At 59.0% G+C, this 57671-nt stretch carries 48 protein-coding genes and 2 tRNA genes (1 of these 50 running past the window's edge); 13 read left to right on the forward strand and 37 right to left on the reverse strand.

Annotated features, from left to right (window positions below):
• The first annotated feature begins 229 nt into the window (after nucleotides 1-229).
• Nucleotides 230-2152, forward strand: a complete 1923-nt coding sequence (locus tag AAEO81_RS26345; protein ID WP_341959921.1) for a methyl-accepting chemotaxis protein — start codon at nucleotides 230-232, stop codon at nucleotides 2150-2152.
• A 114-nt stretch (nucleotides 2153-2266) separates the two neighbouring features.
• Nucleotides 2267-3790, forward strand: a complete 1524-nt coding sequence (locus tag AAEO81_RS26350) for a Fic family protein (RefSeq protein WP_341959922.1) — start codon at nucleotides 2267-2269, stop codon at nucleotides 3788-3790.
• Nucleotides 3791-3892: 102 nt separating this feature from the next.
• On the opposite strand, the gene AAEO81_RS26355 is transcribed toward AAEO81_RS26350, so the two are convergent.
• Nucleotides 3893-5209, reverse strand: coding sequence for a PAS domain-containing methyl-accepting chemotaxis protein (locus AAEO81_RS26355; protein ID WP_341959924.1), 1317 nt, complete (start codon nucleotides 5207-5209; stop codon nucleotides 3893-3895).
• A gap of 248 nt (nucleotides 5210-5457) precedes the next feature.
• Here AAEO81_RS26355 and AAEO81_RS26360 point away from each other — a divergent pair, with 248 nt between their 5' ends.
• Complete coding sequence (locus AAEO81_RS26360; RefSeq protein WP_341959926.1) at nucleotides 5458-6249, forward strand: substrate-binding domain-containing protein; 792 nt, start codon at nucleotides 5458-5460, stop codon at nucleotides 6247-6249.
• A 137-nt stretch (nucleotides 6250-6386) separates the two neighbouring features.
• On the opposite strand, the gene AAEO81_RS26365 is transcribed toward AAEO81_RS26360, so the two are convergent.
• Both AAEO81_RS26365 and AAEO81_RS26370 read right to left on the reverse strand, forming a co-directional pair.
• Nucleotides 6387-6860 (reverse strand): metallophosphoesterase family protein, encoded by a 474-nt coding sequence (locus AAEO81_RS26365; RefSeq protein WP_341959928.1) that lies wholly within the window; start codon nucleotides 6858-6860, stop codon nucleotides 6387-6389.
• Between the two features lie 19 nt (nucleotides 6861-6879).
• Nucleotides 6880-8085: an MFS transporter gene (locus tag AAEO81_RS26370; protein ID WP_341959930.1), complete on the reverse strand. Its 1206-nt coding sequence runs from the start codon at nucleotides 8083-8085 to the stop codon at nucleotides 6880-6882.
• A gap of 249 nt (nucleotides 8086-8334) precedes the next feature.
• Between AAEO81_RS26370 and AAEO81_RS26375 the strand changes: the two genes are divergently transcribed.
• Nucleotides 8335-9351 (forward strand): LacI family DNA-binding transcriptional regulator, encoded by a 1017-nt coding sequence (locus AAEO81_RS26375; RefSeq protein WP_341959932.1) that lies wholly within the window; start codon nucleotides 8335-8337, stop codon nucleotides 9349-9351.
• A gap of 141 nt (nucleotides 9352-9492) precedes the next feature.
• On the opposite strand, the gene AAEO81_RS26380 is transcribed toward AAEO81_RS26375, so the two are convergent.
• From AAEO81_RS26380 to AAEO81_RS26405, 6 genes are all read right to left on the reverse strand, one after another.
• The gene (locus AAEO81_RS26380) at nucleotides 9493-10230 is read right to left on the reverse strand and encodes an SDR family oxidoreductase (protein ID WP_341959934.1); all 738 of its coding nucleotides are present in this window, start codon (nucleotides 10228-10230) and stop codon (nucleotides 9493-9495) included.
• Between the two features lie 2 nt (nucleotides 10231-10232).
• Complete coding sequence (locus tag AAEO81_RS26385) at nucleotides 10233-11765, reverse strand: FGGY-family carbohydrate kinase (RefSeq protein ID WP_341959936.1); 1533 nt, start codon at nucleotides 11763-11765, stop codon at nucleotides 10233-10235.
• A 211-nt stretch (nucleotides 11766-11976) separates the two neighbouring features.
• Complete coding sequence (locus AAEO81_RS26390) at nucleotides 11977-13065, reverse strand: alcohol dehydrogenase catalytic domain-containing protein (RefSeq protein WP_341959938.1); 1089 nt, start codon at nucleotides 13063-13065, stop codon at nucleotides 11977-11979.
• Nucleotides 13066-13254: 189 nt separating this feature from the next.
• On the reverse strand, nucleotides 13255-14214 hold the full coding sequence (locus AAEO81_RS26395; RefSeq protein WP_341964628.1) for a ribose ABC transporter permease: 960 nt from the start codon (nucleotides 14212-14214) through the stop codon (nucleotides 13255-13257).
• Between the two features lie 4 nt (nucleotides 14215-14218).
• Nucleotides 14219-15730, reverse strand: a complete 1512-nt coding sequence (locus AAEO81_RS26400; protein ID WP_341959939.1) for a sugar ABC transporter ATP-binding protein — start codon at nucleotides 15728-15730, stop codon at nucleotides 14219-14221.
• 83 nt (nucleotides 15731-15813) lie between these two features.
• On the reverse strand, nucleotides 15814-16758 hold the full coding sequence (locus AAEO81_RS26405; RefSeq protein WP_341959940.1) for a substrate-binding domain-containing protein: 945 nt from the start codon (nucleotides 16756-16758) through the stop codon (nucleotides 15814-15816).
• A gap of 330 nt (nucleotides 16759-17088) precedes the next feature.
• On the opposite strand from AAEO81_RS26405, the gene AAEO81_RS26410 reads away from it, so the two are divergent.
• From AAEO81_RS26410 to AAEO81_RS26445, 8 genes are all read left to right on the forward strand, one after another.
• Nucleotides 17089-17910, forward strand: coding sequence for an NAD(P)-dependent oxidoreductase (locus tag AAEO81_RS26410; RefSeq protein WP_341959942.1), 822 nt, complete (start codon nucleotides 17089-17091; stop codon nucleotides 17908-17910).
• A 68-nt stretch (nucleotides 17911-17978) separates the two neighbouring features.
• Nucleotides 17979-18872, forward strand: a complete 894-nt coding sequence (locus AAEO81_RS26415; protein ID WP_341959944.1) for an SMP-30/gluconolactonase/LRE family protein — start codon at nucleotides 17979-17981, stop codon at nucleotides 18870-18872.
• Nucleotides 18873-19144: 272 nt separating this feature from the next.
• Nucleotides 19145-19906: a hypothetical protein gene (locus AAEO81_RS26420; RefSeq protein WP_341959945.1), complete on the forward strand. Its 762-nt coding sequence runs from the start codon at nucleotides 19145-19147 to the stop codon at nucleotides 19904-19906.
• A gap of 299 nt (nucleotides 19907-20205) precedes the next feature.
• Nucleotides 20206-21117 (forward strand): TauD/TfdA family dioxygenase, encoded by a 912-nt coding sequence (locus AAEO81_RS26425; RefSeq protein ID WP_341959946.1) that lies wholly within the window; start codon nucleotides 20206-20208, stop codon nucleotides 21115-21117.
• A gap of 34 nt (nucleotides 21118-21151) precedes the next feature.
• On the forward strand, nucleotides 21152-22270 hold the full coding sequence (locus AAEO81_RS26430; RefSeq protein ID WP_341959947.1) for an ABC transporter substrate-binding protein: 1119 nt from the start codon (nucleotides 21152-21154) through the stop codon (nucleotides 22268-22270).
• A gap of 4 nt (nucleotides 22271-22274) precedes the next feature.
• Complete coding sequence (locus AAEO81_RS26435) at nucleotides 22275-23186, forward strand: ABC transporter permease (protein WP_341959948.1); 912 nt, start codon at nucleotides 22275-22277, stop codon at nucleotides 23184-23186.
• Entirely contained in the window at nucleotides 23183-23971 is a 789-nt protein-coding gene (locus AAEO81_RS26440) for an ABC transporter permease (RefSeq protein ID WP_341959949.1), read from the forward strand. Before AAEO81_RS26435 ends, AAEO81_RS26440 begins: the two co-directional genes overlap by 4 nt.
• A gap of 34 nt (nucleotides 23972-24005) precedes the next feature.
• Complete coding sequence (locus AAEO81_RS26445; RefSeq protein ID WP_166597045.1) at nucleotides 24006-24800, forward strand: ABC transporter ATP-binding protein; 795 nt, start codon at nucleotides 24006-24008, stop codon at nucleotides 24798-24800.
• A gap of 125 nt (nucleotides 24801-24925) precedes the next feature.
• Here AAEO81_RS26445 and AAEO81_RS26450 read toward each other — a convergent pair whose 3' ends face one another.
• The 23 genes from AAEO81_RS26450 to rlmE all read right to left on the reverse strand — a co-directional run bounded on the left by AAEO81_RS26450 (nucleotide 24926) and on the right by rlmE (nucleotide 50740).
• Entirely contained in the window at nucleotides 24926-25882 is a 957-nt protein-coding gene (locus AAEO81_RS26450) for a diguanylate cyclase (protein ID WP_341959951.1), read from the reverse strand.
• Nucleotides 25883-25885: 3 nt separating this feature from the next.
• Nucleotides 25886-26884: a response regulator gene (locus tag AAEO81_RS26455; RefSeq protein WP_341959953.1), complete on the reverse strand. Its 999-nt coding sequence runs from the start codon at nucleotides 26882-26884 to the stop codon at nucleotides 25886-25888.
• A 530-nt stretch (nucleotides 26885-27414) separates the two neighbouring features.
• Nucleotides 27415-27780: a response regulator gene (locus tag AAEO81_RS26460; protein WP_341959954.1), complete on the reverse strand. Its 366-nt coding sequence runs from the start codon at nucleotides 27778-27780 to the stop codon at nucleotides 27415-27417.
• Between the two features lie 157 nt (nucleotides 27781-27937).
• Entirely contained in the window at nucleotides 27938-30283 is a 2346-nt protein-coding gene (locus AAEO81_RS26465) for an EAL domain-containing protein (protein WP_341959956.1), read from the reverse strand.
• 10 nt (nucleotides 30284-30293) lie between these two features.
• The gene (locus AAEO81_RS26470; protein WP_341959957.1) at nucleotides 30294-31922 is read right to left on the reverse strand and encodes a methyl-accepting chemotaxis protein; all 1629 of its coding nucleotides are present in this window, start codon (nucleotides 31920-31922) and stop codon (nucleotides 30294-30296) included.
• A gap of 233 nt (nucleotides 31923-32155) precedes the next feature.
• Nucleotides 32156-32776 carry a response regulator gene (locus AAEO81_RS26475; RefSeq protein WP_341959959.1) on the reverse strand — a complete coding sequence of 207 codons (621 nt, stop codon included), beginning with the start codon at nucleotides 32774-32776 and terminating at the stop codon, nucleotides 32156-32158.
• On the reverse strand, nucleotides 32773-34200 hold the full coding sequence (locus AAEO81_RS26480; protein ID WP_341959961.1) for an ATP-binding protein: 1428 nt from the start codon (nucleotides 34198-34200) through the stop codon (nucleotides 32773-32775). Before AAEO81_RS26480 ends, AAEO81_RS26475 begins: the two co-directional genes overlap by 4 nt.
• Before the next feature lie 507 nt (nucleotides 34201-34707).
• A complete protein-coding gene (locus AAEO81_RS26485; RefSeq protein WP_166597052.1) occupies nucleotides 34708-35058 on the reverse strand; it encodes a BON domain-containing protein in 351 nt (116 codons plus the stop codon).
• A gap of 295 nt (nucleotides 35059-35353) precedes the next feature.
• Nucleotides 35354-37459 (reverse strand): polyribonucleotide nucleotidyltransferase, encoded by a 2106-nt coding sequence (gene pnp, locus AAEO81_RS26490; RefSeq protein WP_166597053.1) that lies wholly within the window; start codon nucleotides 37457-37459, stop codon nucleotides 35354-35356.
• Between the two features lie 209 nt (nucleotides 37460-37668).
• Complete coding sequence (gene rpsO / locus AAEO81_RS26495) at nucleotides 37669-37938, reverse strand: 30S ribosomal protein S15 (protein ID WP_166597054.1); 270 nt, start codon at nucleotides 37936-37938, stop codon at nucleotides 37669-37671.
• A gap of 149 nt (nucleotides 37939-38087) precedes the next feature.
• Entirely contained in the window at nucleotides 38088-39005 is a 918-nt protein-coding gene (gene truB / locus AAEO81_RS26500) for a tRNA pseudouridine(55) synthase TruB (RefSeq protein WP_166597055.1), read from the reverse strand.
• 4 nt (nucleotides 39006-39009) lie between these two features.
• Nucleotides 39010-39411: a 30S ribosome-binding factor RbfA gene (gene rbfA, locus AAEO81_RS26505; protein ID WP_166597056.1), complete on the reverse strand. Its 402-nt coding sequence runs from the start codon at nucleotides 39409-39411 to the stop codon at nucleotides 39010-39012.
• 157 nt (nucleotides 39412-39568) lie between these two features.
• Entirely contained in the window at nucleotides 39569-42109 is a 2541-nt protein-coding gene (infB, locus tag AAEO81_RS26510; RefSeq protein ID WP_341959965.1) for a translation initiation factor IF-2, read from the reverse strand.
• A 27-nt stretch (nucleotides 42110-42136) separates the two neighbouring features.
• Nucleotides 42137-43618, reverse strand: a complete 1482-nt coding sequence (gene nusA, locus AAEO81_RS26515; protein ID WP_166597058.1) for a transcription termination factor NusA — start codon at nucleotides 43616-43618, stop codon at nucleotides 42137-42139.
• A 47-nt stretch (nucleotides 43619-43665) separates the two neighbouring features.
• Nucleotides 43666-44124: a ribosome maturation factor RimP gene (rimP, locus tag AAEO81_RS26520; protein WP_166597135.1), complete on the reverse strand. Its 459-nt coding sequence runs from the start codon at nucleotides 44122-44124 to the stop codon at nucleotides 43666-43668.
• A gap of 132 nt (nucleotides 44125-44256) precedes the next feature.
• A tRNA-Met gene (locus AAEO81_RS26525) sits at nucleotides 44257-44333 on the reverse strand.
• A 97-nt stretch (nucleotides 44334-44430) separates the two neighbouring features.
• Nucleotides 44431-44516 (reverse strand) — tRNA-Leu (locus AAEO81_RS26530).
• Nucleotides 44517-44561: 45 nt separating this feature from the next.
• Entirely contained in the window at nucleotides 44562-44945 is a 384-nt protein-coding gene (gene secG, locus AAEO81_RS26535; protein ID WP_166597059.1) for a preprotein translocase subunit SecG, read from the reverse strand.
• 4 nt (nucleotides 44946-44949) lie between these two features.
• Complete coding sequence (gene tpiA / locus AAEO81_RS26540; protein ID WP_341959967.1) at nucleotides 44950-45705, reverse strand: triose-phosphate isomerase; 756 nt, start codon at nucleotides 45703-45705, stop codon at nucleotides 44950-44952.
• Nucleotides 45706-45771: 66 nt separating this feature from the next.
• Nucleotides 45772-47115, reverse strand: coding sequence for a phosphoglucosamine mutase (gene glmM, locus AAEO81_RS26545; protein ID WP_341959969.1), 1344 nt, complete (start codon nucleotides 47113-47115; stop codon nucleotides 45772-45774).
• A gap of 16 nt (nucleotides 47116-47131) precedes the next feature.
• On the reverse strand, nucleotides 47132-47983 hold the full coding sequence (gene folP, locus AAEO81_RS26550) for a dihydropteroate synthase (protein ID WP_341959970.1): 852 nt from the start codon (nucleotides 47981-47983) through the stop codon (nucleotides 47132-47134).
• 8 nt (nucleotides 47984-47991) lie between these two features.
• A complete protein-coding gene (gene ftsH / locus AAEO81_RS26555; RefSeq protein WP_166597063.1) occupies nucleotides 47992-49902 on the reverse strand; it encodes an ATP-dependent zinc metalloprotease FtsH in 1911 nt (636 codons plus the stop codon).
• Nucleotides 49903-50089: 187 nt separating this feature from the next.
• The gene (gene rlmE, locus AAEO81_RS26560; RefSeq protein ID WP_166597064.1) at nucleotides 50090-50740 is read right to left on the reverse strand and encodes a 23S rRNA (uridine(2552)-2'-O)-methyltransferase RlmE; all 651 of its coding nucleotides are present in this window, start codon (nucleotides 50738-50740) and stop codon (nucleotides 50090-50092) included.
• A 104-nt stretch (nucleotides 50741-50844) separates the two neighbouring features.
• On the opposite strand from rlmE, the gene yhbY reads away from it, so the two are divergent.
• Complete coding sequence (gene yhbY, locus AAEO81_RS26565) at nucleotides 50845-51153, forward strand: ribosome assembly RNA-binding protein YhbY (protein ID WP_093465544.1); 309 nt, start codon at nucleotides 50845-50847, stop codon at nucleotides 51151-51153.
• Nucleotides 51154-51249: 96 nt separating this feature from the next.
• On the opposite strand, the gene greA is transcribed toward yhbY, so the two are convergent.
• The 5 genes from greA to dnaJ all read right to left on the reverse strand — a co-directional run.
• Nucleotides 51250-51726, reverse strand: coding sequence for a transcription elongation factor GreA (greA, locus tag AAEO81_RS26570; protein WP_166597136.1), 477 nt, complete (start codon nucleotides 51724-51726; stop codon nucleotides 51250-51252).
• A gap of 2 nt (nucleotides 51727-51728) precedes the next feature.
• Nucleotides 51729-54950 (reverse strand): carbamoyl-phosphate synthase large subunit, encoded by a 3222-nt coding sequence (gene carB, locus AAEO81_RS26575; RefSeq protein ID WP_341959972.1) that lies wholly within the window; start codon nucleotides 54948-54950, stop codon nucleotides 51729-51731.
• Between the two features lie 125 nt (nucleotides 54951-55075).
• Nucleotides 55076-56212: a glutamine-hydrolyzing carbamoyl-phosphate synthase small subunit gene (gene carA, locus AAEO81_RS26580; RefSeq protein WP_341959973.1), complete on the reverse strand. Its 1137-nt coding sequence runs from the start codon at nucleotides 56210-56212 to the stop codon at nucleotides 55076-55078.
• A gap of 281 nt (nucleotides 56213-56493) precedes the next feature.
• Entirely contained in the window at nucleotides 56494-57300 is an 807-nt protein-coding gene (dapB, locus tag AAEO81_RS26585) for a 4-hydroxy-tetrahydrodipicolinate reductase (protein ID WP_341959974.1), read from the reverse strand.
• A 10-nt stretch (nucleotides 57301-57310) separates the two neighbouring features.
• A protein-coding gene (gene dnaJ / locus AAEO81_RS26590) for a molecular chaperone DnaJ (RefSeq protein ID WP_166597068.1) crosses the window boundary here: on the reverse strand, nucleotides 57311-57671 show its 3' portion. 767 nt of this gene lie beyond the right edge of the window; 361 of the gene's 1128 nt are visible here — the last part of the coding sequence; its start codon lies beyond the right edge, outside the window — the gene reads right to left on this strand; the stop codon is at nucleotides 57311-57313.

Consider the following 57671-nt stretch of genomic DNA (forward strand, 5'->3'; position numbering starts at 1 on the left):
CCTGCCCCGCTCCCCTCTTGGCCCGGCTTCTGCCGGGCTTAATCTTTCCAGCCCCCTCTGAACCGTAGTTTTTTTACCTATCTGTGTAGGAAATTACCTTCAATCTCCCCGCATCCGTTTCAGATTTCCGGCTTTCGGCCGATGAAACCTTGCACCTGACTGTTTCGCTGGGCTCCATAACAACAATTCTCCAGCTGACGACTCGAAAAACGGACTGTGGAGAATTGAGATGAAGAGCTGGTTCGCGAATATCAGCGTTAATAAAAAGCTGGCCTTAGGGTTCGGCATCGTTCTTGTTTTTACTGCTTTGCTGGCGCTCATCGGCTGGACCAGCCTGGGCAACATGACCTTCCGCAGCGATCGCGTTGCCGACATCATGAAGCTCAACAACAAACTGACCGACATGCGCATCACGCGTCTGCAATACATGCTGAGCAATGGCGACGAAGCCGTGGCCCAGAACGTGCAGACCGCTCTTGACGCCTTCAAAGCGCAGCAACAATTTTTGCAAAGCACGTTCGTCAATCCGCTGAACGTCCCGCCGATCAAGGCGTTGGGCGAGCAGATTCGTGCCTACGACACGTCATTCAGCAAAATGCGCGAGGCCTACAAGACCAGCGCCAAAGTCCGCGCTGACATGGGCGCCGATGCGGTGAAGGCCGCAGAGCTGATCGCCGCCATCAACGATGACGTGATGAAGCTCGATCCGACCGACGAACGCCGTTTCGCCCAGTACCAGGCCGCCATCAAAGCCAAAGAAGACGTCATGCTGGTGCGCTACGAAGTGCGCGGCTACACCGGCAACCCCACCGTCAAAACCGAAGACGCCGCTGCACGCCAACTGAATGCCGCAATCAGCGGGCTTGATCAGCTCAACGCCACGTTCGGCGCGACTCAGGGCGATCGACTGAAACAGCTCGAAAGCGCGTTGATCGGCTATCGCAGCTCGGTACAAGGCTTCAAGGTGGCGAACGACACCATCAACTCGACGCGGGCAGAAATGACCGATGAAGGCGCAGCCATCGTCAAACTGAGCCAGCAGTTGGTTGATCTGCAAACCTCTCTTGGCGCGGAGGACACTAAACAGGCTCGCACGCTGCAGATTGGCGGCACCTTGCTCGCCCTGATCTTTGGTGCCTTGGCGGCGCTGATCATTACCCGCCAGATCACCCGACCGCTCCAGGAAACATTAGCCGTGGTCGATCGCATTGCCTCCGGCGACCTGACCCATACGCTGACAGTGACTCGCCGTGATGAACTGGGTGTGCTGCAAACCGGGATTCAACGGATGGGCGCCACCCTGCGTGACCTGATTGGCGGCATTCGCGACAGCGTTACCCAGATCGCCAGTGCGGCCGAAGAGCTGTCGGCGGTGACCGAGCAGACCAGCGCCGGGGTCAACAGCCAGAAGGTCGAGACCGATCAGGTGGCCACTGCCATGCATGAAATGTCGGCCACCGTCCAGGAAGTCGCGCGCAATGCCGAACAAGCGTCGGTCGCCGCTTCCAATGCCGACAAACAGGCCCGGGACGGCGACAAAGTCGTGGGCGAAGCCATCGCCCAGATCGAAAAACTCGCCAACGAAGTGATCCGTTCCTCTGACGCCATGGGCGTACTGGAGCAGGAAAGCGACAAGATCGGCAAAGTGATGGACGTGATCAAGTCCGTGGCGGAACAGACCAACCTGTTGGCCCTCAACGCCGCCATCGAAGCGGCTCGGGCCGGGGAAGCCGGGCGTGGTTTTGCCGTCGTGGCGGACGAAGTGCGCGGCTTGGCACAGCGTACGCAACAGTCGACCGAAGAAATCGAAAGCCTGGTCGCCGCCCTGCAAAGCGGCACCCGTCAGGTGTCGGACATTATGCTCAGCAGCCGTGGCCTGACTGACAGCAGCGTCACCTTGACCCGCAAGGCAGGCTCTTCGCTGGAAAGCATTACCCAGACAGTGTCCAACATTCAGGCGATGAATCAGCAGATCGCCGCCGCTGCCGAACAGCAAAGCTCCGTCGCTGAAGAAATCAGCCGCAGCATTCTCAACGTCCGCGACGTGTCCGAACAGACCGCCGCCGCGAGCGAAGAAACCGCCGCGTCCAGCGTCGAACTGGCCCGACTGGGCAATCAGTTGCAAATGCTGGTCAGCCATTTCCGCGTCTGAGCCCAAAAGCCGCGTCCGGATATACGCATCCGACGCGGCTTTTTAACGATTTTAAAGACGAAACGCCGTTTTATAACAATAATGAGGGCTCCAAAACGATTTTGAGACCTCCTCATGCGCAGTTTTGCCGGATACGCCTGGCTCGCCCAGACTTACAAAATCACGCCCTGCCAACCGTTCAAAGTCCGCAGTGTGATTGCCAGCGTACGCAAAGACAGCCTCATCGACGGCGTTCTCGAACGCACCTTCCCTGCCCAATATCAACCGGGCCCGACGCTGGCCGAGCACCTGACGTTCGCCTTCAAACGCGAGCCTGTTCATTTGGAGTTTCTGGCCAGACTCTTTGCCGTCATCGATCCCACTGAACTCGAAGGCTGGATTTCGTCCGAGCCTACGGGTCAATACGCCCGCAAAGCCTGCTTTTTGTACGAGTGGTTGGGTAACCCCAAGCTCTCGTCTCCCGATCTGGAAAAAGGCAATTACATCGAGTTTCTGGACTCCCGCCATTATTTGGTGAGTGAGAAGCCTGCTCGCGATGCCCGCTGGCGCATCGTCGACAACCTTCCCGGCACCTCTGGATTCTGTCCGATCATCCACATCACTCCCACGCTGGCGGGGTTGATCGACTACGACCTCAACGACGCATTGACCCAATTGGGTGTGGAGTTTGGCCACGATACGCTGCTACGTAGCGCCGTGTGGCTGACGATCAAGGAAAGCAAATCCAGCTTCGCCATCGAGCACGAAGAGCAACAGGCTGATCGAATCAAACGCTTCGCGGCGGTGATGGAGCAACGCTGCGGCGTCGGCACCCCACCTTTGGTGCAGGACGAGATTGCGGCCCTTCAACAGGCGATCCTTGGCCCTCGCGCATTGTCCTATGGCATTCGCCAATCGCCAGTGTTTGTAGGCCAGACCCGAGGTTTCCAGAATGTGCTGCATTACCTGGCCCCCGACTGGCAGGCCGTCGGATCGATGCTGGAAGGGCTGCAGGCACTCGAAATCAATACCCGCGGCGGCTCATCGATCTTGCGCGCCGCGGCCATTTCCTTCGGTTTCGTTTACATCCACCCGTTGAGCGACGGCAACGGCCGTATCTCGCGTTTTTTGATCAATGACATTCTGCGACGGGACAAGGCCGTGCCTGCGCCTTACATCCTCCCTGTCTCTGCCGTGATGCAAGACCACACTCTGCGCCCGCAGAATTACGATCAGGTACTCGACGAATTCTCGCGGCCGCTGATGCAATCGATCGAGCCTGACGTACGCTTCGAAGGCTTTGAAAAATACGCTGACGGGATGGAGTCGAACCTTCATTACGACGGATTCGCCACGACCGCTCCGGCGTGGCGCTACATCGACCTCACGGCACATGCTGAATACCTGGCACGTGTCATCCGAGTGACCCTCGAAAAAGAGATGCGCGATGAGGCCTGCATTCTGCGCAACCACCAGCTGTTACGCGCTGCGATCAAGAACATCTTCGAGGGGCCGGATGCGGACATCGACCGCATCATCCGCTCGATCCATCAGTCAGAGGGTCAGGTCGGCAATAAGCTCATCAAGCAATATCCGTTGCTGGAAGATGACGCTATCCAGGCCGACATTGCCGCGGTGGTGAAGCGTTTCCTCGGCTAAAAAAAAGCCGCCTGGACAGAGAAGCCGGCGGCTTTTTAACGATTTTAAATACGCAATGCCGTTTTCTAATAAAAACGGCAGCGCTTTAACCGTTTTGACGAGTCAGCTCGACAGTTGATTCGCGAACTGCCCTACCGCGCTCACGACCCGTTGCGCGCCGTCTTGAATCTCCACGATCACCGACCCGGCCTCACCTGCCAGCTCCAGGCCCTGCTGCGCCTGTTGCTTGCCGCTGATGATCACGTTGACCGCCTGTTCAGCCAGTACCTGGTTCTGCTTCACCACACCGACGATTTCTTCGGTGGCTTTGCTGGTGCGCGAGGCCAACTGGCGGACTTCGTCGGCGACCACGGCAAACCCACGGCCTTGTTCGCCGGCCCGGGCCGCCTCAATGGCAGCGTTGAGGGCGAGCAGGTTGGTCTGGTCGGCGATGCTGCTGATGGCTTGGATGATAGAGCCGATCAGTTGAGATTGCTTGTCCAGCGCCGAGATGCGATCAGCGGCCTGTTCCATGTGTCCGGCCAGCTCTCGCATGACTTCAACCGTCTGCTGAACCACCGCTGCGCCTTTCTGCGCGCTGCTGTCCGTTTGCTGCGAGGTGCTGAAGGCAATGTTGGCGGCTTCGGCCACCGCATTTTCCCGGTTGACCTGATCGGTGATGACCGTGGCGAACTTCACCACTTTGTACAGGCGGTCATGGGCGTCGGTGATCGGGTTGTACGACGCTTCGAGCCAGACTTCACGCCCCCGGCTGTCCACGCGTTTGAAACGACCGGTGACGAATTCGCCCCGACGGAGTTTGTCCCAGAATGCCTGATATTCCGGAGAGCCGGATTCTTGGGGGTCGCAAAAAATGCGGTGGTGCTGACCCAGGATCTGCGTGAGCGAGTAGCCCATCGAACCCAGGAAACGCTCGTTGGCGGCAAGCACTTCGCCATTCAGGTTGAACTCGATCACAGCGGTGGAGCGCTGCAGCGCTTCGATCAGGTTTTCGTGCTCGCGGGAGTTTTCGATGGTGCGCGTCAGATCTTTGGAGTGGATCGTGAAATACGCCACTTTTCCACTGCCATCGCGTACCGGCTGCACGATCGAACGCAGCCAGGCTTCTTGGCCATTGCCACGCAGCAGACGCAAGGCGCCGCTGAAATGCTCGCCTCGGCTGATGGCGGATTTCACGCGCTGAAAGATATCAAGGCTTTTGACGTGAGCGGGGGCCAACTCTTCGATGGAACGCCCGACAAGATCAGCGCTGCGGTAATGCATTTCCTTTTCAAAGTTGTTATTGACGGACTCAATACGACCCTGCGCATCCAGGCGCATGCACAGCATTTCGCTGTCCAGACTGCTCCTCACCTGCTCCACCGATGAAAGTTCTTCACGCAGCGCGGCCAACTCTTGCTTCAAACGTTTATTGAACATGAAAGACGAACTTCCAGAGAGATGAAGGGGATCGTCCTCAGCATCGGCCTGGCCCGTGGTTTCTTGAGCTTAAACGCGTCGAAGCAGCGTTTTTCAGCCCGTCTCGGGCGAATGAACCTGCGCCCGAAAATGCCGTCTGTGAAACGATGATCGCAACAAAGGGATTTACTCATCGTACAATTGCCACATACTGCCCGCGCTGCTTTTATTTCGTCAGAGCCACTTTTCAAACTGTCAGGTTCATTTTCATGAAAAAAATTCTGCCTTATCTGTTGAGCGCCGCCGTCACTTTCATTCCAGCGGCTTTCGTCCAGGCGGCCACCCCTCCGGCCCCTGTCCAACTGACCATTCTCAGCTCCGGCGGCATCATGGGCGCCTTCAAAGCTGTTACCCCGGACTACGAACAACGCGTGGGCGTGAAATTGCAAGGCGAGGTCGCGCCGTCGATGGGCGCGACCCCACAGGCCATCCCGAACCGCCTCGCTCGCCAGGAACCCGCCGACGTGGTGCTGATGGTGGGCGCTGCGCTGGACAAGCTCATTAAAGATGGCCAGGTCGATCCGAAGAGCCGCGTGGACCTGGGCAAATCCTACATCGCGATGGCCGTGAAACACGGCGCGCCGCACCCTGACATCAGCACCATGGAAGCCTTCAAGCAGACCCTGCTCGACGCCAAAAGCATCGCCTATTCCGACAGCGCCAGCGGCGTTTACCTGTCCCGCGTGCTGTTCAATCAGATGCACATCGCTGACCGCATTCAAAGCAAGAGCCACATGATCCCGGCTGAACCGGTGGGTGAAGTGGTCGCCCGCGGCGATGCAGAAATCGGCTTCCAGCAACTGAGCGAATTGAAGCCGGTGGACGGCATCGACATCATCGGCCTGATCCCCGATCAAGCGCAGCAGATGACCCTTTACTCCGCGGGCGTTGTGGCCAAAAGCAAACACCCGGAACAGGCCAGGCAGTTTCTGGAGTTTTTGAGTTCGTCGGCGGCAGCTCCCGCGATCAAGGCGAGTGGGCTGGACCCGATTGCGAAGTGATTGAAGGCGGGCTGGGGTTCATCATCTGAGTGATTTCCCTGTAGGAGCGAATTTATTCGCGATAGGCCAGTACATCCGACGCAGATTTATCGGCTGTACACACGTCTCGCGAATAAATTCGCTCCTACAGGTTTCGTTCATCCCTGGCCCAAATCCAGCTCAATCAACTCCCCCCGCACCTCAAGCCCGTCGAGGTGCAACACGCCCACCGTTATCGGCAATTTGAAGCGCCGAGGCCCTGCGCTGCCGGGGTTGATGAACAGCACACCGTGACGCAGCTGTTGCAGCGGCTTGTGGGAGTGGCCGGTGACGACGACCCGGATGTCCGGCGGCAACGTTTCAGGCACGTCGGCGAGGATGTGGGTGACGTAAATCCCGACGTCGCCAATCCGCAGCACCGCCTCGAACGGTACGTCCGCAGCCCAAGCTTCGTCGGTGTCGTTGTTGCCTCGCACGACGGTCAGCGGCGCGATCTTCCTCAATGCCTCAAGAATCTCCGGCTTGCCGATATCGCCGCCATGAATCAGGTAGTCGCACCCCTGCAACGCCTCCAACGCTTGAGGCCGCAGCAGTCCGTGGGTGTCTGAGATCAGGCCAACTTTAACGCTCATCGCTCACCCTCTCCATCGCTCACCCTCCAAGGGAGGCCACAGCGGTCTGGCGGGCCTGCACACGCTTCATGCAGATCATCGCGACCACGGCCACCAACGCCACAAGCGACGCGAAAAACTCGCCGACATGGGGCAAGCCAAACGCCCGCACGCTGAACCCGACGCCGACCACCGGCACGGAAATCGAGATGTACAGCACCACGAAAAACGCCGACGTCACTGCGGCCTTCTGATGCGGCGGGCTGCTGGCCGTCACGGCGCCCATGCCCGCACGCAGTATCATCCCCTGCCCAATGCCCGCAAACAGACCCGCGCCCACCAACAGCAGTACTTGCGCTGTGGCGATGCCGAGTCCCAGGCAGATCATCCCCAGGATCAGACCCACGCAGCCCAGTGTCATGTGCGACGGTTTGGGCAGCCACTGCAACGATGCCTGACCGATGATCGAAGCCACGAAAAACAGCCCACTCACCGCACCAATCAGCAAACCACCGTGGATACCCATGATGTGGATCATCACCGACGGCACCATGCTGGTGAACAGCCCGGCCACGCTGAAACCCGCCAACCCGGCAATCGACGCCGAGATGAACACGCCGCGCACCGACGCCGGAACCGACGGTTTCTGAATGGACAATCGACGTTGCGCAGGCCGCTCCACCGTTTCCCGAATCATCGCCACGCCGAGTGTTGCCAGTAGCAACAACGCGAGATGGACATAGAAAATCAGGTGCAGCGGATCAGCCAGGTGCTGCGACGTGAAGCCCGCCAGCATCGGCCCGAGTCCCAGACCCAGCATGTTGGCCGCTGTCGCCATAAGCGTGGCGTTTTTCCAGGTTTTCGGCGCCAGCTCGATCACAGCAACCGTCGCGGTGCCGGTCATGATTCCCGCTGAAAAACCCGAAAACAGGCGCCCGATCAGCAGCCCGCCAATCGAGTCGGAAAACAGAAAAATCAGCGCACTGATCACCCCCATGCACAGCCCGGCGAACAGCAGCGGCCGACGCCCCAACTGATCGGACCAACTCCCCACGGCCAACAAGGCCGCGATCACACCGGCGGCGTAGATCGAAAAAATGATCGTCAACCAACTCGCGTCGAACCCCAGTCGCGCCTGATAGATCGCGTACAGCGGCGTAGGCAAGGTCGTGCCGACCATGGTGATCAGCAAGGCCGCGGCGGCGATGAAGAAGTCACGGGAAGACGGCGATGCGGGCGAGGTCATGAACCCTCCAATCGAAAGAAACGGACACACATTATGGACGGATTGCATACAAAACGTCGAAAAGCTTTCCTTCAGGAAAGCGTCGCGATGCGGCCGACAGTCCGGATGAACCGATCAGGCCAGCGATGAAAACGATAACATTCCTTCCAGTCGTGTGACCTCTGCCGCCCCTCATCGTGCTAGCCTTGCGCAATCAGACACTGCCGACGTCGCCCGCGTGTTGTCCCGATCCAAGGCTGCCCGAAGTTCATGAGCAAAAAGACCCCCGTCACCATTTCCGACATTGCCCGCCGCGTGAACATGACCCCGGTCACCGTGTCCCGTGCGCTGAACAAACCCGATCTGGTGAAGCCCGCCACGCTGGCACGCATCCTCGAAGTCGCCCACGAGCTGGACTACGTGCCCAACGCCTTCGCCCGCAGCCTGAAACGTAGCGAAAGCATGATCATCGGCGTGATCACGGCGTCGGTGGACAACCCGTTTTACAGCGAGATGATCAAGGCGATTTCCCGCGAGGCGAAGAAGCACGGCTACACGATCATGCTGGTGGACACCGATGGCTCGGAAGAGCTGGAGCGCAAGGCGGTGGACACGCTGCTCAGTTATCGCGTGGCGGGCATCGTATTGTCACCGGTGTCGGACGAGCCCGAATACCAGCCTCAATACCTGAGCCGTTTGAGCAACGGCGACATTCCGGTGGTGCAACTGGACCGCGCACTGCACGGCAGCCCGTTCAGCCATGTGGTGCTGGATAACTTCCACAGCGGCCTGAAAGGCGCGCGCTATCTATTGGCGAAGAGCCCGGAATTACAACGGTTGCTGGTGCTGACGGGCCCTGCTCATTCGCGGATTTCCGAAGAGCGTTTGAAGGGCGTGAAAGCGGCGCTGGCCGAGAGTGGCAAAGACGTGCACCTGGATGTGTTCACAGGCGATTACACCCTTGAGCCGTCGCACCGGAGCACTCTGGATTACCTCAGCACACACGCCGCGCCAGACGCGATTTTCGGCTTCAACCAGTTGATCACCCTCGGCGCCATGCGTGCGTTGCGGGATCGCGGCATCGCCCATGACAGCCTGCCCATCTGCGGCATCGACAGGCTGCCCTTCGCGGACATTTTCGGCATTCCGATTGCCTGTATCGCTCACGATGCGTCGCGGGCCGGGAGCAGTGCAGTGAAGCTGCTGTTGGAGCGGATTCAGGATCGGTTCTTGCCGAAGGCGAAGGTGGTGATTGTGGGAGAGTTGGAGAATGGCGCGGCGGGCTGAGTTTCCCCGCCGAACTCATGCCGAACATAGCCCCTGTAGGAGTGAGCTTGCTCGCGAAGCGGAGTGTCAGTGACGCATCCGTTTGCTGCTCCCCCTCATCGCGAGCAAGCTCACTCCTACAGAGGGTCGGTGTTCACATTGTTACCGGCTGGTATACCCCCCATCAATCGGCAACGACACCCCACTGATCATCGACGCCGCATCACTCAACAGAAACAGGATCGGTGCCGCCACTTCCGCCGTTTCAGCAAACCGCCCCAACGGAATCGCGGCCAGTGCCGGGTCACGCTTGCTCGGCTCGCTCCAGGCCATTTGCGCCATCGGCGTGAGGGTCACGGTGGGGTTGACGCTGTTAACACGAATCCCGTGCCTGCCCCACTCACCACACTGCACACGGGTCATGGCGTCCATCGCGCCTTTGGAGGCGCAGTAACTCAGGTGATCGTCCAACGCCACCAATGACGCCTGGCTCGACACGTTGACGATGCTGCCTTTCACACCCTCGCCAATCATCGCCTTGGCCACGCTTCCGGCCACCATCGCCGACGCCCGCACGTTAACCGCCATGACCTGATCGAACGCCGCTGCGCTGACCTCGGTCGCCGCTTCGAGGATGGAAATGCCCGCGCAGTTGACCAGCCCGTTCATCACCGGCAACTCCGCGAGCAGCGAGGCCAGCAGCGCATGATCTGCCACATCCACTCGCAACACGTGGCAGCCCTGATCGGCCATGTCCAGCAACGCCGTCGCGTCGCGACCCAAGGCATACACCTCGGCGCCGCTGGCCAAGAGTTGCTGCGCGACCTCGCGACCGATGCCGCTGGTGGCGCCGGTCACCAGCACGCGCTGGCCGCTGAAATCAAACTGTGCGGTGTTCACATTCACGCTCCCTGAAGGCGATGCATGATCGGTTTGAGCGCCGGGTACAGCGCCACGTAATCGGCGAAAAGCCGCGAATACAGCGCGACGTTTTCCGCCTGCGGTTCGGCGCGACGTTCCAGTCGAACCCAGCCTTTGTGCACTTGCGCCTCGTCCACCAACCCCACCGCGTGGGCGGCCAGAAGCGCCGCGCCGAGCGCCGCTTCGACCTCCTGCACGATGGTGTAGACCGGGAAGTTGGTGACGTCGGCGATGATCTGCATCCACAGGTCCGAATGGCTTGCGCCGCCGACCACGATCAGCTGCGGGTCCAGCGATTGCGCGCCTTTGGTGCCTGCCTCGATGTTGTGCCGCAACGCGAAGGTCACGCCTTCGAGCACTGCGCGATAGAGATGAATGCGGCTGTGGAACAGGGTCAGGCCGACGAAGCTGCCGCTGGCTTTCGGGTCCCACACGGGGCTGCGCTCGCCCATCAGATAAGGCTGGAACAGGACGCCGTCGCTGCCTGCGGGAATCTTCGTCGCGGCACGTTCGAGGATGGCGTGGCTGTCCTCGCCGGTCTCGCGGCCCTGCTGTTCTTCGGCTTGGCAGAACTGCTCGCGAAACCAGCTGACCGAAGCCCCTGCTGTGATCGCGCCGCCAAAGATGTAGAGGTCTTTCGCGCCGTTGAAGACGTGAGGAAAACTCACCAGACCATGGCGCGCATCGACCTGCTGGTTGAGGTAGCCCCAGCACATGCTGGTGCCGATCATGGCCACGTGGTTGCCCGCTTGGGTGACGCCCGCCGCGAAGGTCGCCATCGCTGCATCGACGCCGCCGCCGAGCAACGGGATGCCGGCCTGCAGGCCCAGACGTTCGGCCCATTCCGGCAGCAGGTCACCGACCACGTCACCGGAATGCACGAGGCGTTCGGGCATCATCGACTGAGGAATGCCCAGTGCGTCGAGCATCTCCGCCGACCAGCTTCGCGCTTCGACGTCGTAGACGCCGCCGATGTTGCCCGCCGAGCTGTGATCCACCGCGACTTCACCCGTGAGGCAGTAGTTGATGTAGCTGTTAGGCGGCAGCAGGTAGCGAGTGTCGGCCCAGATTTGGGGTTGTTTGTCCTTGAGCCAGAGCATTTTGGTGAAGCCGTAATAGCTGTCCACCGAGTTGCCGGTGATCGCGTAGAGGCGTTCGAGATCGACGTTCTGATTGACCCACGCAACCTGTTCTTCGGCGCGGCGGTCCATCCAGATCAGGCAGGGGTAAAGCGGTTTGATCTGCGCATCGACGGCGATGCCGGAGCCGCCATACAGGCTGCTGACGCAGAGGGATTTGACGCTGTCTTTCGGCACGCCGCTCTTGGCCATGCAGGCGGCGACGCAGATTTCCACCGCATCGAGCCAGACCTGCGGCCATTGTTCAGCCCAGCGCGGTTTGGGCGTATCGACTTTGTAGCCGTGACTGTGCTGCGCGACGATCCGGCCCTGAGCATCCACCAGCAATGCCTTGGTGCTCTGGGTGCCGATGTCGACCCCAATGACGTATTCCATCTTCGTGCGCTCTCTTGTTATTGGTTGAATCGCTGGATCTTCGGCATTCGCACCGACGCCATCGCGGATGAATCCGCTCCCACAGAGGATCGCGCTCTAACTGTGGGAGCCGGCTTGCTGGCGAAGGCGAAGGTTCAGCCACCTCAAAAGTGCCTGATCTGACGCATTCGCCAGCAAGCCGGCTCCCACGCCCTTTGGGCAGAAGCTGCTATCAACCATTCACCGGCTTGAGCAGCACCTTGATCGACTTGGTCGAATTTGCCAGTTCGAACGCTTCAGCGTAGTCATCCAGGCCGAAGTCGTGGGTGACGATGCCTTCGGAGGTGACCAGTCCACGCTCGAACAGGTCGATGGCGATCGGGTAGCAATACGGTCCGAGGTGGGCGCCGCGCACGTCCAGTTCCTTGCGGTCACCGATGATCGACCAGTCGGCGCTGGTTTCGGCGCCGAACACGCTGAACTCGACGAAACGTCCCAGTTTGCGAATCAAGTCCAGGCCCTGGGTCACGCCGACCGGCACGCCAGTGGTCTCGATGTACACGTCACAGCCGTAGCCGTCGGTGAGGCCGTTGATGATCTCGCGGGCGTTGTCACGGCTCGGGTTGATCACCACGTCGGCGCCGAATTTCTTCGCCAGTTCCAGACGCTCATCCACCATGTCGATGACCACCAGCTTCTTCGGCGTCTTCAACGCGGCGACTTGCACCATGCACAGACCCAGCGTGCCCGCCCCGGCAATCACCAACACGTCGTCGAGCTGCACGTCGCCACGATTGACGGTGTGAATGGAGCAGGCCATCGGCTCGATCAGTGCCGAGTCTTCCAGCGAAACGGATTCAGGAATCTTGTGCACGATGGCGGTTTTTGGAATGCGCATGTACTGCGCCATGCCGCCCTCGGCAACGTCTTTCTGGAAGCCGAAAATGTTGTGCACTTCGCACATCCAGTACTTGCCGGATTTGCAGAATTTGCACTTCTCGCAAGGCACGATCTGCTCGGCAATGACCTTGTCGCCGACCTTCACGCCGAAGTGCTCTTCAGCGCCCTCGCCCACTGAATCCACGTAGCCAAAGAACTCGTGGCCTGGCACCACAGGCGCCTTGACCCACGGGCTTTCGCCGCCCCAGAACATCGCCGCGCCCGAATGGCATTTGCAGTCACTGGCGCAGATGCCGCAGGCGCCGATGCGGATGACCAACTCGTTGATGCGCGCTACCGGTTTGGTGATGCGCTCCAGACGGTAGTCTTTTGGCGCGTGGCAGACGACGGCTTGCATGGTGGTTTTTGTGCTTGTTTCCATGTCGGGTTACCTGTGTGAGATGTTCGGATGCGGATCGTGGCCGCTGATTTCAATTCGGATTCGTGGGTGGCCGCTCTGGCCGCATCGCGAGCAAGCTCACTCCTACAGTTGGTAGGCGGTGCGGCGTCCATGCATGAAACCTGTAGGAGTGAGCTTGCTCGCGATAGGGCCAGACCAATCCCCACACCTTTACTTATGCCGCTGCCGACTGATGAAAATCGCCAGCAAAATGATTCCGCCCTTGATCACGCTCTGCACGTAAGGCGACACGCCAAGCATGTTCAATCCGTTGTTGAGCACACCCAACAGCATGGCCCCGACCAGCGTGCCGATGATCACGCCGCGACCACCGGCAATCGACGCGCCGCCCAACACCACGGCGGCAATGGCGTCCAGCTCGAAACCGACCCCGGCATTCGGCTGGCCGCTCATCAAACGCGACGACAGCACCAGACCGGCAATCGCCGCCGTGAGCCCGCTGATCGAGTACACCAGCAGCTTGAAGCGCGACGCCCGCACGCCGGACAGGCGCACCGCTTCCTCGTTGCCGCCGATGGCGTAGACGTAGCGCCCGATCCGCGTGTGCTGCAGCAGCACCCACGCGAAGAAGTAGGTCAGCAGCATGATCAGGATCGGCACCTGAATGCCGAATAACGTGCCGCGACCGAACCAGGCGAACCAGTCCGGCATCCCGGAAATCGGGTAGCCGTCGGTGTACATCAGGCCCAGGCCGCGGGCGATGCCCATGGTCGCGAGGGTCACGATGATCGGCGGCATTTTCAGGTACGCGACGAAGATGCCGTTGCCCACGCCAAAGCCCACACCGATGAGCAAGCCGATGAGGATCGCGATCGGCGCCGGAACGCCTGCGACCATCAAGCCCGTGGTCAGCGTGCCGGACAGCGCCATGACCGGCCCCACCGACAAATCGATGCCCCCGGTGAGGATCACGCAGGTCATGCCCACGGCGATGATCGCGTTGATGGAGACCTGTCGCGCGATGTTTTCCAGGTTCGCGCCGGTGAGAAATTTGTCGCTGGCGAAGATCATGAAGACCGTCACCACCACCAGCCCGACGAAGGGGTAAAACGCCGGCGAGCGGATCAGTTGAGCGAAGTTGAGCTTCATGCGGTTGGGTTGTGCAGTCATGGTTTTAATGGACGTGTTCACTGTTCAGACTCCCGGTGGCATGGCGCATCACTTCCTGGGGATTGATGTCGCTCGCCTGCAGCACGTTGACGATGGCGCCCTTGTTGAAGACGGCCACGCGATCGCACATGCCGATGATTTCCGGCAGTTCCGAGGAGATCATGATGATCGCGAAGCCTTGTTCGGTGAGTTTGCGCATCAGGGTGTAGATCTCCGCTTTCGCGCCCACATCGATGCCACGGGTCGGCTCGTCGAAGATCAGAATGTCGCAGTGGTGATTGATCCAGCGGGCGATCACCACCTTCTGCTGATTGCCGCCGCTGAGGTTCAGCACGCGGCTTTCGCAGGTCGGCGCCTTGATCGACAGCTGCTTCATCAGCTCGGTGGTGGTGGCATCTTCCTTATGCCGGTCGAGCAAATGCGCGGCGCTTTCGTACTTGCCCAGGTTGTTCAGCGAAATGTTCTCGCGAATGCTGAAATCGACGATCAGCCCTTCGCTCTTGCGACTCTCGGGCAGCAGGCCGATGCCGTTGGCGAGCGCATGAGCGGGGTCGCTGAGGTTGACCGGCTGGCCACGCAACAGCACGTCCTTACTGACAACTGGCAGCGCGCCGATCACGCCCAAGGCCAATTCCGTGCGGCCTGAGCCGACCAACCCGGCAAAACCAAGAATCTCGCCCTTGTGCAGATCAAAGCTGTTGTGCGGACCGTTGCGGGTCAGCTGAATGTCGCGCACTTGCAGCACCACGTCGCCGAGCGGCTGGGTGGGTTTGGGCGGAAAGCTCGCTTCCAGACGACGCCCGACCATCATCTCCACGAGGGTGTCGATGTCGCTGTCCGCTACGGTCAGCGCGCCAACATTGGCGCCATCGCGCAGCACACTGATGCGGTCGCAGACCTGGAAGATTTCTTCGAGGTGATGGGAGATGAAAATCACCGCCACGCCCTGATTTTTCAGCTCGCGCATGATGCCGAACAGCAGCTCGGCTTCGGAAGGTGTGAGGGTCGCCGTGGGTTCGTCGAGAATCAGCAGGCGCGCTTCGAGGGCCAGCGCCTTGGCGATCTCGACGAACTGCTGCTCGGCCACGCTCAGGTGCTGCACCGAGCAATCGAGGTTGATCTTCACCCCGAGCCGGTCGAACAGCGCGATGGCTTTCTCGCGCATCTCGCCTTTACGCAGCAGGCCGAAACCGTTGACGATTTCGTGGCCAAGGAAAATGTTTTCCACCGCGTTGAGGTACGGGATCAGGCTGAATTCCTGAAACACGATGCCGATGCCCGCCGCGATGGCTTCGTTGTAGGTCGCGAAATGCTGCTCGGCGCCGTCGATGAGGATGCAGCCTTTGTCTTGATGCTCGACACCGGCGAGGATCTTCATCAGCGTCGATTTGCCCGCGCCGTTCTCGCCCAGGAGGGCATGAATTTCGCCGCGCTCGACCGACAGATTGATCGACTTGAGCGCGTGCACGCCGGGGTAGCTTTTACAGATGTTTTCCAGTTGCAGAAGGCAGCTCATGGGCACCTCGTCGAAGCAAACGTTGCTCAGATCCGCGCCGTTCGCCCAACGCAAAAACCGTCAGGCGAACAGCGACAGTTCCGTCACCAGCTGAAGGTTTTGGCCTTGGCCTGGTCCACCAGCAGGATGTCGACGGGGATGGCCTTGGGCACTTGCGAGCCCCATTTCCTGGCCAGTGCGATGCCCAGCGCCAGGCGCACCTGATCGCGCGGATATTGCGCCGAGGTGGCGATGAACTTGCTGTTCGGCTTCTGGATTTCCTTCACGGCTTCGGGTGAGCCGTCGACGCTGGTGAGCTTGACGTCCATGCCGCTGGAATCGATCGCCGCCAATGCGCCGAGGGAGCCGTTGTCGTTGACGCTGAACAGGCCTTTCAGATTCGGCTGCGCCTGAAGCATGTTCTCGGTCACGCTGAGCGCCTGATCACGCTCCTGCTTGCCGTTCTGGATGCTGACGATCTTGATGTCCGGGTGTTTGGCCAGCGCGTCCTTGCAACCACGTACGCGTTCGAGGATCGGCACCACGGCAATGCCGTCGAGAATGCCGACGTCGCCTTTGCCGCCGATGTTCGTCGCGAGGTATTCACAGGCCTGAACACCCGCGTCGTAGTTCTTCGAACCGACGAAAGAATCCAGCGGACCGTCCGCCTGGGCGTCCACTGCCACCACCACGACGCCTTTGTCATGGGCCTGCTTCACGGCGGATTGCACGCCTACCGAATCAGTCGGGTTGATGATCAGGATGTCGATGCCCTTTTGCAGCATGTCTTCGATGTCGCTGATCTGCTTGGAGACGTCGTGACGTGCGTCGGTCACCAGCAGGCTTGCGCCGATGCTCTTGGTGGCGTCGGTCAGCGCATCCTTCATGGTCACGAAATAGGGGTTATTGATCTCTTGGAACGAGGCACCGATCTTCAGCGGGCCGCTTTTAGCATCGGCTGCCTGAACGGAGAAGGAACCGGCGCACGCCACAGCCACGGCGAGGGAGCAAAGAACGGTGGAAAAGCCTTTCTTGAGGCGAATTGTCATAGCGAAAAATCCCGTTGTTTTTATTGTTTAAGCGGAAATGTCATCGTTAACATTTTTGAAATTAGCAGAGAAAATGAGGGTTAGCAACTGGGGAAAATGGAGGCTCATCGAGCGGGTTTAGACGTTTTTGGTAGGAGCGCGCTTGCCCGCGATAGAGCCGCAGGAGGTTTTTCTGTCTCACCGCGCTACCCTTCATCGCGGGCAAGCGCGCACCGACTCGGCTTAGGCGCGGTTTGACAAATTTCGTTACCCCTGCCGATAATCCCTAGTCATGTCATACGACAACTTACGACATCAATAACAACAAATCGTAAACAAGGGCTTCTCACGATGACCGAATCCAACGCCCACCCCCCTTTCAATCGTCTGCTGCTCACCGGCGCGGCTGGCGGCCTTGGCAAAGTGTTGCGCGAAACCCTGCGCCCCTACGCCACCATCATTCGCCTCTCCGACATTGCCGATCTGGCCCCTGCTGGCGCTCACGAAGAAGTGCAGCGGTGCGATCTCGCGGACAAAGCCGCTGTTCATCATCTGGTCGAAGGCGTCGATGCCATCGTGCATTTCGGCGGTGTGTCCACTGAGCACTCGTTCGAAGACATCCTCGGGCCGAACATCTGCGGTACCTATCACCTCTACGAAGCGGCGCGTCGGCACGGTGTGAAACGGGTGATCTTCGCCAGCTCCAACCACGTGATCGGCTTCTACCGTCAGGACGAAACCATCGACGCCAGCGCTGTGAAGCGGCCTGACAGCTACTATGGCCTGTCAAAATCCTACGGCGAAGACTTGGCCAGTTTCTATTTCGATCGCTACGGCATCGAAACGGTGAGTATCCGGATCGGCTCTTCATTCCCAGAAGCGCAGAACCGCAGAATGCTGAGCAGTTGGCTGAGCTACGACGACCTGACCCAACTGATCGAGCGCGGTCTGTTCACGCCGAATGTCGGTCACACCGTGGTGTACGGCGCGTCCAACAATGCGAAGGTGTGGTGGGACAACCGCCTGGCCAATCATCTGGACTACCAGCCCAAAGACAGCTCCGAACAGTTCCGCGCCAAGGTCGAGGCGCAACCGGCGCCGGCTGCCGATGACCCGGCGATGGTGTATCAAGGCGGCGCGTTCGTGGCGTCCGGACCTTTCGGCGACCAGTAATCCCCCCCTGAAACGGCCAGCCCGACGTTGGCCGTTCGCCCCTTCTTCAACCTTGTGGAATATTCCCGATGCAGGCTGAGCTGATCCTCGACGCGCGCAACGCCACCGGCGAGTGCCCGGTCTGGAGCGCCCGTGAAAACGCGCTTTATTGGGTGGACATTCCAGCGAAAAAACTCCATCGCTATCGGCTGGATGACCAGCGCACGGACAGCTGGGAAGCGCCGCAGATGCTCGCCTGCATCGCCAGTTACAGCGACGGCACCTGGCTCGCAGGTATGGAAGATGGCCTGTTTCGGATTCGCCCCGCAGAGGATGGAACGCTCACGTCCGAACGACTGATCGACGTCGAACACCCTCGCCCCAATATGCGTTTCAACGACGGGCGCTGTGACCGTCAAGGCCGTTTCTGGGCGGGCACGATGGTCATGGACATGGCCGCTGCGTCGTCGGTCGGCGCGCTGTATCGCTACAGCCGCGATCAGCGCGAACCGCTCACGCCTCGAATCACTGACCTGATTGTTCCCAACGGCCTGGGTTTCAGCCCCGACGGGAAGATCATGTACCTCTCGGATTCTCACCCTAACGTGCAGAAAATCTGGGCGTTCGATTACGACATCGACAGCGGCACGCCCCATGATCGGCGCCTGTTCGTGGACATGAACCTCTATCCCGGTCGCCCCGATGGCGCCGCTGTGGACGCCGACGGCTGCTATTGGATCTGCGGCAATGACGAAGGGGTCATCCACCGTTTTACCCCGGCGGGCACGCTGGATCGATCACTGTCTGTTCCCGTGAAAAAGCCGTCCATGTGTGCGTTTGGAGGCCGTGACCTGGACACGTTGTTCGTGACCTCGATCCGTCCCGGTGGCGACCTTTCCGATCAGCCACTGGCCGGTGGGGTGTTCGCGCTGCAACCCGGCGTCAAAGGGCTGGAAGAGCCGTTTTTTTTTGGCCCGGAATAGCCTTTGCGCTCATGCGACGACACAGAATGTGACACAAAATCGTTACGCCCGGAGAGCGCTCTGAAAAACGGTTTTGCGCCGATCTGTTTCAAAAACGGACACAAAAGCAGCGTTATCCGCGAAAAAACACACATTTTGAAATATTTAATCCACGCACGTAGATAATCCTGTGCTAGCTGCTAGTCTGTCGACTCGCCCGCTGAATCGGTACATCTCTGGCATTGGGTCCGAGGGCATCAAACGACTCAGATACCCGCAACGAGGTTATCGCGATGCCTTACTCGACCTTCTCGGACGCTCAGGTCAGCAGCCTGATCAAGGCCATCGACAGTGACGGATACGCTGTTCTCCCGGACTGGGCCAGTCCGACGCAATTAATGGAGCTGCAAGCACTCGTACAGACCACCGTTGAGGAAGCGGGCAACGACTACGTCGCCCTTTCTGGCCGCCAGCCTGTCGCGGGCACACCGCTCTCCGACTGGGGAAATTCACGGGACTTCATCGACCTCTGTCGCCGCATCGTCGCAGGCGCCACGGGAGAGCGTTCCAGCGACACGACGTTGACTCAGACATTGCGCTGCCTCACCGGCAACGGCGGGCGTCGCGAATCGCTGATTTTCCATTACGACTCTTTCATCCTGACCACGATCCTGCCGGTGTGCATGCCGGACACGGGAGAGCGCGGCGACCTGCTGATGCTGCCCAATCGTCGGCCGCTGCGCCAAAGCTACCTGCGCAACCTCGTCGACAAGGTTTTGGTGGACAACCGCTGGGTACAGCGCTACCTGAAAAACCGACTCGGCCGCGACGCTCAGGCGTTTACCCGGATTGCCATGCAGCCGGGCCATCTGTACCTGTTCTGGGGCTATCGCTCGCTGCACACCAACCTTCCCGTTGCCGAAGACGCCCTGCGCGCGACGGCGGTTTTTCACTACCACAACGTGCATGGCAGCAGCTCGCTGGCGAGTCGGCTGCGCAAGTCGTTGGGAACGTTGAAAGGCCCGGATATGCAGGACGATGTGCCGCAAACGTAGGACTGATTGCCAGGCCTGATTCCCCTGTGGGAGCGAATTCATTCGCGAGACATTCGCACATCCAATGCATCTCTGTCGGCTGTATTGGCCAATCGCGAATGAATTCGCTCCCACAGTTTCCGACGGCAACTTGTTTGAAACCCAAAATCAAACATTCGAATAAGCTTATGAAGTCTTGTTATCTTCATAAACACCTCGCATAAACTCTCCTTCTATATTTATGACGATTAGTGATTGGCGTATCGCTGATTTATATCTTTATGATCTGAGCCACAACAACCTAAACAGGAGTTCAGGACATGGCGATTCAGATCAAACCCGTGGCGGGGAAAATTGGCGCCGAGTTGAGCGGCATCAAACTTTCCGGTGACATTTCCGCGCAAGACTTCGAGTTCATCAACCAGGCACTGCTGAAACATAAGGTGCTGTTCTTCCGCGAACAGTTCCTCGACGACGAGCAGCACGAAAGTTTCTCCCGTCGTTTCGGCGATCAAGTGCCACACCCGACCGTCCGCTCCGCCGAGCAGAGCCACGCGATTCTCAACCTTGATTCCCGCGAGACCCGCGCCAACTCCTGGCACACCGATGTCACGTTCGTCGCTGACTACCCAAAAGTCTCGATCCTGCGCGGCGTGGTCATTCCGCCGTACGGGGGCGATACCGTATGGGCCAACACCGCTGCCGCTTACGCCGATTTGCCTGAGCCGCTGAAAGCGCTGGCCGACAACCTGCGTGCCCTGCACACCAACGTCTACGACTATGTGACGCCAAAGGACACCGGCGAAGCGGGCGTGAAGCGTTACCGCGAACAGTTCACCGCCGAGATCTACGAGACCGAGCATCCGCTGGTGCGCGTGCATCCGGAAACCGGTGAGCGCAGCCTGATTCTCGGCCACTTCGTGAAACACATTCAGGGCGTCAGCAGCAACGATTCGAAACAGCTGATCCGCCTGTTCCACGACCGCATCACCCAGGTCGACAACACCGTGCGCTGGCGCTGGAGCGAGGGCGACGTGGTGATCTGGGACAACCGCGCCACGCAGCACATCGCGATCAACGACTACGGTCAGGAACAGCGCATCGTGCGCCGCACCACCGTGGCGGGTGACATTCCGGTGGGCGTCGATGGGCGCTCCAGCCAGGCGATCAAGCCGACGCCCGACACCCTCTCCCCTCGAACAGAAGCCGACAAAAAGCACCTGGCCGCCTGATTACCGCCCCCCCCATTTTTAAGGAAAAACCGTCATGGCAAAGGCCAAGCGAACATCTGTATTCAGCACAAAAAGCGTAGCTACCGCACTGGCGGCGCTGCTGATGATGCCCTTGGCCGAGGCCGACGTTTTACGCATCGGCGTGGCCAGCGCGGGGGGCGGTGATCCCGTGACCTTCAGCGGCTCGCCGCTGGGCATCGTGCGCAACCAGCAACTGCTGGAAAAAGCCTTCGAAGGCACGGGCACCGAGATTCAATGGTTCTTCTTCAAAGGCGCGGGTCCGGCGGTCAACGAAGCGCTGTCGAACCAGCAACTCGACTTCGCCTACGAAGGCGACCTGCCGCAAGTGGTCGGTCGCGCCAACGGTCTGGACACCAAGCTGCTGGCCGCCATCGGCGTGCGCTCAAACGTGTATCTCGCGGTGCCGAAGGGCTCCGACATCAAGACGATTGAAGACCTCAAGGGCAAGAAAGTCGCGGTCTTCCGTGGCACCAACGGCCATCTGGTGTCGATCAATCTGCTGGCGGACCACGGCCTGACCGAACGCGATTTGAAAGTGATCAACCTCGACAGCGGCAGCAGTCAGGCCGCGCTGGCGTCAAAGGGCGTCGATGCCGCGTTCGGCGGCCGTGAGCTGTTCAAGCTGCGGGATCAGGGCTTGGTGGACATTATTTTCGATAACCCGAACAACGACGTGCGCTACACCCGGCAGTGCGCGCTGGTGGTTCGCGGCGCCTATGAAAAGGAACACGCGGACAACGTGCAAAAAGTCGTCAACACGCTGGTCGATGCGGCCAAGTGGGAGTCCGACGAAAGCAACCGCGACGCCGTGTTGAACGAGTGGGCCAAGACCAATGAGCCGCTGGCCTCGCTCAAAGCGGACTTCGGCCACATCACCCTGCGCGACAGCGCCTCGCCGCTGGTAGATGACTTCCTCAAGGCGCGTTATCAGGCCGTCGCCGATCAGGCCAAAGAAGAGAAGATGATTCGACGTCCGGTGACCATCGACGGCTGGTTCGAAACCAAGTACCTGGAAACAGCGTTGAAAGCCAAGGGGCTGCAAGGCTACTGGACCGCTTACGGCGCAGACGGCAAAGCCACGGCGAACACGGCCACGGCGTCATCGGATAAAACCGTCAACAACGGAGGCTGATGTCATGGCCAGAGCCACCGCACCTTTACTCGACCAAGACCGGGCGCCCGCGAAAAAGCTGGCGCCGGTCGAACGCCTGCCCAACTTTCCCGCCCGCGCCCCACGGCGTGTGGCGGCCGCTAAACGCTCATCCCCGGCGTGGCAAACCCGCGCTGTGAACCTTGCCCTGCCCTGGCTGCTGCCCATCGCGCTGCTCGGTCTCTGGTACGTGGGCACCGAGCGTGGCTGGCTGTCCGAGCAAGTGCTGCCGCCCCCGGCATACGTCTGGCAAACACTGACGGATCTGCTCAGCACGGGCGACCTGTGGCTCAACGCGTCGGCGAGTCTGCAACGGGTGCTGGTGGGCTTTCTCATCGGCTCGGGCCTCGGCGTAACACTGGGTCTGGTGATGGGCCTGTCCAAAACCGTCGAGGATTACCTGCTGCCGACGTTCAACGCACTGGTGCAGATTCCCGTGCTGGGCTGGATGCCCTTCGCGCTGCTGCTGTTCGGCATCGGCGAGCCACTGAAGTACGTGCTGATCGCCCACGCGGCGCTGGTCCCGGTCACCCTCTGCACACTGCAGGCCTTTCATCAGGTGCCCAAACGCCTGCTGGAGGTGGGACAGGCTTACGGCTTCAGTCGGCGCCAAATCGTCACCGACATCGTGCTGCCTTCCGCTGTTGCACCGATTTTCACCGGCCTTCGGCTGGGCTTCACCAAAGCCTGGCTGTCGCTGGTGGTCGTCGAGCTGCTGGCTTCCAGCGAAGGGTTGGGGTACCTGATCGCTTACGGGCGTCAGCTGTTTCAGCTGGATCTGGTGATGGCGGCGGTGGTCGTAGTCGGCACGGTCGGGCTGCTGATCGACCGGGCGTTCGAAGTCATTGAGCGTCATCTCAACAAAGGCCGGGCGGTGACGCCAGGGAGGGTGCTATGAGTTCGTTGACCGCAACACACGGACCTCGACAACACCGTTATCGCGGCTGGGTCGTGCCCGTCGTCGGCGTCGCGATCTGGTGGCTCGCGGCCAATCAGGGCTGGAGCGATTCGGGCCTGTTGGTTTCGCCTCAGAAGGTCGCCGTTACCGCGTGGGATCAGGTGACCTCCGGCCAATTCTGGCGGGCGATTTCGTCGAGTCTGGCGCGCAACCTCAGCGGTTTTTTCATCGGCACGGTGCTCGGGTTGATCCTCGGCTGCTTGCTGGGCTTTTCGCGGATTTTCGAACGCGTCGTCGGCCCCAGCTTCAACACCTTCAAGCAGATTTCCCTGTTCGCCTGGATTCCGCTGATATCAGTGTGGTTCGGGTTGGGCGACGTCGCGAAAGTCGTGTTCCTCTCCCTCGCCGCGCTGGTGCCGGTGGTGGTCAACACCTGCGACGGTTTGCGCAACGTGCCGAATGCGTTTCTGGAAGTGGCGAAGGTGTACGGCTTCAGCCGCTGGCAGACCGTGATCGGCGTCATGCTCCCTGCTGCGCTGCCGTCGATCTTTACCGGGATTTACCTGGCGTTGGTGTATTCGTGGCTGGCCACCATCGGCGCTGAATACCTGCTGGTGTCGGGTGACGGTATCGGCAACACCCTGATCGATGGCAGCGAACATTTCATGATGGATCTGGTGCTGTTCGGCATGGTGATCATCGGTCTCGTCGGCTGGGGACTGAACGTCCTGGCTCGCCGCCTCGAACGACGCATGCAACGGCTCTACGGCATCACGCCGCGCTAGTTTCCCCTTTTCACACCTTCAAAGGAATTCCCCAATGTCCGCCAGTCAAGCGCTCCCTCTCCCCACCCAGCAAGGCAACGGGCTGCGTCTGGAGAACATCAGCAAACGCTTCTCCGGCGCCAGCAGCGACACCCAATTGCAGGTGCTGGACAACATTCAGCTGGACATCGCGCCCGGCGAATTCATCACCATCGTCGGCGCCAGCGGTTGCGGAAAATCGACATTGTTGCGGCTGATCCTCGGTCTGGATGAGGAGTTTGACGGACGTATTCTGCTGGACGAAAAGCCGATCAAGGGCACGGGGCTGGAGCGCGGCATCGTGTTTCAGGATCACCGTTTGTTTCCGTGGCTGACGGTTGAACAGAACGTCGCTGTAGGGTTGAAGAACGCGCCCCTGACGCCTGCGCAGAAACGCGACACGGTGCGCGAGCATATTCATCTGGTGGGCCTGCAGGACTTCACCGAGTCGTACCCGCACCAGATTTCCGGGGGCATGGCGCAACGCGTGGCCATCGCCCGCGGGCTGGTGAATCGCCCGAGCGTGTTGCTGCTGGACGAGCCGTTCGGCGCGCTGGATGCCCTGACTCGCACGCGCTTGCAGCGGGAGTTGCAGAACATCTGGCAGCAGGAAAAGATCACCATGGTGCACGTGACCCATGACGTGGACGAGGCGGTTTACCTGGGGGATCGGGTGGTGGTCATGCAGCCGCATCCGGGGCGCATTCGGCGCATCGTCGACATCGACCTGCCCCGCCCGCGCAACCGCAGCGACGCCCGTTTCATTGCCCTGCGCGATGATGTGTTAAGTGATTTTGCGGAGTTGTCATAGGATTGATGGAAGACCTGTAGGAGCGCGCTTGCCCGCGATTGCGCTGTGTCAGACGCCAAATGAGCCGTCAGGCAAACCCCAATCGCCGGCAAGCGCGCTCCTACAGGTTTGGTGCCGTTCCCAAATCACACCTCATGCAACGACACCTGATTACGCCCGTTCTTCTTCGACGCATATAGCGCCTGATCGGCCCATTCGATGAGGGTCTTGTGTTCGCTGAGCGGGGTGTTCATGTCGGCGACGCCGAGGCTGATGGTGCAGCGAATCACTTCGCCTTCGTGCAGGATTTCCTGTGCTTCCACCGCCAATCGCAAGCGCTCGGCAAACATCCCGCCGCCGTATTTATCGGTGTCGGGTAACAGCACTGCGTACTCTTCGCCGCCGTAACGGCCGGCGATATCGGAGTCGCGAATGTGCTCGCGAATCACATCGGCCACACGCTGAATTACCTTGTCGCCGCACTGGTGACCGTAGGTGTCGTTGACCCGCTTGAAGTGATCGATGTCGAACATCACCAGCGCCGCCGACGAGCCGTAACGCACATGTCGGGCGTATTCCAGCCGCAATGCCTCTTCCCAATGACCCCGGTTGTACAGCCCGGTCAGTCGGTCGGTGCTGGACAGCTTTTGCAGTTCGCTGTTGGCGCGCTGCAATTGCAGGCGGTTGGTCGCCACGTCGGTGACGTCGTAGATCACCAGGCACACATGAGACACCTCGCCGCTTGTGGAGCGAAGCGGGAACATCGTGGTGTTCTGGTACATGAAATCTTCTTGCCCGGTGATCGGCTGGTAGCTCTTGAAACGCACCAGGTAGGGCCGCTGTTCCCAGATCGTGAACGCAGGGGTTCCCAGGGTAATCACACTGTCGATCTTGTTCTTCAGCCAGTCCCGATTCACCTCCGGGAACAGCTCGAAGAACGAGCGGTTGGCGGCTTCATAGGGCAACACGCCAGAACGGTTTTCCATGAAGGTGTTCCACACCTGCACCCGGTACTCGTGATCCAGCACCACCACGCCGACGTCGATGCTCTGGGTGATGGTCAGCAGCCAATGCAGCTCTTTGATGTCGATACGGTCGTTCATGAATCAGCTCATCAGGTAGGCGAGTTTGCGCGAGAGCCGCTCTACCGAGTCTTCGGTGAACAACATCAACAAGTCGAAGTGAATATGGTGGCCTTCGAGGCTGTAACTGATTTCCACGGCCAGGGTTTTCTTCCAGCGCTGCTGGTTGATGCGAATCAGCTCGTCGATGCCACTCTGAGCGCCGAGCACCTGCGGATGCCCTTGGGAGAACGCGATGTCGATCTGCTCGGCGATGCCGCTCAGGCAGGCGCCGATGATGATCGACGACAGGTCCAGCAGCATTTCCTTTTCGGAATAGTCGCTGTCCTGAATCTTCATCAACTGCGCCATGTCGCCGATTTCCGAGTCGTGGAACATCAGAAGCGCTTCCCCGGCGATCCCCCCGCCGATGTAACCCTGACACACCGCTGTCAGCCGATCACTGGCCTGGGCGTCCGCGAGCGCCATGTGCAACTCGCCGACCTCCAGCATGTTGACGTTGGGCACCGGCAGTTGCACGAACACGCCGAGCACACGCGCCAGCAAAGCAGCGGCACGGCCCATGGCAACGTTGATGGTTTCGCGGAAGGCGTCTTGAAAGCTGATGGCCGTCTGTTCGAGCTTGGGCGCAACGGCAACTGTCTTGACGGGATGATCCAGCAGCCCGAGGCGCTGGAGGGTCAGCTGTAACTCGACCGGATCGGCGGGCTTCTTGAGAAACGCGAGGGCACCCAGTTCAAGCGTGCGGCGCACGGCTTCTTCCTGAACGTCGCCCGACACCACGATGACTTTGGCCTGGAGATTTTCCGCACGAATCGCGGCCAACGCCTGATACCCATCCATGTCCGGCATGGTCAGGTCGAGTAACACCACCTGACCCAACCCCTGGCGAATGGCTTCAAGGCCTTCATGTCCATTGGTCGCTGTCGTGACCGACACCCCCCAATCGGCAGGTAAGGCCCTGATCAGCTGTTTGCGCGCCATGTTGGAGTCGTCGCAAATCAACAAGGGAATCGTGGGCATTGCTTTTCAATCTCACGGCAAAAGAGTTTCAGGCATGGCCCGGAATATCTGTGCAACCCATCGTGTAACTCACTTATGTCCGCCGCGACCGAATATTCGTTCAACCCGATTGTTGGCAGAGAAAGTGAGTCGAATCTTCACCCATTTCGGCAAGTAATGGCAGTATGCAATATCTGTGCTCAGTGATAGTGCTTTTCATGGGATTAAGCAGCGCGATAGCGCGCGTTAATTAAATGGCGTCAATATTTACTCGCGCCATCTAACTCACGCGGTTCAATGCCTCTTTTTGAAGCGCGGCCGTCACGGTTTTTTGTTCTAACTTCAAAGAGTTGGCGACAGGCGTCAGATTTCTAAGTTGCGACGCGTTCCGCGTTATTCGCCCGCCAAGGTGCGGTTCACGCCCAGGTCCTTGCCAGCACCCGGCCTCGCGCACCACGTCATGGAATGATATCGACCAACGTGAACCAGGACAGTGCGCACCGATGCTGACTGCCCCGAAGCACGGCCACTCGCGGTTTGAGGCATAGGGTTCAGCTCAGTGCCCGACTCAAGTGGTCGATCAGCACATGCGCCTGGAAAGGCTTGGCCAGGAAACACAGCGCACTGCCGGTCATGGCTCGCTTGCGCACTGTTTCTTCGGGAAAAGCCGTGATGAAGAGGGTGGGAATATGAATATTCTTTTCCGTCAGATACTCGTGGAGTTCAACACCACTCATGTTTGGCATTTGCACGTCGGTAATCAGGCAGCCGACGTTATTCAACTCGGCAGTGCTCAGAAACTCCTCGGCCGAAGAAAAGACAGCGACTTGAAAACCCAGAGAACGAACAAGACTGTCGAGGCTGTCGCGAACGGCGGCGTCATCATCGACAACGGCGACCAGAGAAGAACTGGACAAACGGAGTACCTTTGCCGATGTAAATCGTATGAGGTCCCAAATGGGGAAAGCACGTTACCCAGCCAGGCCACGTGGGTGAAGTATACAAATGTATGACCGCAATAGACCAAAGCCATTCCATGAGAGATTAAACGCGCCAAGGCGAGGGCATTGTCACTTACACCCAACGCTCCGCAAGAAAGTTGGCTTCGATTCGACCTTGCATGAAGAGGTCGAAATCCGGCGCTGAGAGTGCCTTGGAATAATGATAACCCTGTGCTTCGTTGCACCCCTTCGCCGTCAAGGCCGCGAGAATGGCAGCGTCCTCCACGCCCTCCGCAATCACCTTCATGTCGAAGCTGTGCCCCAGCGTAATCACCGCCTGCACGATGGCGGCGTCTTGTGGGTTTTTCAGCAGCCCCCGCACGAAGGACTGATCGATTTTCAGCTTGTCCACGGCAAAGCGTTTCAAATACGCCATGCTGGAATAGCCGGTGCCAAAGTCATCGATGGACATGCGCACGCCCAACGCCTTCAGCCCCTGAACGGTTTCCAGCACCCGTGCGGAATCTTCGATCAGGATCGACTCCGTCAGCTCAAGCTCCAGCAGTTCCGGTTTCAGGCCGCTGTCATACAGCGCGCTCTGGACCTCTTGAACCATACTGCCCTGACGGAACTGGACGGCGGAGCAGTTCATCGCCACCGTCAGTTCGCCGAAACCTGCCGCTTGCCAGGCTACCGCTTGATGGCAGACCTCGCTCAGTAACCAGCGGCTGATCGGAAGTATCAACCCGCTGGATTCGGCCACGGGAATGAACTCGTCAGGGGCGATCGGCCCTTCGCCGGGGTGGTTCCAGCGCAACAAGGCCTCGGCCCCGATAACGGCGCCGGTTTTTAACTCGATCTGAGGCTGGTAGTGGACCTGCAACTCTTTTTGCTCGAAGGCCTGACGCAGTTCGGTCTGGACATGCAAATGACGCAGTTCCCGCGTCCCCATGGCAGCCTCGTAGAACACCCACGTGTTACGCCCGTTGCGTTTGGCCTGCGTCAACGCGGTATCGGCGGCCTTGAGCAGTGAGCCGAAATCATGGCCATGGGCGATATGGGACGCGATGCCGGCTGAAGCGGTCATCGACAGGTTGTAGCCCGCCAGTTCGAGCGGCTGCTGAAGCGCACGCAGCATACGCCCCACCAACTCGTTCAGCAGCATGTGATCGTCTTCGTCCACCAGCACCAGAAACTCGTCGCCGCTGAGCCGCGCGACGGTGTCCACCGAGGGTTTGAGCGCCACGAGACGCAGGGCGAGATGCTGAATGATTGAGTCGCCCGCGACATGCCCAAGCGAATCATTGATGACCTTGAAGTGATCCAGATCCAGATAAATCAGCGTCAACCGCTGGCCGCGCCCGCAATCCTTGATGGCCCGGTTCACCCGCTCCAGCAGGTAACGCCGATTGGGCAACCCGGTCAGATCATCGTGGTAAGCACTGTCGCGCAGTTCATCGACGACGTGCTGGCGACGAATGCGGTTAGTCCGCAAGCGCAGGGTCAGCCCGAGAATCAGCAGGTACAACGCACCACAGACCAAAGAAGAAGCAATGGCGGTGTACTTCCATCCCAGCAAATAGTCTTGCCCCGCCAGACCCACCACCAAAACCAGCGGGAAATTGCCGATCCGCTTGAAGCCGTACAGCCGTCTGACCCCGTCCACCCGAGACCTCATGACGACCGTGCCCTCTCGGGCGCCCTCCGTCATGAGCCGGTCGATGTCGTCGGCAGGGTATGGAGAGACGTGCGGCTCGGCCGCGGGCACACGTAACACCGCATCCGACTGATCCGCCCGACGCAACGTAATGACGCCATGAGGGCCGACGTCCAACTGGTTGATGGCTTCGAGAATATTTTTCAACGGCTGACTCGCCGCAATCCATCCCGTCAGCCGCTGCTGGCCGTCCAGGATGGGCACCGCCATGTACAACATTTCCCTGCGCGCATCGCTGCCCAACACCATCGACATGGCTTTCAAATCGGCAGGCGTCTTGTGCTGGAGCGAGTCGCGAAATTGCTGGGTGCACGACGGCGACGTTGAGCTGCTGCCGTCGGAGTCGAACAAAAACCGCCCATCCGCCCCAAGCACATCGAAATGGCCCACGGCCGGGAATCTGCGCACCAGCCCGCGCAACTGCCAGGCCTGAACCGCCGGACTCCCCTCGGAATGAAGCGGCCCCTCATCCATGCGCGACGCGATGCTTTGCAGGCCGCTTTGCGCTTCATAGAAAGTGCCGTTCAGCCGCGACTCAAGGATGCGATTCAGGTTGCCGACGTCCGACATCGCCTGGCGCTGCGCCTGTTGGTACAGCAACCCCAGCAAACCGCAGAGCAATCCCACAATCGCCACGGCCAGCAGCACCCATGGCCACGCCTGAACGGGGTCATGGCCCGCCTTGGCCGAAGCGGGCTCGGGTTCCGGCGGGAGCAAACAGGTGATGCGTTGAGGGTTATTCGTTGCGACGAAATCGGTCATGTCACGTCGCTCATAGCGCGAAATGGGCAATCATGCCGTTGAGGTTGATGGCCAGCCGCGACAGCTCGCCGCTCGCGCTGCTGGTTTGTGTGGCACCCGCCGCAGACTGGGTCGACAGATCACGAATCGTCAGCAGGCTGCGATCCACATCCCGCGCCACCAGCGCTTGTTGCTCGGTGGCCGAGGCGATGAACAGATTGCGCTCGTTGATCTTGGAAATGGCCAGCGTGATCTGCTCCAGCGCATACCCCGCGGCACGTGCGCGGTCCAGTGTTTGCCCGGCTTTAGCGGCGCTGCTTTGCAGCGCAGACACGGTGGCACTGGTCCCGGACTGAATGCTCTGGATCATGGTCGCGATCTCCAGGGTCGAGGCCTGCGTGCGCTTGGCCAGCGAGCGAACTTCATCGGCGACCACCGCAAACCCACGCCCCGCCTCCCCCGCCCTGGCCGCCTCAATGGCAGCATTGAGCGCCAGCAGGTTGGTTTGATCGGAAATACTGTGAATCACACCCAGCACCGAACTGATCTCATCGGTATAGCGCGACAGACTCTCGGCTTCAGCGGACGCTTGCAGCACCTCCTGCGCCAGCCCTTGAATCAGCGCGATGGTTTCGCTGACCTGTTCGTGGCCTTTCTGCGATTGATGATCGGACGCTTGCGACAATTCCGAGGTGCTGATGGCGTTATGAGCGACTTCGTCAACAGCGCTGCTCATTTCCGTGACTGCCGTTGCTGCCTGTTCGATCTGCGCACATTGCTGCTGCAAACCCTGGGAGCTGTGGCCCATAACGGCGCTCATTTCCTCAGCTGAAGCGGCCAGTTGACTGGCCGAAACGCCGATGCCCTCGATGGTCGAGCGCAGGTGCTGTTGCATGTCGCCCATGGCCTGGAGCAGCGCAGCAGGCTCGTCCGACCCGGCGTCATCGATGCGGCCACTCAGATCACCACGGGCGATCATCTGGGCAGCGGCCACCGCCTTCCGGATCGGGCCGACGATACTGCGAGTCAACAGCCACGCCAACGCCACCGTAACCGCCACCGACAGCGTCAGCACCAGACCGACGATCAACTGCATATTGCCGTACAGCTCGCGGCTTTGCCGGGCAACGGCATTCGCGCCTGCTTCGTTGACCTTCACCAGTTGATCCATGCTACGGGTCAGGTCAGCGCCCAAAGTGGCCAGCGTTGTGTTCAGACGCTCAAGTTGATCCTGATCAGGCACCTGAGCGTCGATCAGGGAAATCACCTCATCCAATGCCGGTATGTAGCGGTCGAGCGATCCCTTGATCGAATCCAGCAAAACCGCTTCATCCGGCCCCACCTGACGAGCGCGATACTCAGCCTGTTGATCGTTGAGATCCTTTTCCACGCGGCGGATCGACGCCTTGCTCTTGTCACGTACCTGAGGGTCGCTCGATCCACGAAGACGCTGCCCTTCAAGGCGCAGGGTATTGATACTCAGCGACAGCTTCTGAACCGAGATGATGCCAGGCATCCAGATGTCATTGACCCGGTTAGTCGCGCTGTCCAATCTGGCCATTTGCATCAGGCTGAAGAAGCCGACGAACAACATGGCCAGCGTGATGATCGCGAACCCGATCGCTGCGCGGGTTCCAATGCTGATTGTCCTCAAAAGCACGTGCGTATCCCCTTATCGTCCAGGTGCGCTTTAGGCATTGGGTTGACGAATTGATGGCGGCCTGAAAACGGATTCCAGGAACGGCGGGGAAATTAGCACTGCTGATGAGTAATGCCGATTAGCCATCAGGTTGGCCCGCTCATACTCACGTATGAGGTTATCCGTTCGGAGGAAAGATCGGCATTTTGAAAGGCTACGAGGAACGGCGGCTGATGCGACTCAGGCTGCGGAAATCAGCGCCCTTCGAGGGCTTGCGACATTCTTACCAAATCGGCGAACGTCCGGGCCTGCATTTTTTTCATGGCATGCCCCCGGTGAATCTTGACGGTGATTTCGCTCAGCCCGATCTCTGCAGCGATTTGCTTGTTCATCAGTCCCGTGACGGCCAGCGCCATGACCTCCTGCTCCCGAGCCGTCAGCGTTTTATGGCGAGCCTGCAACTGGCTGCTCGTCTTGCCCGCCTCGCGCCGCCTGGCATCTTTCTGCAACGCCAGCGTCACGGCATCGAGCAAGTCCTGCTCGCGATAGGGTTTCACTAAAAAGTCCAGCGCCCCGGCCTTCATCGCCTTGACCGACATGGCGATATCGCCGTGCCCACTGACAAAGACGATGGGCAGCGGCACCTTCATTTCCGTGAGCCGCACCTGAAAATCCAGGCCGCTTTCGCCCTGCAGGCGCACATCGAGAATGAGGCAAGAAGGCACGTCTTCGAACGTGTGCTGCAGAAACTCGGCCCCGGATGCGAAGGTGTGCACCCGCATGCCCATGGACCGCAACAAACTGTCGACCCCCGCCCGAATGGCAGGATCGTCGTCCACGACGAAAACGACCGGGGTGATCTCAGCCGCACTCATGAGCGAATGCGCTCACTGGCGGGGAGCGAAAAACTCAACGTCGCGCCGTGCCCCAACTCACTTTCGACCCAGATGCGTCCGCCATGGGCTTCGATAATCGAACGGCATATGGACAAACCCATGCCCATCCCTTCCGGTTTGGTGGTGAAAAACGGAATGAACAAGCTGGAGAGGTTCGCGGCCGAGATACCCGGCCCGTTGTCTTGAATGCTGAGCAAAACATCGCCTTGTGGCGCAGCCGTCAAGTGCACGGCCAGCGTCCTGTTCTTGCCATGCATGCCAGCCATGGCCTGCATGGCGTTCATCAGCAGATTGATAATGACCTGCTGCAACTGCACCCGGTCCCCTTTGACTTCCACACTCCCCTGCACCGGCTTCAGGTCGAGAATCACGCGATGCCGCATGAGCTCCCTGCGCACCAGCGCGATGGATTCGACCAGGACATCCTGCAAATTAGTGGAGACATGCCGGGGGTCCGTCTTGCGTGACAAAACACGAATACGCCGGATGACTTCGCTGGCGCGATGAGCCTCACCCTTGATCCGCTCGATGGCACTTCGCACCTCTGCCACATCCGGGACTTCGCGATCGAGCCAACGCAACCCGGCCTCGGCATTGGTGGTCATCGCCGACAGCGGCTGGTTGACCTCATGGGCGATAGACGCCGCCATCTCCCCCAACATCGTCACACGGGTGACGTGCGCCAACTGAGCCTGGGAGCGGTGCAGGGCTTCTTCAGCCAGTTTGGTCGCAGTGACATCCATCAACGCGCCCACGTATTCACAATCACCGGAAGCGTCATGGATCTGCTGAGCCAGCATTCGCAGGAACTTGGAGGAGCCGTCCGGCATGATCAGACGAAACTCGGTATCGACGGGGGCGTGCTGAACGTACGCCTCATGGATCAAGCGTTTGAAGCCATGAATGTCCTCTGGATGAACGCGACTGAACACGTATTCCAAGGAGGGATTCAACGCTTCATCCACCTGGAAAATGCGCCGCGCGCCGTCGGACCAACACATTTCGGCGCTCGGCATCTTCAAGCCGATACTGCCCGTCAGGCTCAAACGCTGAGCACCCGCGAGCAGAACTTCACTGCGGTGCAGCAAGCGAACCTGCGTTTGCAGTGCCTCTTTGGAGGCTTTGTTTTTCAGGGCCAGAAACCCGGTGATCGCAATGGCGCAGAGGCTGACCAGGCAACGCCCGAATGCCGGTATCAGCCACACAGTGCCGCGGGACCACTCAAGGCCATGGGTCAACAGGTAAGCAAGCAACGTCAGCGCACCACACCCGACCGTGGCAATGACGAGCCCCCTTTTAGATAACAGGTCCTCGGACATCAGGATGACGGTCACATAAAGCACGGCAATGGCGACGTCGAGCGAGCTGAGCCAGTCCGTAAGGAAGATGGCCAATGTCAGCATCACAGCGCCGGAGCGCCACAACCACACGCTGGGCGGAGGGTCCGCCCGGAGCCCTCGCATGAGGGCAGTTGGGACATTATCCATTGCGACGTTTTGCCTTGTTATGAGGTATCGGGGGCAGCGCAAATCAGCATCGCGGACGTCAAGGTGCCCACGGCCCATCCCCGTCAGGACGACGAAAGGATGGCAAATCCTGGTGAAAGTTTTGATCGGGTGCGGTCTTGGGAACGGCGTTGTATCCGACCGGACACAAATATACGCAGGAAATGCGTCTGGAGACAGGGTCGGGGAATGATCGGTTGTGAAAGGTGCGCTCAAGCGCATTTGCGGGGTTACGCGCGGGCTTGGTGGGCCCTAACTGGGTGGGCCCTGAATAGAACAAGCCCCGGCATAAATACCAGGGCTTGTAATGGCCACATCCGTATGGCCTTCGCATGAACCTTCAATCGATCAACCGGCGACCTCCCTGGCCGCCAATCGTCCGTTCGTACGGTTCTTCGAAACGTTTTATTCGGCTTTCAGACCATCAGCCGAAACGGCTTTGACGCCTTTGATTTTCTTGGTGATCGCAACAGCGGTTTTCTTTTGCGCGTCGGTCACAGCGACGGTGGACGACAGGGAAACCACACCTTTGTTGGTCTCAACCTTGATGTCGGAGCCTGGAATGCCTTTTTCAGTCAGCAGGTCCGATTTGACCTTGGTGGTGATCCAGGTATCGGAGGTCGTTTCTTTTGCCTTGGTCATTTCACCAGCGGCAACCATCATCGGAGCTTGAGTAGAGGTTTGAGCCATGGCTACGTTAGCCAGGGTCAGAGTCAGAGCAGTGGCGGTAGCAGCAGCGATAGCGAACTTCTTCATACGAGTAACTCCTGTTTTTCTCAGAATCTGCGCCAACCTCGTTGGCAGCAGGGTTACTGGTATATCGCAAGCGCTGTGCCAAACCTCTTAAGACGTTTTTTTCTATAAATATCAACAGGTTAAAAAAATGTGGATCCCGGGGAATCGTGCAGATTGCCCGTTTACAGAAAGTTCCGCTTGCAAGATGCATGTTCCAAGCGGGTGAAAACGGATGCTGTGGGCCATAAGCCCTTAATTCCGCTCGAAAAAAAAGGGCCCCTAAGGGCCCTTTTTCTACAGCAGGGGAAGCGTGCGATTAAACGCCCGATGCCTTGGCTGCAGCGACGTCTTTGATCGACAGCTTGATGCGACCGCGGTTGTCGACGTCCAGTACCAGCACTTCGACTTCCTGGCCTTCTTTCAACACGTCGGTGACTTTTTCAACGCGAGCATCGCTCAGCATCGAGATGTGCACCAGACCGTCTTTGCCAGGCAGGATGTTGACGAATGCGCCGAAGTCGACGATGCGCTCAACCTTACCGACGTAGATCTTGCCGATCTCTGCCTCTGCGGTGATACCCAGAACGCGCTGACGTGCTGCTTCAGCCGCTTCCTTGGTTTCGCCGAAGATTTTGATCGAGCCGTCGTCTTCAATGTCGATCGAAGCCTTGGTTTCTTCGCAGATGGCACGAATGGTCGCGCCGCCTTTGCCGATGACGTCACGGATTTTGTCGGTGTCGATCTTCATCGCAATCATGGTCGGAGCGTTTTCCGACAGCTCAGGACGCGACTGGCCAATGATCTGGTTCATCTGACCGAGGATGTTCAGGCGAGCTTCCAGGGCTTGGCCCAGGGCGATCTCCATGATCTCTTCGGTGATGCCTTTGATCTTGATGTCCATCTGCAGCGCGGTAACGCCTTTAGCGGTACCGGCCACTTTGAAGTCCATGTCGCCGAGGTGGTCTTCGTCACCCAGGATGTCGGTCAGAACAGCGAATTTCTCGCCTTCTTTAACCAGACCCATGGCGATACCGGCAACCGGTGCCTTCAGCGGAACACCCGCGTCCATCAGCGCCAGCGAAGCGCCGCAGACCGACGCCATGGAGCTGGAACCGTTGGACTCGGTGATTTCCGATACGACACGGATGGTGTACGGGAACGCGTCAGCAGCAGGCAGCATGGCCTGAACCGAACGGCGAGCCAGACGGCCGTGGCCGATTTCGCGACGACCAGCGCCACCCATGCGACCACACTCGCCCACCGAGAACGGAGGGAAGTTGTAGTGCAGCATGAACGGGTCTTTTTTCTCGCCTTCCAGGGTGTCCAGCAGTTGTGCGTCACGGGCAGTACCCAGGGTCGCTACCACCAGCGCCTGCGTTTCGCCACGGGTGAACAGTGCAGAACCGTGAGTCTTCGGCAGAACGCCGACTTCGATGTTTAGCGGACGTACGGTGCGGGTGTCGCGGCCGTCGATACGCGGTTTGCCATCAACAATGTTCTGGCGAACGGTGCGGTATTCGATCTCACCGAAAGCGGCTTTGACTTCGGAAGCCGACGGGCTGCCTTCCTCAACGGCCAGCTTGGCGACAACCTGATCCTTCAACTCGCCCAAGCGAGCGTAACGGTCGGCCTTGACGGTGATGGTGTAAGCCTCGGAAATCGCAGCGCCGAACTCGGAGCGGATAGCGCCCAGCAGTGCAGTGGCTTCTGGCTGAGGCGCCCAGGTCCAGGTTGGCTTGGCAGCTTCAGCGGCCAGCTCTTTGACAGCCTTGATGACCGACTGGAATTCGTCGTGTGCGAAAAGGACCGCGCCCAGCATCTGGTCTTCGGTCAGCTCTTTGGCTTCGGATTCAACCATCAGCACCGCTTCTTCGGTACCGGCAACGACCATGTCCAGGCTCGATGCTTTCAGTTGCTCGTAAGTCGGGTTCAGCAGATAGCCGGTGCTTTCGTGGAATGCCACGCGAGCGGCGCCAATCGGGCCGTCGAACGGGATACCGGAGATTGCGAGGGCAGCCGAAGTACCGATCATCGCAGCGATGTCCGGATCGGTTTTCTTGCTGGTGGAAACGACGGTGCAGACAACCTGCACTTCGTTCATGAAGCCTTCAGGAAACAGTGGGCGGATCGGACGGTCGATCAGACGCGACGTCAGTGTTTCTTTCTCGGAGGGACGGCCTTCACGCTTGAAGAAACCGCCAGGGATCTTGCCCGCAGCGTAGGTTTTTTCCTGGTAGTGAACGGACAGCGGGAAGAAGCCTTTGCCAGCGTCAGCTTGTTTGGCGCCGACCACAGTCACGAGTACGGTGACGTCGTCGTCAACGGTGACCAATACTGCACCAGAAGCCTGACGGGCGATGCGGCCTGTCTCCAGCGTGACGGTCGATTGACCGAATTGAAACGTCTTGATTACCGGGTTCACGGTTTCCTACCTTCTTTGTGGCTCTTGGGGGAACTGGTTTCTTGCGAATTCGTGGGCAGTGAGGGGAGTCGGCCCCTGCGGCAGTCCAGGTGTACAGCCAAGCGTATAAAACATGTATCCAGATAAAACTTGAGGCTGGGAGCCTGCCATGCGCCAGCGGGAAACCCTCTGACGCACGACAGACAACCAACCTCTAGCGCAATCGCTGATTAGCGACGCAGACCCAGGCGACCGATCAGAGCGCTGTAACGGCTCAGGTCTTTGCCTTTCAGGTAGTCCAGCAGCTTACGACGCTGGTTTACCATGCGGATCAGACCACGACGGGAGTGGTGGTCTTTACCGTTGGCCTTGAAGTGACCTTGCAGTTTGTTGATGTTGGCGGTCAGCAGTGCAACTTGCACTTCTGGCGAACCAGTGTCACCAACAGCTTGCTGGTAGTCGGTTACGATCTGAGATTTTTCTTCAACGCTGAGAGCCATGAGGCAATCCTTTTATCAGGAAACCGCTCCAGAGAGACGATTTCAACAGGCCGAGAGCAAACTCTCGTATTAAAAAATGAGGCGTGACCATGCCTGTTAACAGCCACCCTTCACCGCCGTGCAGGAAACCCTGTCACAACGGGTTTCGGTCACTCTGACCGAATCAAACGACGCGGCGCAATCCGCCCGTCTTCACTCACTTCACCGATTCCGATGAAGCGTCCTTCGTGATCCTGCACCCGTACCATGCCGAACTTCGGCGCATCCGGGGCTCTGACTGGCTGACCGTGCAGCCAGTAAAACGAACTGTGCTCGGAAAATTGCAGCAGAGGCCAATCCTGCAAACCGCTGTCGGAAGGCATCAGGAAACGATCAACCGCTTCGTTACCACCTTCGGCGTGAACCGCTTCAAGCTCTTCCAGCGTAACAGTCTGCGCCAGTGTGAACGGCCCTGCTTGCGTACGACGCAGCTCGGCAACATACGCGCCACAGCCCAGTTTTTCACCGATATCTTCCACGAGGGTGCGGATATAGGTGCCTTTGCTGCAGTCAACGGCCAGTCGCGCGGTCTCACCTTCGCTCGCCAATAATTCCAGGCGCGCAATAGTAACAGAACGCGGTTCGCGCTCCACCACTTCCCCTGCGCGAGCCAACTTGTACAACGGCTGGCCATCACGCTTGAGGGCAGAGTACATCGGCGGTATCTGACTGATTTGCCCACGAAAATCAGGCAATACAGCTTCGATATCGGAGCGACCAACGGTCACCGGACGAGTTTGTAACACGTCGCCTTCGGCGTCCGCCGTGGTGGTGGTCTTGCCCAACTGCATCAGGGTTTCGTAACCCTTGTCGGAATCGAGCAGGTATTGGGAGAATTTGGTCGCCTCTCCGAAGCACAGTGGCAGCACGCCGGTGGCAAGGGGATCGAGGCTACCGGTGTGGCCGGCCTTTTCCGCATTGAGCAACCAGCGCACCTTCTGCAAGGCGGCGTTGGAGGTGAAACCCAGCGGCTTGTCGAGCAGGATGATGCCGCTGACGTTGCGGCGAATACGCTTGACCTGAGCCACGCCGTTATTCCTCCGAACCGTCTTGCTTGGCAGCAGGTTCGTGCTGACCGTCCTCGGCCACCGCGCGCTCGATCAACGCCGACAGGTGCGCGCCACGGGCAACGCTTTCGTCGTAGTGGAAATGCAATTGAGGCACGCTGCGCAGCTTCATTTCACGCGCCAGTTGCATGCGCAGGAAACCCGCTGCGGAATTCAAGACCTTGATGGTCTGGCTGATGTCTTCAGCGTTGTCCTGGCCCATCACGGTGATGAAAATCTTCGCGTGGCCCACATCACGGCTGACGTCGACAGCAGTGATGGTGACCAGACCTACGCGCGGGTCTTTGACTTCACGACGGATCAGTTGAGCCAGCTCGCGCTGCATCTGATCGCCGATACGTTGGGTACGGCTGTATTCTTTTGCCATGTCTTGTTACCTGTACTGACCTCCGGCAAAAGCCGTCCGGTCTGAAAGCGGCAAACGCCCGGCCTGGCAGAAGCCGGACCGGGCGTTGCGTTTAGAACCCATGATGTGCGCTGAGCATTTTCATGCGACGTTCGCCAGAGTTCCTGAAGCTCGCGATTTAGAGGCTGCGAGCCACTTGGACCTTCTCGAAGACTTCGATCTTGTCGCCGACCTTGACGTCGTTGTAGCTCTTGACGCCGATACCGCATTCCATGCCGGCACGTACTTCGGAAGCGTCATCCTTGAAGCGGCGCAGGGATTCCAGCTCGCCTTCGAAGATAACGATGTCTTCACGCAGTACACGGATCGGACGGTTACGGAACACAACGCCTTCAATGACCATGCAGCCGGCGATCGCACCGAATTTCGGCGAGCGGAACACGTCGCGAACTTCGGCGATACCCAGGATGTTCTCCCGGACGTCGCTGCCAAGCATGCCAGTAAGGGCTTTCTTGACGTCTTCGATGATGTCGTAGATGACGTTGTAGTAACGCATGTCCAGACCTTCCTGCTCGACGATCTTGCGCGCGCCAGCATCAGCACGCACGTTGAAGCCGAACAGAACAGCGTTGGAAGCCAGCGCCAGGTTGGCGTCGCTTTCGGTGATACCACCGACGCCGCCGCCCACTACACGCACTTGCACTTCGTCGTTGCCCAGGCCATTCAAAGCGCCCTGCAAAGCTTCGAGTGAGCCACGGACGTCGGATTTGAGGACGATGTTGAGCGTCTTCTTCTCTTCCTGACCCATGTTCTCGAAGATGTTTTCCAGCTTGCCGGCGTGAGCACGGGCCAGCTTGACTTCGCGGAACTTGCCTTGACGGAACAGAGCCACTTCACGGGCTTTCTTCTCGTCAGCAACTACGCTCATCTCGTCGCCAGCGTCCGGTGTACCGTCCAGGCCGAGAATCTCGACAGGGATGGATGGACCGGCTTCCTTGATGGATTTGCCGTTCTCGTCGAGCATGGCGCGGACACGACCGTAGTTGGAGCCAACCAGGACCATGTCGCCCTGACGCAGCGTACCGTCCTGAACCAGAACGGTGGCCACTGGACCACGGCCCTTGTCCAGACGCGATTCAACCACGACACCACGACCTGGGGCCGATGGCGTAGCGACCAGTTCCAGAACTTCAGCTTGAAGCAGAACCGCTTCCAGCAGTTCGTCGACACCCGTACCGACTTTCGCCGATACCGGTACGAATGGGGTATCACCACCCCACTCTTCGGACGTTACGCCATGAACCGACAGTTCACTGCGGATACGGTCCAGGTCAGCACCCGGCTTGTCGATCTTGTTGACCGCCACGACCAACGGAACGCCAGCAGCGACAGCATGCTGAACGGCTTCGATGGTTTGAGGCATGACACCGTCGTCGGCAGCAACTACCAGAATCACGATGTCGGTCGCCTTGGCACCACGGGCACGCATTGCGGTAAACGCGGCGTGACCCGGAGTGTCGAGGAACGTCACCATGCCACGCTCGGTTTCAACGTGGTACGCACCAATGTGCTGGGTGATACCACCGGCTTCGCCAGCGGCAACCTTGGCACGACGGATGTAGTCGAGCAGCGAGGTCTTACCGTGGTCAACGTGACCCATGACGGTCACGACCGGCGCACGGGGAACCGTCTCACCTTCGAACTTCAGGGACTCAGCCAGGGAATCTTCCAGGGCGGTATCGCTGACCAGGGTCACTTTGTGGCCCAGTTCTTCAGCGACCAGTTGGGCAGTTTCCTGATCCAGAACCTGGTTGATGGTGGCTGGCGTGCCCAGCTTGAACATGAACTTGATGATTTCAGCAGCTTTGACCGACATCTGTTGAGCGAGGTCGCCCACAGTGATGGTCTCGCCGATCTTCACTTCACGAACCACAGGACCGGTAGGGTTCTGGAAGCCGTGAGCGTTGCGCTTCTTCAGTTTCGCCTTGCCGCGACCGCCACGACGGAAACCATCGCTTTCTTCGTCGGTGGTGCGAGGAGCGACACGTGGCGCAGGCGCCTTTTCCTTGACCGAAGCACGATGCGGAGCGTTTTTGCGCTCGCCATCGCCACCGCCGCCACGACGATTGTTATCGTCGGCACGTGGTTTATCAGGGCGACGAGGCTCCTCGCGCTTGCGAATATCGGCAGCCGGTGCAGGGGCAGCGACAGGCGCTTCCTGAACAGGCTCTGCAGCCACTTGCGGAGCGGCTTCGGCTGCTGGCGCCGGAGCAGCAACAGCGTCAGCAGTTTCCTGAGCAGTAGCAGGCTGGCGGCGCGCTTCTTCTTCGGCACGCTGACGGGCTTCTTCTTCAGCCTTTTGACGCGCGGCATTTTCTACCGCACGACGCTCTTCCTGCTCGCGCTTGCGCTCGGCTTCGATTTCTTCCGGGCTACGCTGTACGAAGACTTTCTTTTTACGTACTTCAACGCTGATGCTTTTGCTGCCAGCAACGCGCAGGGTACTGGTGGTTTTACGCTGCAAAGTGATCTTGCGCGGTTCTTCCACTTTAGCCTTGTGGCCGCTTTTCAGGTGCGTCAACAGGGCTTGTTTTTCGTTATCGGTCACAACTTGCTCGGCGGCGGTGTGCGGCAGACCTGCCTCACGCATCTGCTGTAACAGGCGCTCTACCGGTGTGTCGACCGTTTTGGCCAGTTCTTTCACCGTGACTTGCGTCATGCACTTCTCTCCTCAGGCCGCATTTACTTACTCGAACCAATGGGCTCGGGCGGCCATGATCAACTTGCCGGCACGATCATCGTCAATGCCGTCGATGTCGAGCAGATCGTCAATAGACTGCTCGGCCAGGTCTTCGCGGGTAATTACGCCGCGCACCGCCAGTTCCATCGCCAAATCCTTGTCCATACCCTCAAGCGAGAGCAGGTCTTCGGCCGGATGGGCGTCTGCCAGCTTTTCCTCAGTAGCGATGGCTTTGGTCAACAAACGATCCTTGGCGCGAGCACGAAGCTCGTTGACGATGTCTTCGTCAAAGCCGTCGATGTTGAGCATTTCTTCCAACGGTACGTAGGCAATCTCTTCCAGGCTGGTGAAGCCTTCGTCCACCAGAACCTGCGCGAGTTCTTCGTCGACTTCCAACTCTTCGATGAAGTTACGCAGGATGTCGCCGGTTTCCGCTTGCTGCTTGGCCTGGATGTCCGATTCGGTCATCACGTTCAGGGTCCAGCCAGTCAACTGGCTTGCCAGACGCACGTTCTGGCCGCCGCGACCAATCGCTTGGGCCAGGTTGTCCGCACCGACAGCGATGTCCATGGCGTGGGCGTCTTCATCAACGATGATCGCTGCCACTTCGGCAGGCGACATGGCGTTGATGACGAACTGCGCCGGGTTATCGTCCCAGAGCACAATATCCACACGCTCGCCGCCCAACTCGCCGGAAACAGCCTGGACACGCGAACCACGCATGCCGATGCACGCGCCTTGCGGGTCAATGCGTTTGTCCTTGGAGCGAACTGCGATTTTTGCACGCGAACCAGGATCACGAGAGGCAGCCATCACCTCAATGAGACCTTCGGCAATTTCCGGTACTTCAATCCGGAACAGCTCGATCAGCATCTCTGGCGCAGTACGCGACAGGATCAACTGAGGACCACGGTTTTCAGTGCGGATCTCTTTGAGCAATGCACGGACGCGGACACCGACGCGGAAAGTTTCCCGGGAGATGATGTCTTCACGCGCCAGCAGCGCCTCGGCATTGTTACCTAAGTCGACGATGACATTGTCACGTGTAACTTTTTTAACAGTGCCGGAAATGATTTCGCCCAGACGCTCACGATAAGCGTCCACGACTTGAGCGCGCTCGGCTTCGCGTACTTTCTGCACAATGACTTGCTTGGCAGTCTGGGCAGCGATACGGCCGAACTCGATAGACTCGATCTTTTCCTCTACGACATCGCCGACGTTCGCACCGGGGTGCGTCTCGGCAACCTTGCTCGGCCAGGTTTCGATGGCCGGATCATCAAGGTCTTCTTCTTCGACGACTGTCCAGCGACGGAACGTCTCGTAAGCGCCCGTGTGGCGGTTGATTTCCACACGCAGGTCAACTTCGTCTTCAAAACGCTTTTTAGTGGCCGTGGCCAACGCGATTTCCAGCGCTTCAAAAATTACACCGGCCGGTACGCCTTTTTCATTGGATACCGACTCAACAACCAGCAGTACTTCTTTGCTCATCGTACGCCTCGCCTTTCGCAAGCCATTGGATCCGCGGGATCCGCGTCTCAGTCAAACGTGGGAATAATGTTGGCTTTGTCGATCAGATCGATCGGCAACAGGTATTCGTGAGTATCCACTTGCACCACGACATCCTGCTCCTCCACCCCGCGGAGAAGGCCTTGAAAGTTACGTCGACCGTCGAAGGGCGAGCGCAGCTTTATCTTCACTTGTTCCCCGGCAAAGGCTGCAAACTGCTCAATCGTGAACAGCGGGCGTTCCATGCCAGGAGAAGAAACTTCGAGCGTATATTCGGAGCTGATCGGATCTTCTACGTCCAGAACACCGCTGATCTGACGGCTGACGATGGCACAATCGTCCACCAGCACGCCGCCCTCTTTATCGATATAAACGCGCAACATTGAGTGACGACCCTGGGCCGAAAACTCGATACCCCAGCATTCATAGCCAAGGGCCACGACCACCGGGGCCAGCAAGGCCTGCAACTGTTCTAGCTTGCTCGACACCTGAACCCCCTCGTGCATGCTGTGCAAATAAAAAATGGGCAAAGCGCCCATCTCATGAAAAACGCCGTTGAACAGCGGCGTAATAAAGTGTCCAGCTAACAAAAAGCCCCTGAAAAGGGGCTCCGCTAAAACTGGTTGCGGGGGCTGGATTTGAACCAACGACCTTCGGGTTATGAGCCCGACGAGCTACCAGACTGCTCCACCCCGCGACAAAGCTGGGGCGGAAGTATACGACCGATCCCGATTTGGGTCAATCCGACACATCCACCTACAAGAAAGCCCGCTACTGCGGGCTGACTTGTTAATTGGTACCGAGAAGGGGACTCGAACCCCTACACCCTATGGGCACAACCACCTCAAGGTTGCGTGTCTACCAATTCCACCACCTCGGCATTACAACTCTTTTTGCAGCCCCAATATCGACTGCGAATCCTGTGTTACTTCTGTTCTGGAGCGGCAGGAACATCAGCTGGAGCAGCGGCTGGTTTCTGTTGTCCTTCCAGGACCGGCACATCATCTGCTGCCGGCTTTTGTTTAACTTCCAACACCGCTGGATCTGGCAAACCTACTTGAGTCAGCTGGTGAGCTTTCTCTTTAGCAAAGTAACCTAACCCCAAGCTGGTTATGAAGAAACAGGCGGCAAGTATAGCAGTAAACTTACTAAGAAAGGTAGAGGAACCTTGGCCTCCGAAGACAGTATTTGATGCACCTGCCCCGAACGACGCGCCAGCGTCCGCACCTTTACCCTGCTGCAGCAATACCAGAGCAACAACGCCCAGCGCACCCAGCAGATGAAGAACGACTACGACTGTTTCCAGCATTTTTTCAGTTTCCCGCGGCGCGAATGATCGCACCGAACTCATCTGCATTCAGGGAAGCGCCTCCAATGAGGCCCCCATCGATATCCGGCATGCTGAACAGCTCGACCGCATTGGCCGCCTTCACGCTGCCGCCATATAGAAGACGCACACCTTGCGCGACTTCAGAATTCTCTTTTGCCAACTGCGCACGAATGGCTGCGTGCACTTCCTGCGCCTGTTCCGGCGAGGCTGTCAGTCCGGTACCAATGGCCCAGACCGGCTCGTAAGCGATGACCGCATTCGCGAAAGCATCGATGCCCAGCTCTTCGATGATGCTGTCGAGCTGTTGCCCGACAACTTCAAGCGTTTTGCCAGCCTGACGCTGCTCAAGTGTTTCACCGATGCACAGCACCGGGGTCAAGCCACTTGCCTGCGCAGCTGCAAACTTGCGGTTCAGGACTTCGTTGCTCTCGCCCATGATCTGGCGACGCTCCGAGTGCCCTACCAGCACCAGCTTGCAACCTGCATCCTGCAACTGAGTCGGTGAAATCTCACCGGTCAGTGCACCCTGACCCGCTTCGTGCGCGCAGTTCTGCGCACCTACAGAAATCGAATGCTCTTCAAAGCACTCGACAACGAAGCTGACGTGCAGACTTGAAGGGAATACCGCAACGTCGACACTGTCAGGAATGGCCATATTAGCCAGACCTTCTACCAGCTCAGCGACGCTGGCGCAGGTACCGTGCATTTTCCAGTTACCAGCTACCATAGGGCGACGCATGCTGTACCTCGTCGGTCAAAGTGGGCGCAGATGTTACCCAACAGTTTCAACACTGGCAAGCCGTAATCAGGCGCAAACTTCAGCAACCAGTTTTGCCAGTTCATCGGCGTAGCCTGCAACCAGCGTTTCGTCCTCGCCTTCGACCATCACACGCACCAAAGGCTCTGTGCCGGACTTGCGCAGCAACACGCGCCCACGCCCACCCATGGCCGCCGTCACGCGCTCACAGGCCTCCTTGACCGCCGGGTGCTCGACTGGATCGACATTCCCACCCTCGAACCGCACGTTGACCAATACCTGAGGGCACTTCCTCACGCCCTGGCGCGATTCTGCGAGGTTTTGCCCGGTGCGCTTGAGCGCCAGCAGCACCTGCAGCGCGGCAATGATCGCATCACCCGTGGTGGTGTGCTGGAAGCAAACGACGTGACCGGAATTCTCGCCACCCACCTGCCAGTTGCGCTCCAGCAGTTCGGCGATGACGTAACGGTCGCCAACATTGGCACGCACAAACGGAATGTTCAGATCCGCGAGGGCCAGTTCAAGCCCCAGGTTGCTCATCAAAGTCCCGACCACGCCACCTTGCAGGCGACCGCGCTCATGCAGATCGCGGGCAATGATGTAGAGCAGCTCGTCACCATCGACGATCGCACCGGTGTGATCAACCATCAGCACTCGATCACCATCACCGTCGAAGCCGATCCCCAGATCCGCCTTCTCAGCGACAACCGCCGCTTGCAGATTGCCCATATGGGTCGAACCGCAATCATCATTGATGTTCAGGCCGTTCGGCGCCGCCGACAGCACGGTGACCTTCGCGCCCAACTCTCGAAAGACATTGGGCGCCACTTTATAGGTTGCCCCGTGCGCACAGTCGACCACCAATTTCAGACCGGCAAAGTCAGTACTGGTCGGCACACTGCTTTTGCAGAATTCGATGTAACGGCCAGCTGCGTCGTTGATACGCGACACCTTGCCGAGCTTTTCTGACTCAGCCACGGTCATCGGCGTATCAAGCAATTCCTCGATCATCATCTCGATTTCGTCTGGCAGCTTGGTGCCCTGACCCGAGAAAAACTTGATGCCGTTATCGTGATGCGGGTTGTGCGAGGCGCTGATCACTATCCCTGCCTCGGCGTGGAACGTCCGCGTCAGATAGGCGATGGCAGGCGTTGGCATCGGACCGAGCAGCATCACATCTGCACCCGCGGCTGACAGCCCGGCCTCCAGGGCAGATTCGAACATGTAACCCGAAATACGGGTGTCTTTGCCGACCAGAATCCGGCAAGCGCCCATTTTGCGGAACGCCATGCCAGCTGCCCAACCAAGCCGCAGCATGAAATCGGGAGTGATCGGAAATTGACCGACACGACCGCGAATGCCGTCGGTTCCGAAGTATTTTTTCTGGGTCATGGGGGCTCCAACCTTCTTATTTTGCCGATTCGACAGCGGCAATCATCCGCACCACGTCGACAGTTTCCGCAACATCGTGCACGCGTAAAATTCTTGCACCTTGAATCATGGCCATCGCAGCCAGAGCCAGTGCACCGTAGAGTCGCTGATCAACAGGCTTGTCGAGCACTTTGCCAATCATGCTCTTGCGTGACACACCCACCAGCAGAGGCCGCCCCAGCACATGCAGCGCCTCCATATGTTTGAACAGGCTCAGGTTATGATCGAGATTCTTCGCAAAACCGTAGCCTGGATCGAGAATGATCTTCTCTGCAGGAATACCCGCCGCGACACAGGCGTCCATTCGCTCACCGAGAAAGGCGGTCACCTCACCGATGAGATCGTCGTAACGAGGATCGTCCTGCATGTCCGTTGGTTCGCCGCGCATGTGCATCAGGCATACGGGCAGCCCAGTCGCGACAGCCGCCTCCAGCGCACCTTCTCGTCGCAGCGAGCGCACATCGTTGATGAGCCCCGCGCCCAGCCGAGCCGTCTCAAGGATGACCGCTGGTGTCGAGGTGTCGACCGAGATGACCACATCAAGCTCACGACTGATGGCTTCGACGACCGGTGCAACACGATTCAGCTCTTCGTCGGCAGAAACCGCAGCAGCACCCGGACGTGTGGACTCTCCGCCGACGTCTATGAGTGTCGCACCAGCCGCCACCATAGCTTCCGCATGACGGAGGGCAAGATCGCGCTGAGCGAACCGACCACCGTCAGAGAACGAATCAGGGGTGATATTGAGGATGCCCATGACGTGGGTCCGGGATAAATCAAGAACCCGGTTGCCGCAAGGCAACCGGGTCGGGTACAGCGCAGAAGTCATGTCAGGCCTTAGTGTTCAGCAGCTGGACCACCGATCGGTGTTTCCGGACGCGGACCGACGGGTGCAGTTGGCGTCCCGGAAGTGCCGGTGCCCCCTGTCCAATCGCGCGGTTCGCGAGGCGTGCGACCCGCCATGATGTCATCGATCTGCTCAGCATCGATGGTTTCATACTTCATCAGCGCATCCGCCATCGCATCCAGCTTGTCGCGGTTGTCGGTGAGGATTTGCTTCGCCGTGCCGTAGCACTGGTCAATGATACTGCGCACTTCAGAGTCGATCATCTTAGCGGTTTCACCCGAAAGACTGGAGTTCTGACCGCCACCACCACGACCCAGATAACCGCCGTCGTCGTCTTCGGAGTACATCAATGGGCCCATTTTCTCGGACAGGCCCCATTTGGTGACCATGTTCCGGGCAATTTGGCTGGCGCGCATGATGTCGTTCGAAGCACCCGTGGTGACGCCGTCAAAGCCCAACGTCATCTCTTCCGCGATACGACCACCATAGAGCGAGCAGATCTGGCTGATCAACGCACGCTTGGACAGGCTGTAACGGTCCTCTTCAGGAAGGAACATCGTGACGCCCAATGCACGACCACGTGGAATGATCGACACCTTGTAGACCGGGTCATGCTCAGGCACGACGCGACCCACGATGGCGTGACCGGCTTCGTGATAAGCGGTGTTCTGCTTCTCTTTCTCGGACATGACCATCGATTTACGCTCGGCGCCCATCATGATCTTGTCTTTGGCCAGCTCGAACTCTTTCATCTCGACGATGCGTTTGCCCACGCGAGCCGCGAACAGCGAGGCTTCGTTGACGAGGTTGGCAAGGTCTGCACCGGAGAAGCCAGGCGTACCACGAGCAATGACGGCAGCATTGACGTCATCACCCATCGGCACCTTACGCATGTGCACTTTCAGAATCTGTTCACGACCGCGAATGTCTGGCAGACCAACCACGACCTGACGGTCGAAACGGCCCGGGCGCAGCAGCGCAGGGTCGAGTACGTCAGGACGGTTGGTCGCGGCGATCACGATGATGCCGTCATTCATTTCGAAGCCGTCCATCTCTACCAGCAACTGGTTGAGAGTCTGCTCACGCTCATCGTGACCGCCGCCCATGCCAGCGCCGCGATGGCGACCGACGGCGTCGATTTCGTCGATGAAGATGATGCATGGCGCGTGTTTCTTGGCTTGTTCGAACATGTCGCGAACACGGCTTGCACCGACACCCACGAACATTTCAACGAAGTCAGAACCGGAAATAGTGAAGAAAGGCACTTTCGCTTCGCCAGCAATCGCCTTGGCAAGCAGCGTTTTACCGGTACCCGGTGGACCCACCATCAGCACGCCGCGCGGAATACGACCGCCCAGGCGCTGGAATTTGCCCGGATCGCGCAGGAATTCAACCAGTTCGCCGACTTCTTCTTTTGCCTCATCGCAACCCGCGACGTCAGCCAGGGTGGTCTTGACCTGATCTTCGGAGAGCAGGCGCGCCTTGCTCTTGCCGAAGCTCATCGGCCCTCCCTTGCCCCCCGCGCCGCCTTGCATCTGGCGCATGAAGAACATGAAGACAGCAATGATTACGAGAATCGGGAAGCTCGCGACAAGCAGCTGAGTCCAGATGCTCTGCTGCTCAGGCTGCTTGCCTTCGATCACGACATTGTTGTCGACAAGGTCACCGATCAGGCCGTTGTCCTGAATCGCCGGACGAATGGTCTTGAAGGTGTCACCGTCGCTGCGCTTGCCCGTGATGACGTAACCGTCAACGGCAACTTTCTCGACCTTGCCATCCTTCACTTGCTGGATGAACTCGGAGTAGTTGAGGGTCTGCGGCTCGTTCGGGCTGGAGAAGTTGTTCATCACGGTCACCAGGACCGCAGCGATGATCAACCACAGGATCAAATTCTTTGCCATATCGTTCAATTAGCTACCCTCTGAAGCAAGCTCCACGCAGGAGCGTGCCTCGCATGATATTCACCGGCCTAACTTACTACAGATCCTACAGGTGTGGCAGGCGGCGTCTGTAACCCTTTGTGAAACTTTGACTACAAGATGTTCGTTACGCTTCATGAATAAAGCCATTTGAAAAAAGCTATTGCCTTCACTCAAATTGGCTTGGGGCCTCATAACCGCCCTTGAATCCACGGCCCAGCAGGTACTGTTCACGCGACCGGTCACGGGACGACGAGGGTTTGCGCATCTGCACCTTGTCGAACATTTTCCGAACGTCCTTGTGGTAGGTATCAAAACCTTCGCCCTGGAAGATTTTGATCAAAAAGTCGCCACCTGGACGCAGAACCCGACCCGCCAGGTCGAGCGCCAACTCACAAAGGAACATGGCGCGTGGCATATCCACAGCGCTCAATCCACTCATATTGGGGGCCATATCGGAAATCACAAGGTCTACTTCCGTATTACCGATCGCTTCGAGGATTTGTTTGAACACGGCATCCTCAGTGAAATCCCCTTGAATGAAGGTCACGTCGGGGATGCTGTCCATTTCCAGAATGTCGGACGCAATCAAACGACCTTGACCACCAATCAGACGACTGGTCACCTGGGACCAGCCCCCAGGCGCCGCGCCCAGATCGACCACGGTCATGCCGGGACGGATAAGACGGTCCTTTTCCTGGATCTCCAAAAGCTTGTAACTCGCCCGCGAGCGGTAGCCATCCTTCTGCGCCTGCTTGACGAAAGGGTCGTTGAAATGCTCTCTCAGCCAGTTCTGGCTGCTCTTTGAACGCTGCGCCACGGGGCACCTCGATGATGAAAGGGTCGTGATTAACTGGGCGGAGCCACGGCCCCTCGGGTAAAATGCCCGCCAATTTTACAGAATCAGACGAAAAGGGTCAGATTATGCCGCTCAATAACGAGCAGAAGAAACAATACAAATCCATTGGACATGACCTGAAGCCGGTTCTGATGGTTGCCGGCAATGGCCTGAGCGAAGGCGTCCTGGCCGAGCTGGACCGCGCTTTGGTCGATCATGAACTGATCAAGGTTCAGATCAAGCTGGAAGACCGCGACGAGCGTCGCGCCGTGATCGAAGAACTGTGCAAGCAAGGTCGTGCTGAACTGGTACAGACCATCGGCAAAATGGCGCTGATCTACCGCAAGAACCCGCAGCCTAACAAACAGCTGTCCAACATTCACCGTTACAAGTAACGGCGACACCCGTCAGGAGGCGCGACCTGCGCGCCTCTGAACGGCACCTGCCTCTGCCGCACGCCACTTGAAGAGAGCGGCATGCGAGCCACGAAGTCAGATGTGCTTGACCTCAACGATCTCGTACTCGATCACACCACTCGGTGTTTTGATCGCAACGACATCGCCTTCTTCTTTGCCAATGATCGCCCGGGCAATCGGCGCACCGACTGAAATCTTGCCCAGTTTGATGTTGGCCTCGTCCTCACCCACGATCTGGTAAGTCACCTGCTCGTCAGTCTCAACGTTGGCAAGCTCCACGGTCGTACCGAAAATGACCTTGCCAGTATGGGCGATCGTGCTGACATCGATGATCACGGCATTTTGCATGCGACCTTCGATGTCACGGATACGCGCCTCGACCATGCCTTGCTGCTCGCGAGCAGCATGGTATTCGGCATTTTCTTTCAGGTCACCCAGCTCGCGAGCCGTGCCAATGTCTTGGCTAAGCTTCGGACGGACGACCTTGGTGAGGTGAGCGTGTTCGTCTTCCAGGGCCTTGGCGCCCTGGACGGTCATCGGATATTTAGTAATGCTCATGCCTTCAATCCTGCATGTAGATCCTGCAAGCGACGTACGGTCTTTTCAGGGCCGAACTTCAGCGCTTCACAGATAGCCTCGCCCGCAGCAATGGTGGTGGTGCAGTAGATCTTGTGCTGCAAGGCGTTGCGACGGATGGAATAGGAGTCCGCGATCGACTGACGACCTTCGGTGGTGTTGATGATCAAGGTGACTTCGTCGTTCTTGATCATGTCGACCACGTGAGGACGGCCCTCGGTCACTTTGTTCACGCGGCGCACTTTCAGGCCAGCAGCCTCGATCAAACGCGCAGTGCCAGCGGTTGCCACAACGTCGAAGCCCAGCTCGATCAGACTGCGAGCAACGCCAGCCACCAGAGGCTTGTCGTCGTCACGCACGCTGATGAACGCGGTACCGCCGGTCGGCAACACTTCGCTGGCGCCCATTTGCGCTTTAGCGAACGCTTCGCCGAAGGTGTCACCGACACCCATGACTTCGCCCGTGGACTTCATCTCTGGCCCAAGGATCGGGTCAACGCCAGGGAATTTGGCGAATGGGAATACCGCCTCTTTCACACTGTAGAAGTTCGGAATGATTTCCTTGGTGAAGCCCAGTTCTTTCAGGGTTTTGCCGGCCATCACGCGCGCAGCGATCATTGCCAGGGAAACACCGATGCACTTGGACACGAACGGCACGGTACGGGAAGCACGCGGGTTTACTTCGATGACGTAGATGTCTTCGCCCTGCAGCGCCAACTGAACGTTCATGAGGCCGATAACGCCCAGCTCCAGGGCCATTTTCTTGACCTGTTCACGCATCTCGTCCTGGATGTGCGCAGGCAGCGAGTACGGCGGCAGCGAGCACGCGGAGTCACCGGAGTGAACGCCGGCCTGCTCGATGTGCTGCATGATTGCGCCGATCACGACGTCAGTGCCGTCGCAGACCGCATCCACGTCCATTTCGATGGCGCAGTTCAGGAAGTGGTCCAACAGCACCGGACTGTCGTTCGACACTTGAACCGCTTCACGCAGATAGCGCTTGAGTTCGTCTTCCTGGTAAACGATTTCCATCGCACGGCCACCCAGTACGTAGGACGGGCGAACCACCAGTGGGTAACCGATCTTGGCGGCGGCACGAATCGCTTCGTCTTCGCTGCGCACAGTGGCGTTTGGCGGCTGACGCAGGTTCAGACGCTCAACCATCTGCTGGAAGCGCTCGCGGTCTTCCGCACGGTCGATGGCGTCAGGGCTTGTGCCGATGATCGGCACGCCAGCAGCTTCCAGAGCGCGGGCCAGTTTCAGCGGGGTTTGGCCGCCGTATTGGACGATCACACCTTTCGGCTTCTCGACGCGGACAATTTCCAGCACGTCTTCCAGGGTCACTGGCTCGAAGTACAGGCGATCAGAGGTGTCGTAGTCGGTCGATACGGTTTCCGGGTTGCAGTTGACCATGATGGTCTCATACCCGTCATCGCGCAGGGCCAATGCCGCGTGTACGCAGCAGTAGTCGAATTCGATCCCTTGGCCGATACGGTTTGGACCGCCGCCCAGGATCATGATCTTGTCGCGCGTCGACGGGTTGGCTTCGCACTCTTCTTCGTACGTGGAGTACATGTACGCGGTGTCGGTCGCGAACTCGGCGGCGCAAGTATCGACGCGCTTGTAGACCGGGTAGATCTCGAGCTTGTGACGATGAGCGCGCAGGCTCTTCTCGGTCACACCCAACAGCTTGGCCAGACGTGCGTCAGAGAAGCCTTTGCGCTTCAGACGGAACATTACGTCGCGATCGATGGCCGACATGCCCATAGTCTTGACCTTCTCTTCTTCCTTGATCAGATCTTCGATCTGCACCAGGAACCAAGGGTCGATCATGTTCATGCCGAAGATTTGCTCAACGGTCATGCCAGCGCGGAATGCGTCGGCGACGTACCAGATGCGCTCGGCGCCCGGAACGGTCAGTTCGCGCTTGAGGATGCTAGCGCTTTCGGGGTCGGTCAGGTCCAGCTTTGGATCGAGACCGCTGACGCCCACTTCCAGACCGCGCAGGGCTTTCTGCAGGGATTCCTGGAAGGTGCGGCCGATAGCCATGACTTCACCGACCGACTTCATCTGAGTGGTCAGTCGCGCATCAGCCTTGGAGAACTTCTCGAAGGCGAAGCGTGGCAGCTTGGTGACGACGTAGTCGATGGACGGCTCGAAGGACGCCGGGGTTTTGCCGCCGGTGATGTCGTTCTGCAGTTCGTCCAGGGTGTAACCCACGGCCAGCTTGGCGGCGACTTTAGCGATCGGGAAACCTGTGGCCTTCGAGGCCAGAGCCGACGAGCGGGAAACCCGCGGGTTCATCTCGATCACGACCATGCGGCCAGTGTCCGGGCAGATACCGAATTGCACGTTGGAACCGCCGGTTTCAACGCCGATCTCGCGCAAGACTGCCAGCGAGGCGTTACGCAGGATCTGATATTCCTTGTCGGTCAGGGTCTGCGCAGGCGCCACGGTGATCGAGTCACCGGTGTGCACGCCCATCGGGTCGAAGTTTTCGATGGAGCAAACGATGATGCAGTTGTCCTTTTTGTCGCGGACAACTTCCATCTCATATTCTTTCCAGCCGATCAGGGATTCGTCGATCAGCAGCTCTTTGGTCGGTGACAGGTCAAGACCACGGGCGCAGATTTCTTCGAACTCTTCACGGTTGTACGCGATACCGCCGCCAGTGCCGCCCATGGTGAAGGACGGACGGATGATGCACGGGAAGCCGAGCTTTTCGAGGACCGCATTGGCCTCTTCCATCGTGTGAGCAATACCGGAACGCGGGCATTCCAGACCGATGGCCTTCATAGCTTTGTCGAAGCGCGAACGGTCTTCTGCCTTGTCGATGGTGTCAGCGTTGGCACCGATCATCTCTACGCCGAACTTCTCCAGAACGCCCTCGCGCTCCAGGTCCAGTGCGCAGTTCAGTGCGGTTTGGCCACCCATGGTCGGCAGCAGTGCGTCCGGACGCTCTTTCTCGATGATCTTGGCAACGGTTGCCCATTTGATCGGCTCGATGTAGGTCGCGTCGGCCATGGACGGGTCAGTCATGATGGTGGCCGGGTTGGAGTTCACCAGGATGACGCGGTAACCCTCTTCGCGCAGGGCTTTACAGGCCTGGGCGCCGGAGTAGTCGAATTCACAAGCCTGGCCGATCACGATCGGGCCAGCACCAAGAATCAGGATGCTTTTAATGTCTGTACGTTTTGGCATGGGTTGTCACTCGAATCCTGTGTCAGTCGGCAAGCCGTCTTGAACATTCTCAGGTGCCAGGCGGGCTGTCGGATTTGATCCGGCCCGCCGCAGTCACCTGCTCGCTATGGTCGACAGTCAGCCGCTTAGCGGCGCTTGGCCATGGCAGTGATGAAGCGATCAAACAGCGGCGCGACGTCGTTCGGGCCCGGGCTCGCCTCAGGGTGGCCCTGGAAGCTGAACGCGTCCTTGTCGGTGCGCTCGATGCCTTGCAGGGTGCCGTCAAACAGCGATTTGTGAATCGCTCGGACGTTGCCCGGCAGGGTCGCCTCGTCTACCGCAAAACCGTGGTTCTGGCTGGTGATCATGACGACACCGGTGTCCAGGTCCTGAACCGGGTGGTTGGCACCGTGGTGGCCATGCCCCATCTTGACGGTCTTGGCGCCGGAGGCCAAGGCCAGCAGCTGGTGGCCCAGGCAGATGCCGAACACCGGAACTTCGGTCTGCAGCACGTCCTTGATCGCCTGAATCGCATAGTCGCAAGGCTCGGGGTCGCCGGGGCCGTTGGACAGGAACACGCCATCCGGATTGAGCGCGAGGACTTCACTGGCCGGGGTTTGCGCAGGCACCACGGTCACGCGGCAGCCGCGCTCGACCAGCATGCGCAGGATGTTGGTCTTGACGCCGTAGTCGTAAGCCACAACGTTGTAGGGCAAATCGGCTGCAGCGATCTCTGGATGGCTATCGGTTTTCAGGCTCCAGACACTGGAGCGCCATTCATAGCTTTCCTGGGTGCTGACGACTTTCGCCAGATCCATGCCCTTCAGGCCAGGGAAACCACGAGCCGCTGCGATGGCTGCTTCTTCGGAGATGTTGTCACCGGCCATGATGCAGCCGTTCTGTGCGCCTTTCTCACGCAGGATGCGGGTCAGGCGGCGGGTGTCGATACCGGCGATGGCAACGACGTTGTTGGCCTTCAGATAGTCAGCCAGGGACATCTTGTTACGCCAGTTGCTCGCTACCAGTGGCAGGTCACGAATCACCAGGCCCGCCGACCACACGCGGTCGGATTCGGCGTCTTCCGGCGTAGTGCCAGTGTTGCCGATGTGAGGGTAGGTCAGGGTGACGATTTGCTGGGCATAGGAAGGATCGGTAAGGATTTCCTGATAGCCGGTCATTGCGGTGTTGAACACCACCTCACCAACGGTTTGACCGTCGGCTCCAATGGCTTCGCCGCGAAAAATGCTGCCATCAGCAAGGGCGAGTATGGCTGGCTTAGTCAAGAAGACCTCCCGTAATAAAGCCTGAAAGGGCGATCGCAGGTTGTAAAAAAGCGGAATGACGTTTGGACACGTCACCCCGCTTTTTTCATCGAATTATCTGCGCGCTTTTAGTGGACACACTAAAGCTGTAGCTTACAGAAAAAGTGTTTTTTAATCCACCGCTAAAACGCCTTAAAGGCTGGGGAATGCGACAGGACATCGCGTAGCGGTGTGAAACTGCGGGCAGGATACAGGGAAAACCCCCTTCCTGCCCGCATTGTTGCCGAGATCGGCGCGACCGATCAGCGCAGGTCGAGCACGTCTTGCATGTCGTACAGACCCGGCGCCTTGCCATCGAGCCAGAGCGCTGCACGTACGGCTCCCTTGGCGAACGTCATGCGACTGGAAGCCTTGTGCGTAATCTCCAGTCGCTCACCTTCGGCGGCGAACAGGACGGTGTGATCTCCGACCACATCGCCGCCCCGCACCGTCGCGAAACCAATGGTCTCGCGCTCACGAACGCCTGTGTGCCCTTCACGACCATAGACCGCGACCTTGTTCAGATCACGCCCCAGCGCATTGGCAACCACCTCGCCCATGCTGACCGCCGTGCCCGAAGGCGCATCGACCTTGTTGCGGTGATGCGCTTCGATGATTTCAATGTCGGCGTCGTCACCCATCACCCGCGCAGCCAGGTCCAGCAGTTTGAACGACAGGTTTACACCCACGCTGAAATTGGAGGCGAAGACGATCGGAATCTCTTGGCTCGCCTCGCTCAGCACGTGTTTCTGCTCAGCGTTCAATCCGGTGGTGCCGATGACCATGGCCTTGCCAGCCTTGCGACAAAACGCGAGATTTTTCAGCATGACGTCTGGCAGCGTGAAGTCGATCAGGACGTCAAACTCGTCCGCGACCTGCTCCAGATTGCCCGTCAGTTGCACACCGATTCGGCCCAGCGAAGCCAGCTCTCCCGCGTCGGCACCAATCATGGTGCTGCCCGGACGAACGATGGCCGCCGTCAACCCGGTAAGCGGTGCGCGCTCCTGAACGGCCTCGACCAGATGCCTGCCCATGCGCCCGGCAGCGCCCATCACAGCAATACGTCGCATGCCCTGCTCCTTAGAGATCGCCGAAGAAACGCTTCACGCCTTCGAACCAGCCACTGGCTTTCGGTGAGTGAGAGCTGTCACCCTCCAGCGACGCACGGAATTCTTCGAGCAGTTCACGCTGACGACGACCCAGGTTGACCGGGGTTTCCACCGCTACGCGGCACATCAAATCGCCTGCACCACCGCCACGCACCGGCGCGACGCCTTTGCCACGCAGACGGAATTGCTTGCCGGTCTGGGTGCCTTCCGGAATCTTCAATTTGACGCGACCGTCCAGCGTCGGCACTTCCAGCTCGCCGCCCAATGCCGCGTCGGTGAAGCTGATCGGCACTTCGCAATACAGGTGCTTGCCGTCGCGCTGGAAAATCGCG

Source organism: Pseudomonas sp. RC10 (assembly GCF_038397775.1).
Classification (GTDB): domain Bacteria; phylum Pseudomonadota; class Gammaproteobacteria; order Pseudomonadales; family Pseudomonadaceae; genus Aquipseudomonas; species Aquipseudomonas bambusae.

Bases quoted from the DNA above. Each gene is read 5' to 3' on its own strand.
- AAEO81_RS26345 (WP_341959921.1), top strand. From the start codon at position 230: ATGAAGAGCTGGTTCGCGAATATCAGCGTTAATAAAAAGCTGGCCTTA.
- AAEO81_RS26350 (WP_341959922.1), top strand. From the start codon at position 2,267: ATGCGCAGTTTTGCCGGATACGCCTGGCTCGCCCAGACTTACAAAATC.
- AAEO81_RS26355 (WP_341959924.1), bottom strand. From the start codon at position 5,209: ATGTTCAATAAACGTTTGAAGCAAGAGTTGGCCGCGCTGCGTGAAGAA.
- AAEO81_RS26360 (WP_341959926.1), top strand. From the start codon at position 5,458: ATGAAAAAAATTCTGCCTTATCTGTTGAGCGCCGCCGTCACTTTCATT.
- AAEO81_RS26365 (WP_341959928.1), bottom strand. From the start codon at position 6,860: ATGAGCGTTAAAGTTGGCCTGATCTCAGACACCCACGGACTGCTGCGG.
- AAEO81_RS26370 (WP_341959930.1), bottom strand. From the start codon at position 8,085: ATGACCTCGCCCGCATCGCCGTCTTCCCGTGACTTCTTCATCGCCGCC.
- AAEO81_RS26375 (WP_341959932.1), top strand. From the start codon at position 8,335: ATGAGCAAAAAGACCCCCGTCACCATTTCCGACATTGCCCGCCGCGTG.
- AAEO81_RS26385 (WP_341959936.1), bottom strand. From the start codon at position 11,765: ATGGAATACGTCATTGGGGTCGACATCGGCACCCAGAGCACCAAGGCA.
- AAEO81_RS26390 (WP_341959938.1), bottom strand. From the start codon at position 13,065: ATGGAAACAAGCACAAAAACCACCATGCAAGCCGTCGTCTGCCACGCG.
- AAEO81_RS26395 (WP_341964628.1), bottom strand. From the start codon at position 14,214: ATGACTGCACAACCCAACCGCATGAAGCTCAACTTCGCTCAACTGATC.
- AAEO81_RS26400 (WP_341959939.1), bottom strand. From the start codon at position 15,730: ATGAGCTGCCTTCTGCAACTGGAAAACATCTGTAAAAGCTACCCCGGC.
- AAEO81_RS26405 (WP_341959940.1), bottom strand. From the start codon at position 16,758: ATGACAATTCGCCTCAAGAAAGGCTTTTCCACCGTTCTTTGCTCCCTC.
- AAEO81_RS26410 (WP_341959942.1), top strand. From the start codon at position 17,089: ATGACCGAATCCAACGCCCACCCCCCTTTCAATCGTCTGCTGCTCACC.
- AAEO81_RS26415 (WP_341959944.1), top strand. From the start codon at position 17,979: ATGCAGGCTGAGCTGATCCTCGACGCGCGCAACGCCACCGGCGAGTGC.
- AAEO81_RS26420 (WP_341959945.1), top strand. From the start codon at position 19,145: ATGCCTTACTCGACCTTCTCGGACGCTCAGGTCAGCAGCCTGATCAAG.
- AAEO81_RS26425 (WP_341959946.1), top strand. From the start codon at position 20,206: ATGGCGATTCAGATCAAACCCGTGGCGGGGAAAATTGGCGCCGAGTTG.
- AAEO81_RS26430 (WP_341959947.1), top strand. From the start codon at position 21,152: ATGGCAAAGGCCAAGCGAACATCTGTATTCAGCACAAAAAGCGTAGCT.
- AAEO81_RS26435 (WP_341959948.1), top strand. From the start codon at position 22,275: ATGGCCAGAGCCACCGCACCTTTACTCGACCAAGACCGGGCGCCCGCG.
- AAEO81_RS26440 (WP_341959949.1), top strand. From the start codon at position 23,183: ATGAGTTCGTTGACCGCAACACACGGACCTCGACAACACCGTTATCGC.
- AAEO81_RS26445 (WP_166597045.1), top strand. From the start codon at position 24,006: ATGTCCGCCAGTCAAGCGCTCCCTCTCCCCACCCAGCAAGGCAACGGG.
- AAEO81_RS26450 (WP_341959951.1), bottom strand. From the start codon at position 25,882: ATGAACGACCGTATCGACATCAAAGAGCTGCATTGGCTGCTGACCATC.
- AAEO81_RS26455 (WP_341959953.1), bottom strand. From the start codon at position 26,884: ATGCCCACGATTCCCTTGTTGATTTGCGACGACTCCAACATGGCGCGC.
- AAEO81_RS26465 (WP_341959956.1), bottom strand. From the start codon at position 30,283: ATGACCGATTTCGTCGCAACGAATAACCCTCAACGCATCACCTGTTTG.
- AAEO81_RS26475 (WP_341959959.1), bottom strand. From the start codon at position 32,776: ATGAGTGCGGCTGAGATCACCCCGGTCGTTTTCGTCGTGGACGACGAT.
- AAEO81_RS26480 (WP_341959961.1), bottom strand. From the start codon at position 34,200: ATGCTGACATTGGCCATCTTCCTTACGGACTGGCTCAGCTCGCTCGAC.
- AAEO81_RS26485 (WP_166597052.1), bottom strand. From the start codon at position 35,058: ATGAAGAAGTTCGCTATCGCTGCTGCTACCGCCACTGCTCTGACTCTG.
- rpsO (WP_166597054.1), bottom strand. From the start codon at position 37,938: ATGGCTCTCAGCGTTGAAGAAAAATCTCAGATCGTAACCGACTACCAG.
- rbfA (WP_166597056.1), bottom strand. From the start codon at position 39,411: ATGGCAAAAGAATACAGCCGTACCCAACGTATCGGCGATCAGATGCAG.
- infB (WP_341959965.1), bottom strand. From the start codon at position 42,109: ATGACGCAAGTCACGGTGAAAGAACTGGCCAAAACGGTCGACACACCG.
- nusA (WP_166597058.1), bottom strand. From the start codon at position 43,618: ATGAGCAAAGAAGTACTGCTGGTTGTTGAGTCGGTATCCAATGAAAAA.
- secG (WP_166597059.1), bottom strand. From the start codon at position 44,945: ATGCTGGAAACAGTCGTAGTCGTTCTTCATCTGCTGGGTGCGCTGGGC.
- tpiA (WP_341959967.1), bottom strand. From the start codon at position 45,705: ATGCGTCGCCCTATGGTAGCTGGTAACTGGAAAATGCACGGTACCTGC.
- glmM (WP_341959969.1), bottom strand. From the start codon at position 47,115: ATGACCCAGAAAAAATACTTCGGAACCGACGGCATTCGCGGTCGTGTC.
- folP (WP_341959970.1), bottom strand. From the start codon at position 47,983: ATGACTTCTGCGCTGTACCCGACCCGGTTGCCTTGCGGCAACCGGGTT.
- ftsH (WP_166597063.1), bottom strand. From the start codon at position 49,902: ATGGCAAAGAATTTGATCCTGTGGTTGATCATCGCTGCGGTCCTGGTG.
- yhbY (WP_093465544.1), top strand. From the start codon at position 50,845: ATGCCGCTCAATAACGAGCAGAAGAAACAATACAAATCCATTGGACAT.
- carB (WP_341959972.1), bottom strand. From the start codon at position 54,950: ATGCCAAAACGTACAGACATTAAAAGCATCCTGATTCTTGGTGCTGGC.
- dapB (WP_341959974.1), bottom strand. From the start codon at position 57,300: ATGCGACGTATTGCTGTGATGGGCGCTGCCGGGCGCATGGGCAGGCAT.